The sequence below is a fragment of the Variovorax guangxiensis genome, assembly GCF_003952165.1.
Classification (GTDB): Bacteria; Pseudomonadota; Gammaproteobacteria; order Burkholderiales; family Burkholderiaceae_C; genus Variovorax; species Variovorax guangxiensis.
Window position 1 is genome coordinate 113,026 of sequence record NZ_RXFT01000003.1, and the last position, 56,744, is coordinate 169,769.

A 56,744-nucleotide genomic window follows, 5' to 3' on the forward strand; every position below is an offset into this window, starting at 1 on the left:
TCCGCCTGGCCGCGGCCGTGGAGCCGCAAGGCGGCGTGCCGCTGCTCACGCTCGAGCGGCTCACCTTCCGCTTCGTCACCGCCGGCTTCGTGCTGCTGTCGGCCACGCTGCTGGCGGGCCTGCTGTTCAGCGAGCAGCTGTACGGCGCCGCCGGCCGTGCCTGGAAATGGGACCACAAGACCATCTTCTCGGTGCTCGCCTGGATCAGCTTCGCGATCCTGCTGATCGGCCGCGCCCGCTTCGGCTGGCGCGGGCGCACCGCGCGCCGCGTGCTCTATGCCGGCTCGGCGCTGCTGCTGCTGGCCTACGTCGGCTCGCGCTTCGTGCTCGAAGTGGTTCTCGCGCGCCCCCCCGTCTGAAATGAAATACCTCCTCGTCCTCGCGGTGCTCTGGGTCGCGATCTGGCTCTGGCGCAAGAACCGGCGCGAAGAAATGCACGACGCCATGCGCGAGCGTGCGGCCAAGGCACGGCAACAGCAGCGCACGGCCCCCAGCCAGCCGCAGGCCATGGTGCGCTGCGCCCATTGCGGCCTGCACCTGCCGGCGACCGACGCCATCGCCGGCCCCGGCGGCGCGGTCTACTGCAGCACCGCGCACCGCGAAGCCGCCACGCAGCAATGAGCACGCCCCTGTGGTCGCGCGGCGAGCCGGTCACCGACTGGGACGTGCTCGACCAGGGCCCGGCCGAGAGCTCGGCGCTGGGCCGCCTCTGGCGCGGCTTCATGGGCGCGCGCTGCTTCGTCGCGCTGGTGCTGGTGCTGCTGCAGGGCGTGGCGTTCGCGATCGGCCAGACCATGCAGACGGCGGCCATCGCCGTCTCGGCGCTGTACCTGGCCGCGACATGGCTGGGCATGCGCTACTCGCGCTTCCAGCCGCCGATCCGGGGCTTCGCCGCGTCGTGGCTGATGACCATCGGCATCGACCTGGCGGCCTTCGCCGCCTTGCAGGTGCTGCAGGGCGGCAACGTCAACTACACGCCGCTGTTCGCGCTGCCGGTGCTCATGAGCGCGGTGCTGGGCACCATGATCGTGAGCCTGGGCACCACTGCCACCGTCACGCTGCTGCTGCTGGCCGACGCGGGCTGGCACTGGCTGCAGCAGCCCGTCGACTCGTCTTCGCGCTTCGTGCAGGCGGCGCTCACCGGCACCGGCTTCTTCGTGGTGGCGCTGCTCGCGCACGAGATGGCCCGCCGGCTGGCGCGCGAGGAAGCGGTGGCGCAGCGCAACCGCAGCAGCGCGCAGATGCAGGCGCAGGTCAACGACCTGGTGATCGAGACGCTGAGCGAAGGCGTGCTGGTGATCGACGCCGAAGGCCTGGTGCATGCGGCCAACCCCGCGGCCGACGCCATCCTCGGCCAGGGCCTGGCCAGGCTGACGCTGCCCTTCCCGCTGCATGCGCAGCCGGCCTGGCACGCACTGGCCGCGCTGGCCCGCCAGACCTTCGCGCGCCGGGCGCCGCAGACGGAGGAAATTCCGGTGGCGCAGGCGCGCGGCGCGGCGCGCGAGGTGCGCGTGCGCACTCGCCTCACGCCCGCCAGCGAGAAGCGCGCGGACAGCCTGTGCGTGATGTTCCTGCAGGACCTGCGCGAGCTCGAGGCGCGCATCCGCACCGAGAAGCTGGCGGCCATGGGCCGCATGTCGGCCGCCGTGGCGCACGAGATCCGCAACCCGCTGGCCGCCATCACACAGGCCAGCGCGCTGCTCAACGAAGACCTGACCGACCCCGCGCACCGCAAGCTGACGAGCATGGTGCAGCACAACGCGCAGCGCCTGGCGCGCATCGTGGACGACGTGCTCGACGTTTCCCGCGCGCGCCAGCAGCGCGTGCTCTCGCTGGGCGAGCAGCTGGTGCTCGACCCCGCGGTGCAGGTGCTGGCCGAGGAATGGGTGCGCCAGACGCAGCGCAAGGGCGTGCTCATGTCGTTCGACGCGCCCGCCAGCGAGGTGCGCTTCGACGCCGAACACCTGCGCCGGCTGATCGTGAACCTGCTGGACAACGCCTCGCGCTACGCCGGCACGCGCGAGGGCTCGATCCAGGTGCTGACCGCGCTGCAACGCAGCGGCACCAGCCGCCCGAGCCTGATGGTGTGGAGCGACGGCGCACCGCTCGAACCGGCGGTGCAGCGGCACCTGTTCGAGCCGTTCTTCTCCTCGGAGAGCCGCTCCAGCGGCCTGGGCCTTTTCCTGTGCCGCGAGCTGTGCCGGCGGCACGGCGCCACCATCGGCTACGAGCGCCGCGCGCTGGTGCCGGGCGGGCCCGAGGGCAATGAATTCTTCGTCAGCTTCGCCCCCAGCGAAAACCGGCTGACACAATAGCGCCCGTGAGCAACTCCCCCTCTTCTTCCACCCAGCGGCCGGCGCAGATCCTGGTCATCGACGACGAGCCCGATCTGCGCACGCTGTACGAGCTGACGCTGCTGCGCGAGGGCTATCGCGTCGAGGCAGCGGGCAGCGTGTCGGAAGCCTGGCAGCACCTGGAGGCCGCGCGCTTCGACGCGGTGATCACCGACATGCGGCTGCCCGACGGGCAGGGCATGGAGATCATCCACCGCATCCAGAAGAATCAGCGCAGCGAGCGCTGCGTGGTGATGACCGCCTACGGCTCCGCCGAGAACGCGGTGGAGGCGCTGAAGGCCGGCGCCTTCGACTACCTCACGAAGCCGGTCGACCTCAAGCAGTTCCGCGCGGTGGTGGCTTCCGCCGTGCAGGCGCGGACGACGCCGCAGCCGCTGGCCAAGCCTGTGCAGGCGACGCCCGCTGGAAGCAACAGGGCCGAAGCAGAGGCGGCGCCTACGTCCGGCATCGGCATCGCCGCGCTCGACCGGCTGGTGGGCGAATCGGAGCCGATGCGGCTGGTCAAGTCGCGCATCGCCAAGGTGGCGCGGGGCATGGCGCCGGTGCTGGTGCGCGGCGAATCGGGTACCGGCAAGGAACTGGTCGCGCGCGCGGTGCATGCCTGCAGCCAGCGCAGCGAAGGCCCCTTCGTCGCGGTGAACTGCGGCGCGATTCCCGAGAACCTGCTCGAGGCCGAGTTCTTCGGGGCGAAGAAGGGCTCGTACACCGGATCCTCGCAGGATCGCGACGGCTACTTCCAGGCCGCGCGCGGCGGCACGCTGTTCCTCGACGAAATCGGCGACCTGCCGCTGGCGATGCAGTCGAAGCTGCTGCGCGCGATCCAGGAGCGCAGCGTGCGCTCGATCGGCTCGACGCAGGAAGAAGCCGTCGACGTGCGCATCGTCAGCGCCACCCACAAGGACCTGCACTCCGAAGTGCAGGCAGGCCGCTTCCGGCAAGACCTCTTCTACCGCCTCAACGTGATCGAGATCGCGGTGCCCGCATTGCGCGACCGCCGCGAGGACCTGCCCGCGCTGTGCAACGCGCTGCTTTCGCGCATCGCACAAGACGGCGGGCTGCCGGTGCCGCACCTGTCTGACGAACTGCTGCGCCGCCTCGCGCAGCATCCGCTGAACGGCAACGTGCGCGAGCTCGAGAACCTGCTGCACCGCGCGGTGGCGCTGAACGATGGCGACGAGCTGCATCTGGATCTGATGGGCGGCTTCACGGCCGCGGCCGAAGCTGCCGCGTCCTCCGCGCCAGCCCCGCTGTCGCCCGTCGGTGCCGATGCGCTTGCCGTGCCGGCACCGGCGCCGAGTGCGCCCGTGGTGGCACCGCCCAGGGCCGCGCCGCCGCCGCTGCCCTCCGACCTGCAGGCCTACCTCGACCAGCAGGAGCGCGAGATTCTCGTGCGCGCGCTGCACGAGAGCGGCTTCAACCGCACTGCCGCCGCCGCCCGGCTGGGCATGAGCCTGCGCCAGATCCGCTACCGCATCGCGCGGCTGGGCATCACCACGCCCAACGGCGACGATGGTGCGAACAGCAGCCATGCCGACGACTGAAGAAGCCCCCCCGGCGTCTGGCGACGCACTCTGGCGGGCCGGCTGGTACCGCTTCGCGAAAGCCCTGCCCTCTCCCAACTTCGGGCCCCGGCCGCGGGGCGCGCAGATCGACCTCATCGTGCTGCACTCGATCAGCCTGCCGCCCGGCGAGTACGGCGGCGACGAGGTGCAGAGGCTTTTCACCAACCGGCTCGACTGGGACGCGCACCCCTACTTCCAGGCCATACGCGGGCTGGAGGTTTCGTCGCATTTCTACGTGCGGCGCAACGGCGAACTCTGGCAGTTCGTGAGCTGCGACGACCGCGCCTGGCATGCGGGCGTGTCGTCCTGGCGCGGCCGCGAAAACTGCAACGACTACTCCATCGGCATCGAGCTGGAGGGCCTGGAAGGCCAGCCCTTCGAGGAGCCTCAATACGAGACGCTCGCGAGCCTGTGCGCCGCCATCGCGCAGCATTTTCCGGTCGGGCACATCGCCGGCCACGAGCACGTCGCGCCGGGGCGCAAGCAGGACCCGGGCGCCGGCTTCGACTGGCGCCTGCTGCGCGAACAGCTCGGCTGGAATCCACAGATGTTTCCCGAGCAGGTGATCCGGCTCTAATTTTTTCAATCGCGCGGCGGCTTGCGATGCGACGCTCATGCGCCGCAGCAAAGAGAATCTTTCAAACGCGCGATGCAGCAACCATGCGCCCTGCAGGCCCAAATCGGCCTGCAAGCCACGGCCCATGCGGGTTGCAGGACCATAGGCCAGTATTCATGGGGCATCTTTGCAGGTGTTCTATTGCGGAAGTAATACCGGCAATCCTTGTATCCATAGGAAAACGCTACATCTAGTGGGTTGTACGCCCCGTGCACCCTAGATATAGTGTCCCCCGTCCGGTACCGTACACCGGTGCGGCGCCGGGCCAGGTGCCGCCATCCAACAAGAATTGCCAACTGAGAGGAAGCGAATGCAAACAGCCCTGAACCCCCAATCGACCCCGCGTGCCATCCCCTCCACGCCGTCGCAGCAGCAGCGAGACACTGCTGGCTCCCCCGCCGGCCAGAACCTGGCCCACTACCAGATCATCCGCCGCAACGGCGCCGTCGTTCCCTTCGAGCCGAACAAGATCGCCATCGCGATGATGAAGGCCTTCCTGGCCGTGCACGGCACGCAGGGCGCGGCATCGGCCAGCGTGCGCGAGACGGTCGACACGCTCACGCAGGGCGTGATCCGCGCGCTGGTGCGTTCGCGTCCGGGCGGCGGCACCTTCCACATCGAGGACGTGCAGGACCAGGTCGAGCTCGGCCTGATGCGCGGCGGCCACCATGAGATCGCCCGCGCCTACGTGCTGTACCGCGAGCGCCGCACGCAGGAGCGCTCGAAGCAGGGCGAGCAGGAAGTGCCGGCCGCTCCCGCGCTGCACGTGCTGGACAAGGGCGAGTTGGTCGCGCTCGACCTGAACGAACTCAAGAGCCTGATCGAGTCGGCCTGCGAAGGCCTGGGCGACAGCATCACGGCCGCTCCCATCGTCGCCGAGACGATGCGCAACCTGTACGACGGCGTGCCGCTCGACGAGGTCTACAAGGCCTCGATCCTGGCGGCCCGTACGCTGATCGAAAAAGACCCCGACTACACCTTCGCCACCGCACGCCTGCTGCTGCACACGATCTTCAAGGAGATCATCGGCCGCGAAGTGCTGCCCGCCGAGCGCGCCACCGCCTACGCCGACTACTTCCCGCAGTTCATCAAGAAGGGCGTGGACAACGACCTGCTCGACGAGAAGCTGCTGCAGTACGACCTGCCCCGCCTGGGCGCGGCCCTGAAACCCGAGCGCGACAACCAGTTCGACTACCTCGGCCTGCAGACCCTGTACGACCGCTACTTCCTGCACGTGCGCAAGACCCGCATCGAGCTGCCGCAGGCCTTCTTCATGCGCGTGGCCATGGGCCTGTCGCTCAACGAGATCGACCGCGAAGCGCGCGCCATCGAGTTCTACGAGGTGCTGTCGTCGTTCGACTTCATGTCGAGCACGCCCACGCTGTTCAACGCCGGCACGCTGCGCTCGCAGCTGTCGAGCTGCTACCTGACCACGGTGCCCGACGACCTGGACGGCATCTACGAGTCGATCAAGGAAAACGCGCTGCTGTCGAAGTTCGCCGGCGGCCTGGGCAACGACTGGACCCGCGTTCGCGCGCTCGGCAGCCACATCAAGGGCACGAACGGCGAATCGCAGGGCGTGGTGCCCTTCCTGAAGGTGGTGAACGACACGGCCGTGGCCGTGAACCAGGGCGGCAAGCGCAAGGGCGCCGTCTGCACCTACCTCGAAACCTGGCACCTCGACATCGAGGAGTTCCTGGAGCTGCGCAAGAACACCGGCGACGACCGCCGCCGCACGCACGACATGAACACCGCCAACTGGATCCCCGACCTGTTCATGCGCCGCGTGATGGAAAAGGGCACCTGGACGCTGTTCTCGCCCTCCAACGTGCCCGACCTGCACGACCTGTTCGGCGCCGAGTTCGAGAAGGCCTACGTCGCCTACGAAGAGAAGGCTGCCCGCGGCGAGATCAAGCCGAGCCGCACCATCCAGGCGACCGACCTGTGGCGCAAGATGCTCACGATGCTGTTCGAGACCGGCCACCCCTGGATCACGTTCAAGGATGCCTGCAACGTGCGCTCGCCGCAGCAGCACGCCGGCGTCGTGCACTCGTCGAACCTGTGCACCGAGATCACGCTGAACACCAGCGACACCGAAACCGCCGTGTGCAACCTGGGTTCGGTGAACCTGCTGCAGCACCTGAAGGACGGCAAGGTCGACCAGGAGAAGCTGAAGAAGACCGTGTCGACCGCGATGCGCATGCTCGACAACGTGATCGACATCAACTACTACGCCGTGAAGAAGGCGCGCGACTCGAACCTGCGCCACCGTCCGGTCGGCCTGGGCCTGATGGGCTTCCAGGACGCGCTGTACGAACTGCGCATTCCCTACGCCTCGCAGGAAGCCGTGCAGTTCGCCGACGAGTCGATGGAAGCCATCTGCTACCACGCCTACTGGGCCTCGACCGAGCTGGCCAAGGAGCGCGGCAAGTACTCGAGCTACAAGGGTTCGCTGTGGGACAAGGGCGTGCTGCCGATCGACTCGCTCGACCTGCTCGAGAAGCAGCGCGGCGGCTACGTCGAGGTCGACCGCTCGGCCACCCTCGACTGGGACGCGCTGCGCTCGAAGATCAAGGCCGACGGCATGCGCAACTCGAACTGCGTGGCGATTGCTCCGACCGCGACCATTTCGAACATCATCGGCGTGGACGCCTCGATCGAGCCCTGCTTCGGCAACCTCTCGGTCAAGTCGAACCTGTCGGGCGAATTCACCGTGATCAACCACTACCTGGTGCGCGACCTCAAGCGCCTGGGCCTGTGGGACGACGTGATGGTGATGGACCTGAAGCACTTCGACGGTTCGCTGCGTCCCATCGACCGCGTGCCGCAGGACGTGAAGGCGCTCTACGCCACCGCGTTCGAGATCGAGACCACGTGGCTGGTGGAAGCCGCCGCGCGTCGCCAGAAGTGGATCGACCAGGCGCAGTCGCTGAACATCTACATGGCCGGCGCATCGGGCAAGAAGCTCGACGACACCTACAAGCTCGCATGGCTGCGCGGCCTGAAGACGACCTACTACCTGCGCACGCAGAGCGCGACGCACGCAGAGAAGTCGACGGTGCAGTCGGGCCGCCTCAACGCGGTGTCGTCGGGCAACGGCGAAGCGACTTCTTCCTCCGGCATGAGCGCGCTCGAAGCCGCTGCTGCTGCGGCAAAGGCGCAGATGAGCGCGATTCCCGCCACCGACATCGCGTTCTGCGGCGTGGACGATCCGACCTGCGAAGCGTGCCAATAAACGCTTCGGTGCTCGCGACAACAACTCAGTGAGGTGCTCGCGAAATCGCGCGACGTTCAATCAATCAAGGCATTGACTGACATCGCGCGATGCATGCGAGCAACATAACAACCACATAAATGGCGTGCGATGTGAACGAGCACTTTGCAACTCACATCGTTACTCCGATAATTTGAGCATTGGATTTTTCTATGTTGACCTGGGACGAAGAAGTCAAGCCCTCCTTACCAAAGGATATGCAACAAGGTTTGCAGCACCACAACGCATCGACCGGCGGATTGCCCGCAGGCCGTTCGGTGGACGCTCCGGCTTCGTCTTCCGTCGCGCAACCCGCCCTCCGCACCTTCAGCACGCTCGATGACGGCGCGCAGGTGCGCCCGGTTGCCACCGCCGCTCCTGCAGCAGCAACGCCCGCAGTCGCCGCCCAATCCACCCAGCGCGTCAAGGCTTCGGACAAACGCATCATCAACGGCCAGACCGACGTCAACCAGCTGGTGCCGTTCAAGTACAAGTGGGCGTGGGAGAAGTACCTCGCCACCTGCGCCAACCACTGGATGCCGCAGGAAGTGAACATGACGCGCGACATCGCGCTCTGGAAAGATCCGAACGGCCTGAGCGAAGACGAGCGCCGTATCGTCAAGCGCAACCTCGGCTTCTTCGTGACCGCCGACTCGCTGGCCGCCAACAACATCGTGCTGGGCACCTACCGCCACATCACGGCGCCCGAATGCCGCCAGTTCCTGCTGCGCCAGGCTTTCGAGGAAGCGATCCACACGCACGCGTACCAGTACATCGTCGAGTCGCTCGGCCTGGACGAGAGCGAGATCTTCAACGCCTACAACGAGGTGCCGTCGATCCGCGAGAAGGACCAGTTCCTGATCCCGTTCATCGACGCCATCAGCGACCCCAACTTCCACACCGGCACGCCCGAGGCCGACCAGAAGCTGCTCAAGTCGCTCATCGTGTTCGCCTGCCTGATGGAAGGCCTCTTCTTCTACGTCGGCTTCACGCAGATTCTCGCGCTGGGCCGCCAGAACAAGATGACCGGCGCCGCCGAGCAGTACCAGTACATCCTGCGCGACGAGTCGATGCACTGCAATTTCGGCATCGACCTGATCAACCAGCTCAAGCTCGAGAACCCCGGCCTCTGGACGGCGGAGTTCAAGGCGGAGATCAAGGCGCTCTTCCTGCGCGCTGTCGAGCTCGAATACAGATACGCCGAAGACACCATGCCCCGTGGCGTGCTCGGCATGAACGCCTCCATGTTCAAGGGCTACCTGCGCTACATCGCCAACCGGCGTGCACAGCAGATCGGCCTCGAAACGCTCTTCCCGAACGAAGAAAATCCGTTCCCGTGGATGAGCGAAATGATTGACCTGAAGAAAGAGCGCAATTTCTTCGAAACCCGCGTGATCGAATACCAGTCGGGTGGTGCGCTCTCCTGGGATTGAATCTTTCGAAAAGAATTAATGAATTCAAGAATTGCCCTTGCCACCGATCGCGCCGAAGAGCGCGGCATGGACGAGGGCTCAGGTGTTCATGGTGCTGGAGCAAAGATTCCAACACCATGAATCGCTTCACGTTACCCAACGTGCGTGGAGTGCTTCAATAGGTTGATTTTTTCAACTTGATCAAGGAGAAATAGAAATGGCAACTGCAAAGAAAGCTCCGGCTAAGAAAGCCGCTGCAAAGAAGGCTCCGGCTAAGAAGGCCGTCGCCGCCAAGAAGGCTCCTGCCAAGAAGGTAGCCGCCAAGAAGGCACCGGCCAAGAAGGTCGCTGCCAAGAAGGCTCCGGCAAAGAAGGTAGCAGCGAAGAAGGCAGCACCGGCGAAGAAGGCCGCTGCCAAGAAGGCTCCTGCCAAGAAGGCCGTAGCGAAGAAGGCGCCTGCGAAGAAGGCTGCTGCCAAGAAGGCCCCGGCGAAGAAGGCCGCTGCCAAGAAGGCGCCTGCGAAGAAGGCTGCTGCCAAGAAGGCCCCTGCCAAAAAGGCTGCGGCCAAGAAAGCCGCGAAAAAGCCTGCTGCCAAGAAGCCTGCTGCGAAGAAGGCTCCCAAGGCCGCTGCTCCTGCCAAGGCTGCCGCCGTAGCGCCTGCCCCTGCGGCGCAAACGACGCTGAACCCCCAGGCAGCCTGGCCGTTCCCCACGGCCAGCAAGCCCTGAGTTTCTCAGCGGCCTTGAAGGCAAAAAGCCCGGCACCTCACGGTGCCGGGCTTTTTTTATCGCCTCTTATCGCCCTTCCAGGCGCTCTCTCAAAGAGAAGATCAGACGCCCAGCGCCTTGCGATCGATCTCGTAGTTCTGCGGGCCACGCTGCGCAATCTTGATCGCGCCGACCTTGTTGCCCAGCGCCGCGCACTGTGCGAGCGGCCAGCCCTTTTCCAGACCGAAGAGCAGCGCGCCACGCCATGCGTCGCCGCAGCCCGTGGGCTCGACCACCTCGGTGGCCACCACGCCCGGCACGTGCTCGCGCTCGCCATCGGTCCAGATCTCGCAGCCCTCGGCCGCCAGCGTGACCACGAGGCCGCGCACGCGCCTGGAGATCTCCGCAAGGCTCCAGCCGGTGCGCTGCGACAGCATCTTTCCTTCGTAATCGTTCACCACCACCCAGCTCGCCAGATCGACGAAATGGCGCAGCGCCTCGCCGTCGAACATCGGCAGGCCCTGGCCCGGATCGAACACGAAGGGGATGCCCGCTGCGGCGAACTGCTCAGCGTGCTGCAGCATCGCGTCGCGGCCATCGGGGGCGATGATGCCGAGCTTGATGTCCTCGCGCGCAGCCACCTTAGTGACGTGCGCCTGCTGCATCGCGCCGGGGTGGAAGGCGGTGATCTGGTTGTTGTCGACGTCGCTCATGATCATCGCCTGCGCGGTGAAGGTGTCGTCGAGCTGGCGCACGAACTCCGTGCTGATGCCCAGCGAGCGCATGCGCTCGAGGTACGTGGCGCCGTCGCTGCCCAGCGTGGCCATAGGCAGCGCCGTGCCGCCCAGCGCATTGAGGCTGTAGGCGATGTTGCCCGCGCAGCCGCCGAAGTCGCGGCGTAGCGTCGGCACCAGGAACGACACATTGAGGATGTGCAGTTGATCAGGAAGGATCTGGTCGGCGAACCGGCCCTCGAAAGTCATGATGGTGTCGAATGCGAGGGAACCGCAAATCACTGCTGCCATGGTTAGCCGTTGGTGTGTTGAGTGGTGGATGAAAGCGAGAAGGACACACGCGCGCACGCGCCCCGCTCAGGGATAGAAAGCCTCGACGCGATAACCCGCGACCGGCGGCAGCGCCGCCGCTTCCGAAGCGGACAAGGTCAGGGGCAGCGAGGCCGCGCGATCCGCGCGCGCCTGCAACACCGCCGGAGCGCCGTAGTCCGCCGGCATCAGCACGCGGCGCACCACGGCGCGCTCCTGCGTGTCGAGCAGCGAGAGCTCGACGGCCGGCATCGCGAGCGGCACGGTGGCGCCGTTGCGCAGGGTGAAGCTCAGGCGGTAGTCGTTGCCGCCGCTCTTCTCGCGCGCGAAGGCCGCGCCTTCGATCACGATGTCGCCGATCTGGCGCAGCGCGCCGAGCTCGCAGCCGGTGTACTGGCACAGCGCCGCAAGCGCGGGCCGCAGGTTGGGCTGGCGCGCGACGATGCCGTCCCGTTCATGGCGAACGATCTGCAGAACCAGCAACAGCCCCGCAAGAACCGCCAGCAGGACCAGCAGCACCCGCACACCCCTGCGCTGCCAGAAGCCCGGCGCCTTTTCCAGCGGCTCGTCGTCCTCCGCGAAGGGATGCCCCGGCGGCGGCTCGAAGATCGGCGAGAGCACCGGATCGGGCTCGTCGGCTCCGCTTTCGGTCTCTTCCCGCACCACCAGGGCCGGCGATGCCTTCGCAGCCGCACGCTCCTCGCGCGCCTTGGCGCTTGCGATCTTGGCCGACTTTGCACGAGCCCGGCGCAGCGCCTTCTGCATCTGGACCTGGTCGTGCTCCTTCTCCAACTGCTCGCGTTCGTCCGCGGCACCACCGTCGTCGGCGGCGTCGTCATCGCTCGCACGCTCGATGAGCGCGCGCGTCTTGACGATGCGCGGCGTGACCGGCAGCGGCGGCGCCGGTGGTGGCGGCGCGGGCGACGGAGACGCGAGATTCAGGTCGATGTTCGGAAACGGCGGCAGCGTGCTCGGCGGTGGCTTCCAGGCGGGCTGCGTGGCGTCGAGGTCGGACCACGGCTCGTCGGCGGCGAGGCCGTGCTCGGGCAGGGTCAGCGAGAACGCGGGCAGCGGCGACGCCGGCGCAGGAGGCGGCGACTGCACCAGCGGCGACACGGTCTTCGGCGTGGGGTCGAGCACTAGGGCATCCGGCGGAAGCAGGTGCTCCTCGTCCGTGAGCCAATCCTTGCGCTGGCGCTGATGCTCGGGCTCGTCGTCGAAGAAGTCCGCATCCTCGGCGGATGACGACAGGGGTTGCTCCGGCTCCTCGAGTCCGGGCTCGACCGGGGGCAAGGGTTCCGGTGCAGGCGAAGGCGCCGGCTCCGCAGCAGGCTGCTCGACCAGCCCCGGCATGAAGCCACTGCCCTGCACCGCCGGCGACGCACCAGGCGCAACCGCTGTCCCGCCGGTCCCTTCGGATGTCTCGTGCAGGTCGAGCGTCGCGTCGAACACGTTGCTGCAACGGCCGCAGCGCACCCAGCCATCCGAGATGCGAAGCTGGTCGCGCACCACCTTGAAGGTGGTGGTGCAGGCAGGGCAGCGCGTGACGAGACTCATGACCGGGCGATTGTAGGGTTGGGCCCTCGCCGCGCGAGGGGCTCAAGGCCACGCAAGAAACCGGCCGCGCGCGCCGCAGCAGCTCAGCAGCGGGCCGTCATGAGGATCCAGCCGTCCTCGCTGTCGCTGACTTCGAGCATCGCGTACGGTGCGTAGGCTTCCTTCAGTTCGTCGGCCTGGCGTTCGAGGATGCCGGCCATGACGAGCGAGCCGCCCGACTTCACATGGCCGCGCAGCAGCGGCGCGAGCAGCTTGAGCGGCGTGGCCAGGATGTTGGCCAGCACGACGTCGTATTCGCCCTTGGCGGCGTCGGGCAGGCCGGCCTTGAGCTTCACGCCGTTGGCTTCGGCGTTGAGCACGGTCGAGGAGACCGCTGCTTCGTCGATGTCGACGGCATCGATGTCGGTGGAGCCGAACTTCGCGGCGCCGATCGCCAGGATGCCAGAGCCGCAGCCGTAGTCGAGCACGCGCCTGCCGGCCAGGGCACCCTCGCCTCGCGTCGCGATCCAGCGCAGGCACATGCGGGTGGTGGGATGCGTGCCGGTGCCGAAGGCCAGGCCCGGATCGAGCCTGATGACCTGCTTGGCCTGCTCGGGCGGCTCGTGCCAGGTCGGCACGATCCAGAACTCGGGCGTGACTTCGACGGGCGCGAACTGCGATTGCGTCAGGCGCACCCAGTCCTGCTCGGGCACCGTCGCGATGCCGAGCACCTCGCAGCCTTCGTCAAAGAAGTCCTGCAGCGCGAGCACCGAAGCGGCGTCCTTGGCCTGCGCCTCGTCGGGAAAGAGCGCGATCACGCGCGAACGCTGCCAGCCCTCCTTGGGCGGCGGCATGCCAGGCTCGCCGAACAGCGCCTGCTCCGCATCGGTCTGCGCGTCAGCGTCTTCCACCGACACGCTCAATGCGTCGAGCGCATCGAGCGCTTCGCACAGCGTCTCGACCCGGTCTTCCGGCGCCATGAGGCGAAGTTCAAACATCGCGATGTTCCAGGCTCAGCGCTTGTGTGCGGCCAGCCACTCTTCGAGGTAGTGGATGTTGGTACCGCCGCTCATGAACTTGGCGTCGACCATCAGCTCGCGGTGCAGCGGGATGTTGGTCTGGATGCCTTCGATCACCGTTTCGTTCAGCGCCGTGCGCATGCGCGCCATCGCCTGCTCGCGCGTGTCGCCGTAGACGATGATCTTGCCGATCATCGAGTCGTAGTTCGGCGGCACGAAGTAGTTGGTGTACGCATGCGAGTCGACGCGCACGCCCGGGCCGCCCGGCGGGTGCCACATGGTGATGCGGCCCGGCGAGGGAGTGAACTTCCAGGCGTCTTCCGCGTTGATGCGGCACTCGATGGCGTGGCCGTTCATCTGGATCTGGCGCTGCGTGAACGGCAGGCGCTCACCCGCCGCGACCATGATCTGCGTCTTGACGATGTCGATGCCGGTGGTGAACTCGGTCACCGGGTGCTCCACCTGCACGCGCGTGTTCATCTCGATGAAGTAGAACTCGCCGTTCTCATAGAGGAACTCGAAGGTGCCGGCGCCACGGTAGCCGATCTTCTTGCAGGCCGCGGCGCAGCGCTCTCCGATCTTCTCGATCAGCTTGCGCGGGATGCCGGGCGCGGGCGACTCCTCGATCACCTTCTGGTGGCGGCGCTGCATGGAGCAGTCGCGCTCGCCGAGGTAGACGGCGTTCTTGTGCTTGTCGGCCAGCACCTGGATCTCGATGTGGCGCGGGTTCTGGAGAAACTTCTCCATGTACACGGCCGGATTGTTGAAGGCCGCCTGGGCTTCCGCCTTCGTCATCTGGATCGCGTTGACCAGCGCCGCCTCGGTGTGCACCACGCGCATGCCGCGGCCACCGCCGCCGCCGGCGGCCTTGATGATGACCGGGTAGCCGATGGCTCGCGCGATGCGCTTGTTGGTGGCGGCGTCGTCCGAGAGCTCGCCTTCGGAGCCGGGCACGCAGGGCACGCCGGCCTTGATCATCGCCTGCTTGGCCGACACCTTGTCGCCCATGGTGCGGATGTTGTCGGGCGTGGGGCCGATGAACTGGAAGCCGCTCTGCTCCACGCGCTCGGCGAAGTTCGCGTTCTCGCTCAGGAAGCCGTAGCCGGGGTGGATCGCCTCGGCGTCGGTCACCTCGGCCGCCGAGATGATCGCCGGCATGTTGAGGTAGCTCTGCGCCGATGGGGCCGGTCCGATGCAGACAGCCTCTTCGGCGAGCTTGATGTACTTGGCGTCGCGGTCGGCCTCGGAATAGACCATCACGGCCTTGATGCCGAGCTCGCTGCAGGCGCGCTGGATCCGGAGGGCGATTTCGCCGCGATTCGCAACCAGGATCTTCTTAAACATGTGCACCCCCGCGGCTGCATCGCCCGCACGCTGCGCGTGCCATGGCAATTTGACGGCCTTCGCCCGTCCGCGCCGAGGCGCGAGCCCCCCGGTTCGCAACCAGAATCTTCTTGAACATGCTTACTCGATGATGAACAGCGGCTGTCCGTATTCGACCGCCTGGCCGTTTTCGCCGAGGATCTGGGTGATGGTGCCGGACTTGTCGGCCTCGATTTCGTTGAGGATCTTCATCGCCTCGATGATGCAGAGGGTGTCGCCCTCGTTGACCTTGCTGCCGACCTCGACGAATGCCGGGGCGCCCGGGCTCGACGAACGGTAAAAAGTGCCGACCATCGGCGATTTCACCGCATGGCCGGACGGCGCGGTCTCGGCGGCAGGCGCAGCGGCCGCGGCAGGAGCCGCCGGGACGCTGACGGCCGCGGCCGGCGCGGCGGCAGCGGCCTGAGGCGCGGCCAGGGTTTGCACATACTGCACCGGAGCGGCGCCACCGCCCTTGACGATGCGAACCTTGCCTTCGGTTTCCGTGATTTCCAGTTCGGAAATATTCGATTCGGACACCAGATCGATCAGTGTCTTGAGTTTGCGCAGATCCATGGGACTCCAGTGCCGGCTGTGCCGGTCTTCAGGATATAACTTGTTCGAAAATCGGTGATTTTCGGCGTTCGGCGTCTAACGCCAGCGTAAGGAACTGATTCTAACCATGAACCAGTTCACGCCGCCAAGTCTCCAGGTCGGTCGCTTCGAGCTTGCCCATTTTACGGGCGGCCACGGAGCCGTTCGCGTTCAGGACCAGCGTGAAAGGCAGTCCGCCGCCCGTGTTGCCCAGGTTCTTGACCAGTTCGGTGCCCTGCAGGCCGGCCAGGCCCGTGGGATAGGTGACCGGCGTGCGCTGCAGGAACTTGCGCACGGCGCTCGGCTGGTCGATGGCCAATCCAATCACTTGCCATCCATTCGCACCATTTTGACGAAAGAAGGCGTCGATCATCGGCATTTCCTCGACGCAGGGCGGGCACCATGTCGCCCAGAAGTTCAGCAGCAGCGGCTTGCCCCGCAGGCTCGACAGGACGAGGTCACCGCCCTCCGGACGCTCGAAGCTCTGGGCCCAGAAGGCTGCGTCGAGCATCTCCTTGCCGCCCGCACCGCCCCCTGCACTGCGCTCCTTCCACCAGGCGCCGCCGAGCCCGGCCGCCGCAGCCGCGGCCGCCACGCCGGCATAGAGCATGCCGCGTCGGGTGGGCGAAGAAGTCATTCACTTGTCCTTTTCTCGTTCAATCAGTCGGCGCAATGCGGGCAGGTCACCGCGCGGCACGCGCCCCTGAGCATCAGGCTTCAGGGCCCCGCGCAGGTCGTCGAGGTCGTACACCAGCAGGTGCACGCCGATTTCCTCGCCGAGCGCGCGGCTCGGCGCATGCACGCTCAGGGCCTCGACCTGCTCGCCGTGGAAGCCGGTCACCATGCGCGGTTCGTAGTCCACGTGGTGATCGATCAGGGCTATCTCCGCCGATTTGGGATCATCGCAGAACAACTGAATATAAATGTCTGACAGCCGCGTGGCCGTTCCATGCCAGACGGCGCCGCCCACATGAGGGCGGAAGGCAGCCATGCGCTCCATCCATTCGAGCGCGAGCAGGCGCAACGCGTGCAATTCCTGTGGCTGCGTGTCGGCGCAGAAGAGCTCGATGTACTCGCGCACCTCGGCTTCGACCTCGTCGTTGTTCGGCAGCGCGGTGCGCGCCGAAAGCCCCAGGTCGCGCAAGGCCCGCCGCTTGGCGGGGCCGTATTCGAGCCCCTCCTCCACGACGAGGCGGGCTGCTGCGGCGGCGATTTCACGCTTGGACGTGTCCATCGGGGCATTTTGCCCGCAGTAGGCGCCCCTCACATGAACATCAGTACGCGGCACGGGACAAACGGGCGGCCCCGCCGAAGGGCCTGCACACCGCTTACCTAGAATCGACCGATGCACATTCATATCCTGGGTATCTGCGGCACCTTCATGGGCGGAGTGGCCGCCCTCGCGCGCGAAGCGGGCCATCGGGTCACGGGCTGCGACGCCGGCGTGTACCCGCCGATGAGCGACCAGCTGCGCGCCCTCGGCATCGACCTGATCGAGGGCTTCGGCGCCGACCAGCTCTCCCTGGCACCCGACATGTTCGTGGTCGGCAACGTGGTCTCCCGCGCGCGGCTGGCCGACGGCAGTCCCAAGTTCCCGCTGATGGAAGCCATCCTCGACGCCGGCAAGCCCTACACCAGCGGCCCGCAGTGGCTGGCCGAACACGTTCTGCTGGGCCGCCACGTGCTGGCGGTGGCCGGCACCCACGGCAAGACGACGACCACCTCGATGCTCGCCTGGATCCTCGAAAAGGGCGGCAAGTCCCCCGGCTTCCTGGTGGGCGGCGTGCCGCTGGACTTCGGCGTCTCGGCCCGGCTGGGCGACGGCCCTGCCTTCGTCATCGAGGCCGACGAGTACGACACGGCCTTCTTCGACAAACGCAGCAAGTTCGTGCACTACCGGCCGCGCACCGCGGTGCTGAACAACCTGGAGTTCGACCACGCGGACATCTTCGACGACCTTGCCGCCATCGAACGCCAGTTCCACCACCTCGTGCGCACCGTGCCCGGCACCGGCCGGCTGGTGGTGAACGCCACCGAGGAAAGCTTGCAGCGCGTGCTGGCCCAGGGCTGCTGGAGCGAACTCGCGCGCTTCGGCGCGGGCGGCGAGTGGCAGGCACGCGGCACCCACGACGCCTTCGAGGTGCTGCTGCGCGGCGAGGCGGTCGGCCGGGTCGAATGGGAGCTTTCCGGACTGCACAACCAGATGAATGCGCTGGCCGCCATTGCCGCGGCCGAGCATGTGGGCGTGGCGCCGGCCGACGCGGCCCGGGCGCTCGGCAGCTTCCGCAACGTGCGCCGGCGCATGGAACTGCGCGGCACGGTCGAAGGCAACGGCGGCGCGATCACGGTCTACGACGACTTCGCCCACCACCCCACCGCGATCCGCACCACGCTCGACGGCCTGCGCAAGAAGTTGGACGACGCTGGCCGCAAAAGTGAGCGCATCCTCGCTGCCTTCGAACCACGCAGCAACACAATGAAGCTGGGCGTCATGGCGGCGCAGTTGCCGTGGAGCCTGGAATCGGCCGACCTGTCGTTCTGCCACACGGCCGGCCTCGACTGGGACGTAGCCGCCGCGCTCGCGCCGATGGGCGATCGCGCGCAGGTCGCCGGTTCGATCGAACCGCTGGTGCAGCAGATCGTCGCCGCGGCCCGGCCGGGCGATCACATCGTCTGCATGAGCAACGGCGGCTTCGGCGGCGTGCACGACAAACTGCTTGCGGCCCTGCGCGCGGCGGCCACATCATGATCGCCATGCCGATCGCCCGAGCCCGCGAACTGGTCGAGACCCTGAAGCTCCAACCGCACCCCGAAGGGGGCTGGTACGCCGAGGTGTTCCGCTCCACATCGAGCGTCACGCCGGCCGATGGCCGCCCGCCGCGCAGCGCGCTGACCAGCATCTATTACCTGCTCGAGGCGGGCCAGCATTCGCGCTGGCACCGGGTGCTGTCCGACGAAGTCTGGGTGCACCTCGAAGGCGTGCCGCTCGCGCTGTGGACCTGCGACGCCGCGATGCGGACCGCGCCGGCGCACACGCGTCTGGGCCCGGTCGACATCCACGGCACTCGTCCCCAGCACGTGGTGCCCGCCGGCCAGTGGCAGGCGGCGCGGCCGATCCAGAGCCACAGCTCGGGCGACTACACGCTGGTCGCCTGCATGGTCGGGCCGGGCTTCGACTTCGCCGATTTCTCGCTGGTGCCGTCCGACAGCGACGAGGCTGCGTCGATGCGGCACCACTGGGCCGACCTGGCCGGATTGCTCTAGGGCCCGCTCACCCCCGGCGGCGCTTGACCGCCTGCGAGAGCGTGTCCAGCACCTGCACCGAGTCTTCCCAGCCCAGGCAGGCGTCGGTGATGCTCTTGCCGTATTCGAGGCCCGAGAGCTGGTCCTTGCCCGGCGTGAACTTCTGGGCGCCCGGCTGCAGGTGGCTTTCGACCATCACGCCGAAGACGCGCTTGGAGCCGTCAGCGATCTGAGCGGCGATGTCCTTGGCCACGTCGATCTGCTTCTGGTGCTGCTTGGAGCTGTTGGCGTGGCTGCAGTCGACCATCAGAGTGGGCGGCAGCTTGGCGGCTTCCAGGTCCTTGCAGGCGGCCTCGACGCTGGCGGCGTCGTAGTTGGGCGCCTTGCCGCCGCGAAGGATCACGTGGCAGTCGCGGTTGCCGTTGGTCTGCACGATGGCGACCTGGCCGTTCTTGTGCACCGACAGGAAGTGATGGCCGCGCGCCGCCGCCTGGATGGCGTCGGTGGCGATGCGGATGTTGCCGTCCGTGCCATTCTTGAAGCCTATGGGCGCCGACAGGCCCGAGGCGAGTTCGCGGTGCACCTGGCTTTCGGTGGTGCGCGCGCCGATGGCGCCCCAGGAAATCAGGTCGCCGATGTACTGCGGCGAGATCACGTCGAGGAACTCGCTGCCCGCCGGCAGGCCCATGCGGTTGATGTCGATCAGCAGCTGGCGGGCGATGCGCAGGCCCTCGTCGATGCGGAAGCTCTCGTCCAGGTACGGGTCGTTGATCAGTCCCTTCCAGCCGACCGTGGTGCGCGGCTTCTCGAAGTACACGCGCATCACGATCTCCAGCGTGCCGGCGTATTTCTCGCGCTCGGCCTTCAGGCGCCGGGCGTATTCGAGCGCGGCGGCCGGGTCGTGGATCGAGCACGGGCCCATGATCACCAGCAGCCGGTCGTCCTTGCCGGCCATGATGTTGTGGATGCGTCCGCGGGTGTCCTCGATCAGCGTCTCGACCGCGGTGCCGCGGATGGGGAAGAAGCGGATGAGGTGTTCGGGAGGGGGGAGCACGTTGATGTCCTTGATGCGTTCGTCGTCGGTCTTGCTGGTTTTTTCGACGCGCGCATACCAGCTGTCGCTGGCGGGGGAGTTGTTCGTGCTCATGGTGCTTCTTCCTTGTGTGCTGCTGGAGTTGGAATCGAGGGGACAAGAAAAAACCGCCGGGGCTTGAGGCCACCGGCGGTTCTGGGAGGGTATTCGTATGTGCTTTTTACGCGCTCGCCTCTCGTCCGCCGGAAACCGGGAACCAAAAGTAGGCAAAAAAGTAGGCGCGGACAGCGGACATGGGGTGGCAATGTAGCACGGAAAAGCGAAACCCGGTCAAGGGACCGAGCTCGCTGTTGTTTACCGGTAGCCCGATTCGTTGGGGTTGTGGATGATCCAGATCAGGTTGCCGGAGGAATAGTCACCCATGCCGCCGCCCGCGAAGATCAGGCGGCCCTGGCCCTTGTAGGTCATCTCGAAACGATGGCGGTCGCTGCCGAAATAGAAGGGAATGAAGGCCTTGCCGGTTACATATGCACCCTGATCGGTGGGCTGGCCGGCGATGTCGGTGACCTGCCGGGCGCTCATGCCGATCTGCAGGCGCGCGAACTTGCTGTTACGCGCCGGATTGCCGGTGATCTCGCCTTCGTAGCCGTTCAGGCCCTTGACGGTGCGGCCGCTGCCGGCCTCGACCTTGGAGGAGTCGATCACGTTGCCCTGGGCGTCCATGCCGGCCTTGGCTCCGCCGCGCGCGGCAGGTGCCGCAGCCGCCGCGGGTGCGGGCGCCGCCGCGGGCTGGCTACCAGAACTGCCGCGGGATGCGCAACCGGCGGAGGCCACCGCCACCACGGCAGTCACGGCCCACAGAACGGCGGGCGAATTGATCCTGTTCCCCATCGAAATGCTCCTTGAATGCGTTCTTCGCAAAAAAAGGAGCGCAGCTTAGCAACGGGAGGAAACAGTCCACAAGTGCCGAAAGTCCTAAGCCGTTCCACCTACAGTCAGGCCGTCGATGCGCAGGGTGGGCTGGCCGACGCCCACGGGCACGCTCTGGCCTTCCTTACCGCAGGTGCCCACGCCGGAGTCGAGCGCCATGTCGTTGCCGATCATGGTCACGCGGGTGAGCGCATCGGGGCCGTTGCCCACGATGGTCGCGCCCTTCACCGGGTACTGGATCTTGCCGTTCTCGACCCAGTAGGCCTCGCTGGCCGAGAACACGAACTTGCCGCTGGTGATGTCGACCTGCCCGCCGCCGAAATTGGTGGCGTACAGGCCCTTCTTGATGCTCGCGACGATTTCATCGGGTTCCTTGTCGCCGCCGAGCATGTAGGTGTTGGTCATGCGCGGCATCGGCACGTGGGCATAGCTTTCGCGGCGGCCGTTGCCGGTGGGCTTGACCTTCATGAGGCGCGCGTTGAGCGCGTCCTGGATGTAGCCCTTGAGGATGCCGTCCTCGATCAGCACGTTGCGCTGGCTGGCGTTGCCCTCGTCGTCGACGTTGAGCGAGCCGCGGCGGTCGGCGATGGTGCCGTCGTCGAGCACCGTCACGCCCTTGGCCGCCACGCGCTGGCCGATGCGGCCCGAGAACGCGCTCGAGCCCTTGCGGTTGAAGTCGCCCTCCAGCCCGTGGCCGATGGCTTCGTGCAGCAGGATGCCGGGCCAGCCGGAGCCGAGCACCACGGTCATTTCGCCGGCCGGGGCCGGGCGCGCGTCGAGGTTGGTCAGCGCCGCCTTCACGGCATGGTCGACGTACTCGGCGATCTGCTCGTCGGAGAAATACGCCAGGCCGAAGCGCCCGCCGCCGCCACCGGAGCCGATCTCGCGGCGGCCGTTCTGCTCGGCGATCACGGTGACCGACAGGCGCACCAGCGGCCGCACGTCGGCGGCCAGCGTGCCGTCGGCGCGGGCAACGAGCACCACGTCGTACTCGCTGGCCAGCCCCGCCATCACCTGCGCCACGCGCGGGTCGCGCGAGCGGGCGAGCTTCTCGACCTTCTCGAGCAGCTTCACCTTGGCTGTGCTGTCGAGCGTGGCGATGGGGTCGATGCCCTGGTAGAGCGAGCGGCTGGAGGCGATCTTGCGGGGCGCCGTCTTCACCTTGCCGGCGCGGCCCGCGGAAGAGATGGAGCGCACCGTGCGCGCCGCATCGAGCAGCGAGGTCTCGGAAATGTCGTCGGAGTAGGCGAAGGCGGTCTTCTCGCCGCTGACTGCGCGCACGCCGACGCCCTGGTCGATGCTGAAGCTGCCGGTCTTGACGATGCCTTCCTCGAGGCTCCAGCCTTCGCTGCGGGTGTACTGGAAGTACAGGTCGGCGTCGTCCACCCGGTGCGCGGTGATCTCGGCGAGGGCCTTGCTCAGGTGCGATTCGTCGAGGCCGAACGGCGTGAGAAGGAGCTGTTGCGCCGTGGCAAGGCGCTCGATGGTGGGTTCGCGAGAGATCATTTCAGGATTCTATGGCTCGCCCCCCGTCCGCGCTCAGTTCTGGGCGAGCCTCCTCGCCCGGGCGATGGACATCAGGATGCCCAGCCCCAGCCCCAGCGTCACCATCGCGGTGCCGCCATAGCTGATGAAGGGCAGCGGCACGCCCACGACCGGCAGGATGCCGCTGACCATGCCCATGTTCACGAAGGCGTAGGTGAAGAAGATCATCGTCACCGCCCCGGCCAGCAGGCGCGAGAACAGCGTCCCCGCGTTGGCCGCGATCACCAGCCCCCGGAAGATCAGCAGGATGAAGGCCGAGATCAGCGCCAGGTTGCCCATGAGCCCGAATTCCTCGGAATAGGCGGCGAAGATGAAGTCGGTGGTGCGCTCGGGAATGAATTCGAGGTGCGTCTGCGTGCCCTGCATGAAGCCCTTGCCGCCCACGCCGCCCGAGCCGATGGCGATCATGCCCTGGATGATGTGGAAGCCCTTGCCCAGCGGGTCCTTGCTGGGGTCGAGCAGCGTGCACACGCGCTGCTTCTGGTAGTCGTGCAGCACGCGCCAGTCGACGCCGTCGGCGCACAGCCGCGACTCGAAGCCCACGATCAGCGTGATGGCCACCGCGCCGATCACCACCGGCGGCACGATCAGCTTCCAGGGCAGCCCCGCGAAGAAGATCACCGACAGCCCCGCCGCCAGCACCAGCAGCGAGGTGCCCAGGTCGGGCTGTTTCATGATGAGCCCCACCGGCACCGCCAGCAGCATCGTCGCCACCACGAAGTCGAGCGGCCTGAGCTGGCCCTCGCGCCGCTGGAACCACCAGGCCAGCATCAGCGGCATGGCGATCTTCAGGATTTCGCTGGGCTGGATCACCACGCCCACGTTGATCCAGCGCTGGGCGCCCTTCTTGGTGATGCCGAAGAGCGCCACCGCCACCAGCAGCGCCACGCCCATCGTGTAGAGCGGCACGGCCGCCAGCATCAGCCGCTGCGGCGGCACCTGCGCCACCACGAACATGATGAAGCCGGCCAGCAGCATGTTGCGGCCATGGTCGACGAAACGGGTTCCGTGGTCGTAGCCCGATGAATACATGGTGAGCAGCCCGGCGAAGGCGAGCAGCAGCACGGCGAAGGCCAGAAAGCCGTCGAAGCCCTGGAAGATGGGCGCAATTCGACGCGCCAGGGAGGGCTGATTGAACACGGCGGACATGAGGGCGGATTATCCCAGCCCCACCGGCCCCCTCAATCGAATTCGAGCTGAACGACCGTGCGCCCCGGTCGGCTTTCGACCGTCAGGCGCGCCCCGATGGCCCCGGAGCGCTCCGCCAGCGAACGCGGCATGACCCTGGTGGTGTCGAAGCCCTTGCCGTTGTCGATCACCCGCAGCTGCACCGTCTTGCCCTTCATGCCGGCCTCGAAGCGCAGCACGGTGGCCTCGGCGTGCCGCAGCACGTTGGAAATCGACTCGAAAAGCAGGAACTGCAGCTGCCGCATGCCGTGCGCGTCCAGCCCCTCCACCGGCTCCACCTCGTCCACCGCCCATTCGAACTCGATGCCCGAGGACGCCAGCCTGGGCTCCAGCCGGTAGCGCGCCGCCGCGAGCAGCGCGCCCACGTCGCCCGGCGGCAGGTGGATGGAATCGATCTGCAGCTTGAGCTGGTCCAGCGAGTCGCGCAGGGTGCGCAGCAGGTCGCCCGAGCTGCTCTGGCCCGACTGCAGCTGGCGGATCGCCGAGCTGATGTGCGAGCCCACGCCGTCGTGCATCTCGCGCAGGATGCGCTCGCGCTCGTGGGTGCGCGCCTGCACCTGCGCCGCGGCCTCGAGCTCGGCATAGGTGGCCGCCAGTTCGCGCTCGCGCTGAGCCACCCGCTCGGCCAGGGCCGCGACCGAGCCGCGCGCCTGCACGGCCGCCGCACGGAAGCGCCGCAGCACGATCAGGAGCAGCACCGCGCCGAAGAACACCGACGAATAGCGCACCCAGGTGGTCTCGCCGTAGGCGTCGCTCAGGCGGACCACCAGCCAGTCGCGCGCGGCGAATGCCACCGTGACCAGCGCGGCGCCGGCCATCAGCAGGCGGTCGTCGTTCGGGTGGCGCAGCGTGGCGAGGGCGAAGGCGCCGACGAAGGCGGCGACGAACACGAGCTCCACGGCGAGCCAGGCGGTGAACCAGGCCGGCTCGTCCCGCTGCAGCGAGAGCGCGCTGAACAGCACCGTGCCGACCACCACGCCGGCCACCGGCCAGCGCACCCAGCGGTGGCGCCGCTCGTTCGCCCAGCCCGCGAGGTGGTAGACGAACATCATGGAGGCGGCCGCCCAGCCGGCGTAGCAGGCCGCCATCAGCACGCCCCACGGCCCCCAGGACAGCGGCGGCTCGGCGACCAGCCCGTCGGCCATGCGCACCGCCCAGAAGAACTCCGCCAGCGCGGCCCAGAAATAGATGGCCACGCGCCGCGGCATGCCGTTTGCATCGACGTCGAGTTGCGTCAGCCACAGCGCCAGCGCGATGCCGCCCACGATCAGGCTGAAGGCCATCAGCAGCACCGAGCCGGTGAAGCGCCAGGCGTTGGCGCTCTCGAAGAGCTCGTTGCGAACCGACGCGGCCGGCCCGACGACCACCTGCGACAGCCCCGCGAGGCGGGCGGTGTCGGCATGCAGCCGGATCTGCAGCAGGTTGTCGCCCTTGCGCAGCAGCTTGCCGGGCACGGGCACGTAGATGGGTGCCTTGGCGTAGTCGGCGTCGTTGTTGCGCTTCATGTCGCCGTAGGTCTGCAGCAGCGCGTCGTTGAGCTGCACCTCGAAGACGTTGCCCACGCGCGGAATGAAGATGCCCCACGGCGTCTCGGGCTCGGCCTCGAGCGTGAACGGCAGGTCGAAGCTGGCCGTGCCGGGGCGTCCGTTGTGCTGCCGGTCCCAGTGGTAGGAAAGCTCGACCGGCTCGGTGCGCGTGACGCCGTCGACCGTGGTCGTCACGGTACCCTGGCGCAGTTCGATCGGCGCCTCGGCGGCGGACGCGACGGAAACGCCGCAGGCGCCGAAAAGGCCGGCGAGGCCCATCAGGAGCATCGCCAGCCACGACATCACCAGCGACACCCGGTTCGGCCGCATCTGCGCTCAGCCCGGATGAGACAACAGGCCGAGACGCGTCGCTTCGAAGACGGCCTCGCTCTTGGAATGCACCGCGAGCTTTCCGTAGAGGTTCTTGATGTGGGTCTGCACCGTGTGCACGCTCAGGCCCTTGAGCCGGGCGATCTCGGCATAGGAGAAACCGCGAGCGATCAGCGTCAGCACCTCGTGCTCGCGCGCCGAGAGCAGGCCGCGATCGGCTTCCTCGGCGGCGGCCTCGGGCGCCGAGCCCGGCGTGGTGCCGGAAGGCGCCGCAGTCTGCAGGCTGCGGTACTTGGCGAGCACACGCCGCGCGATCATGGGCGAGATCGGCGAGGCGCCGGCCTTCATCTCGACGATGGTCTGGGCGATGTCCTCGGGCGCGGCGTCTTTATGGATGTAGCCCACGGCGCCGGCCTCGATGCTGGCGAGAACGTTTTCCTCATCCCCGAACACCGAGACAACCAGCGGTTCGCAGCCAGGAAAACGCGAGACCGCCTCGCGGATCACGTCGAGCCCGGTGCCGTCGGGCATGCCGAGGTCGACCAGCAACACGTCGGGAATGGTGGTCGTGCGCGAGAGCCAGCCCAGCGCCTCCTGCACGGTACCTGCGCTGCCGAGCCAGAAAAGCCGCGGGCTGCGCTGCACGCTCGCCTCGAAAAAGGCGCGCGCGCGACTGTCGTCCTCGACCACGAGCACGCCCCAGCGGCGTAGCGACGCGTCGTCCTGAGCCTCAATGTTCATTCCTCCGAGCATAAGCCTCGGCGAGCATGGGGCATCCATGCGCACATCCCTCGTTCATGGGATATGTGCGCCAACAGGCTTTGCTTGAAACTCTGGCCGCTTTTTTCCGGGCACATTCCTGCAGTCCGGGCGAGCGAAGTAACCGGAATGTAGGCGATTTGCACCGCAGCGAACTCAGCCTGAGTACTTTCGAATTCCAGATGCGCGGCATGCCCCCAGGCGCAGGAGCATGCGGAACGCCGGTGCGCCCCGGGCCCCGGCAGGCTGCGGCCTTGCCGACGAACCCGACCAGCCGGTTTTTGTATGTCGGAAGCGGCCTCGCGAGAACAGACCTCATGCAGAATTACCCGTTCCCGGCAAGCGAGGCACCACCGCCGCACCGCCCTTCCTTTCCTCGCATGGATCCGCAAACAACCCACCTGCTCTACCTGCACGGCTTCCGCTCTTCGCCTCGTTCGACCAAGGCCCGGATCGTCGCGGATCGCGTCGCGCGGCGGCATCCGAACCTGCAATGGTGGTGTCCGCAGCTGCCGCCGTCGCCGCACGATGCCATCGACATGGTGATGAAGGGCATCGCGCACTGGCCGCGCAAGTCGATGGCCGTGGTGGGCTCGTCGCTGGGCGGCTACTACGCCACCTACGTGGCCGGCATGACGCGCTGCCGCGCGGTGCTGCTCAACCCGGCGGTACACCCCGCGCGCGATCTCATGCGCTACATCGGCGACCAGACCGCCTGGCACGACCCGGCCGAGCATTTCTACTTCCGCCCCGAATACATCCACGAGCTTCGCGCGATGGAAGTCGGCCCGCTCACGCGGCCCGAGCGCGTGTTCGCCATCATCGCCAAGGGCGACGAGGCGCTCGACTGGCACGAGATGTCGGCGCGCTACCCCGACAGCAACATCAAGCTGCTCGAAGGCGGCGACCATGCCCTGTCCGACTTCGAGAAGGCCCACCTGGACGACGTGATGGCCTTCATCAACCCCGTTTGAGTTTCCAGGGACACCGCAGAACCGGCTTCGCCGGGCTGCAGGTGTCGCCCCCGGAAGGGGGTGGGAGGCCACACGAAGTGGGCAAGCCTGGGGGTGAGCCTGACTCCGCGTGGGACAATCGACGGATGTTTGTATTGTTTGAAGAAGCCGGCAAGTACCTCGGCGGCCGCGTGCTGTCGGAGGCCGAAGCATCGGCGCAGGTCGAGCTCGACACCGGCAAGCGCGTCAAGGTCAAGGGCGCCAACATCGTCCTTCGTTTCGAGAAGCCGTCGCCCGCCGACCTGATCGCCGAAGGGCGCGCGCTCGCCGCCGGCATGGACCTCGACCTCGCCTGGGAGTTCGCGCCCGAGGGCGAATTCGGCTTCGCCGAGCTGGCCGCCGAGTATTTCAGCGAGAAGCCCTCGCTCGCCCAGCAAGCCGCCGCCCTGTTCGCGCTCTTCGAGGCGCCGCATTACTTCCGCCGCGCCGGCAAGGGCCGCTTCAAGAAGGCGCCGGCCGAGATCGTGCAGCAGGCGCTGGCCGCCATCGAGAAGAAGAAGGCCATCCAGGCGCAGATCGCCGAGTGGGCGGCGCAGCTCGCCGAGGGCGTGTGCCCGGCTCCCGTGCGCGAACAGCTCTACAAGATCCTTTTCCGCCCCGACAAGAACGCCCCCGAATACAAGGCCGTGGTCGAGGCTGCGCGCGCCACGCAGCGTCCGCCGCTCGACCTGCTTGAACGCGCCGGCGCCATCGACTCGCCCTACCAGTTCCACTGGCGCCGCTTCCTGTTCGAGAACTTCCCCAAGGGCACCGGCTTCCCCGCGCTCGCGGCGCCCGCCATCGCCGACGACCTGCCGCTGGCAGAGGGCGTGCAGGCCTTCTCCATCGACGATTCGCAGACCACCGAAATCGACGACGCGCTCTCCGTGCAGGGCCTGGGCAGCGGCACCGTCACGGTCGGCATCCACATCGCCGCGCCGGCGCTCGCGCTGACGCCGGGCAGCCCGATCGACAACGTGGCGCGTGCGCGCATGTCCACGGTCTACATGCCGGGCTACAAGATCACGATGCTGCCCGACGAGGTGGTCGACACCTACACGCTGCTCGAAGGCGGCGACCGCCCGGCCGTGTCGCTCTACGCGCGCTTCGACGAAGCCACGCTGGAGCTGCAGGGCACCGAGACGAAACTGGAGCGCGTGCCCATCGTGGCCAACCTGCGCCACGACCAGCTCGACACCGTCGTCACGCAGCAGTGGCTGGAAGACGCCGCCTTCAATGCCGACAGCACACCCGACGCCGCGGCCCGCATGCGCGCGCCCCTGTCGTTCCTGTTCCGCCTGGCGAAGCAGCTGAAGGCGCAGCGCGAGGTGGTGCGCGGCAAGCCCGAGAGCTTCAACCGGCCCGACTACAACTTCCGCCTCGTCGGCAACGACGGCGCGGAGCCCACTGGCAGCGAGCAGGTGCAGATCAGCACGCGCCAGCGCGGCGCACCGCTCGACCTGATCGTGTCCGAAGCGATGATCCTGGCCAACAGCAGCTGGGGCGGCTGGCTCGGCGAGCTCGGCGTGCCCGGGCTCTACCGCAGCCAGGCCAGCCTGGCGCCCGGCATCAAGGTGCGCATGGGCACGCGCGCGCTGCCGCACGCCGGCCTGGGCGTGAAGAGCTACGCCTGGAGCACCTCGCCGCTGCGCCGCTACACCGACCTGGTGAACCAGTGGCAGATCATCGCCGCCGCGCGCCACGGCAAGACCGCCGCGCTGGCCGCGCCCTTCAAGCCGAAGGACGCCGACCTGTTCTCGATTCTCTCGGGCTTCGACGCGGCCTACACCGCGTACAACGCCTACCAGGGCGGCATGGAGCGCTTCTGGACGCTGAAGTACCTGCAGCAGCAGGGCATCACCGAGCTGGAGGCCACCGTCATCAAGGACATGCCCAACGGCGCGCTCGTGCGTGCCGACACCCTGCCGCTGGTGTTTCCCGTGGCCGGGCAGCAGGAGCGCGGCGCGCGCCTGCGCGTGAAGCTCGGCGAGATCGACGAGATCGCCCTCGACGTGAGCGGCACGGTGCTCGAGCGCCTCGACGCGCCGAAGGCCGGCGCATCCGCCGAGGAGGAAGGCGACGACGGCGAGGAAGAAGTGGTTGCGGGCCCGATCGCCATCGCCGTCGACCTGAACGACAGCGAGGCAGCACCCGAAGAAAACACGCCTGCATGAACCCCGGCGGATCGTCCGGAGAAATGCGGCCCCTGGAGGAGTCTAGAGAATGAACTTCAAGGACCTCAGCACGCTGCAGATCGCACTGGGCGTGTCGGTCGTTGTGCACGCCGCGCTGCTCACGGTGCGATTCGTCGATCCCGAATCCTTCAACAAGGTCTTCAGCGACACGCCGCTGGAGGTGATCCTGGTCAACACCAGGACCAACGACCGGCCCGACCCCGCCGCGCGGCTGCGCGCGCAGACCTCGCTCGCGGGCGGCGGCGACCTCGACAAGGGCCGCGCCACCAGCCCGCTGCCGCCGTCGAGCTTCACCACCGTGGGCGACTCGTTCGAGGACGCGCAGCGCAAGGTAGACGCCATGCAGGCCGAGCAGATGCAGATGCTCACCCAGCTCAAGCGCGACCTGGCCGCGATGCCCGCGCCCGATCCGCGCAACGCCGGCGATCCGGCCGAGGCCAAGGCGCAGGAGGAAAAGCGCCGCCAGATGATCAACCTGCTGGCCGAGATCGAGCGCCGCGTGAACGAGGAGAACGCGCGTCCCAAGAAGCGCTACCTCAGCCCCTTCACGCGCGAGGCCGCCTTCGCCACCTACGTCGATTCGCTGCGCCGCCGGGTGGAAGCGCAGGGAACGGCCAACTTCCCGACGCTGGCCGGCAAGAAGCTCTACGGCGAGCTCACCATGACCATCACCGTCAACTTCGATGGCCGGCTGCTCTCGACCGTGATCGACGAAAGCTCGGGCCAGGCCGTGCTCGACAAGCGGGCGCAGGCCATCGTCGCGAGCGTGGGCAACTTCGGCACCTTCACCGACGCGATGCGCAAGGAGCACGCGGACCAGATCGTGATCCGCCCGCACTTCCGCTTCTCGCACGACGGCTCGGTCGAACTCTCCTCGCAGTAACCGGAATCCGGAAAACAGCCGCACCGTAACGGCAGGCGCAACCAGAAAAGGCAGACACCATGGACCTGTACTGCGTCATGGGCAACCCCGTCGAGCACAGCCGCTCGCCCCGCATCCACGCGCGCTTTGCGCAGCTGTGCGGCCAGCAGCTGGAATACGGCCGGCGGCTCATTCCGCTCGGTGCCTTCGCCGAAGGCATCGCAGCCTTCCGCCGCGAAGCCGCCGAGCGCGGCGACGCCGCGCGCGGCTGCAACATCACCGTGCCATTCAAGTTCGAGGCCGCGGCGCTCGCGCAGCACACCAGCGAGCGCGCCCTTCTCGCGCAGGCGGTCAACACGCTGCGCTTCGAGGCCGATGGCGGCATTCGTGCGGACAACACCGACGGCATCGGCCTGGTCAACGACATCGTGCGCAACGCGGGCGTGCGGCTGCAGGGCAAGGCGCTGCTGCTGATCGGCGCGGGCGGCGCCGCTGCCGGCGTGCTGGGGCCGCTGCTCGACGCAGGCGCCTCGCGCGTCGTGGTCGCGAACCGCACCGTGGACAAGGCCGTCGAGCTGGTGCGCCGCCATGCGGCCATCGCGCTGCGCCACGGCGCATCGCTCGAAGCCTGGGCGCTCGACGAAGTGCCGGGCGCCTTCGACGTGGTGGTCAACGCCACCGCCTCCAGCCTTGCGGGCGACGCGGTGCCGGTGAAGGCCAGCGTGCTGCGCGAAGGCGGGCTCGCGGTCGACATGATGTACGGCCCCGCCGCCGCCGGCTTCATGGCCTGGGCCGAAGCGCACGGCGCGGTGGCGCGCGACGGGCTGGGCATGCTGGTCGAGCAGGCGGCCGAGTCCTTCGAGATCTGGCGCGGCGTCCGGCCGCCTTCGGCACAGGTGCTGGCCGAGATCCGGGCCGAGCTGAAATAAATGAAGGCCGTGCTGCGCCTGATCGCCTGCCTCGCGGTGGCGGGCCTGGCCCTGCAGCTCTTCTTCGTGGCGCGCATCGCGGCGATGGCTGTGGTCGATCCGCAGAGCACTGCGTTCCAGCGCTCCGAGGCTTTCCAGATCGCCGTTCATGAAGGCCGGGGCGGCGGCTGGCGGCAGGAGTGGGTGCCCTACTGGCAGATCAACGACACGCTCAAGCGCGCGGTCATCGCCAGCGAGGACGCCGGCTTCGTCGACCACAACGGCGTGGAATGGGAAGCCATCGAGCGCGCGCGCCAGCGCAACGCCAAGGCGGAAGAGCTGGCCGCCAAGCGCGCGGCCCGTGCGGCAGCGCGCGGCAAGCCGGTGCGGCCGGTGCAGCTGCGCGGCGGCTCGACCATCACGCAGCAGCTCGCGAAGAACCTGCTGCTGTCGGGCGAGCGCACCATGCTGCGCAAGGGGCAGGAGCTGGTGCTGGCCACGCTGCTCGAGGTGCTGCTGGACAAGCGGCGCATCCTGGAGATCTACCTCAACAACGTCGAGTGGGGCGAAGGCGTGTTCGGCGCCGAGGCGGCGTCGCAGTACTACTTCCGCAAGCCGGCCTCGCGCCTGAGTGCCAACGAGGCCGCGCGCCTCGCGGTGATGCTGCCCAGCCCCAAGTTCTTCGAACGGCGCCCGGGCTCGCCCTACCTGAGCGGGCGCGCCTCCACCGTCATGGCGCGGATGCCCGCGGCCGAGCTGCCCTGAGGAACCCGCCGCGCAGGCCCTCGATGGCCAGCACGCCGGCGAAGCCGATGGTGTAGGCCAGCACGTCCCACCAGTCCGCCGTGCTGCCGAGCACGATACGCAGCGCGCGGTTCGGAATGTGCAGGTGCCACGTCGCCGCGAGGTACTGCCCGAGTTCGACCGCGAGGCCCACGCCCAGCGCGGCCAGCGCCAGCGGCAGCACGCGCGCACCGATCGCGGTCTTGAACACGAAATACACCCACACCACGGCAAGCACGTCGCCGAAGAAGCTGCGCAGCCAGCCCCAGCGCGCACCCACGGTGGCCAGCAGCAGCAATACAAGAAACAGGGCCACCGCCCATGCCAGTGAAAGAGGATCGAAACGCCATCGCATGGCCCGTATCATCGCGCCCATATGCTGGCAAAGCTCACGGGTTGGCTGCTTCTTGGGATCGTCCGCTTGCTCACGGGCGCGCAGGCGCGCTGGTACGGCTGTCCGCCCAAGGCCGAGCAGCGCATCTATTTCGCCAACCACCAGAGCCATGCCGACCTGGTGATGATCTGGGCGGCGCTGCCGGAAGAATTGCGCAGCATCACGCGGCCCATCGCGGCGCGCGACTATTGGGCCAACACACCGGTCAAGCGCTGGATCACGACTGAAGTGTTCAACGCGGTGTACGTGGAGCGGCAGGCTGCGGCAGCGCCTGCGGCAGTTCCCGCAGCGCCGGCGACTCCTGCCGCTCCCGAGGTTGCGCCGCCGGCGCCTGCCGCCCGGCCACTGGACGAGCGCATCGAGCCCTCGATGGAGCCGCTGCTGCCCCTGACCCCGCCGCCACCGCCCGTCGAAGCAGCATCCGGCGCACAAGGCCAGCTGGACCTGCCCGTGCCCCCTGCCCCGCCGCCTGCGCCGTCTCCCGAACCACCTCCGCCCGCGGCGCCCGAACCCGCGCCCACGCCGGCGGCCCCTGCCTCCGATCCGCTGGCCCCGCTGGTCGAAGCTCTTCGCAGCGGCGACTCGATCATCATCTTCCCCGAGGGCACGCGCGGCCACACCGGCGAACCGCAGAAGTTCAAGTCGGGTCTCTACACGCTGGCCACCATGTTCCCGGACGTGGTACTGGTGCCCGCATGGATCGACAACGTGCAGCGCGTCATGCCCAAGGGCGAGATCGTGCCGGTGCCCATCCTGTGCTCCGTCACCTTCGGCGCGCCAGTGCGCGTGGAGGAAGGCGAGGAGCGCCGCCCTTTCCTCGACCGGGCGCGCGCCGCCGTGATCGCCCTGCGCGACGTCTGACGACGACGACATGAACCAGTTCCTGCGCAGCCTCAGCCCGACCCAGCAGGTCGCGGCGCTCTTTCTCATCATCTTCGGCGTGCTCGCGGTCGTGAGCGCCACCGCCTTCTTCCTGAGCTTCAGGGAAAAGCGCAACCCCGTGCACGACGCCGCCTGGCAGGCCGAGCTGGCGCACTTCCGCAAGCTGCTGGGCACCACCTGGTTCATGGTGCTGGTCTTCTGGATCGGCTGGGCGCTCGGCGAGACGGTGGCCACGGTGCTGTTCGCGCTCATCTCCTTCTTCGCGCTGCGCGAGTTCATCACGCTCTCGCCCACGCGGCGCGGCGACCACCGCAGCCTGATCCTCGCCTTCTTCGTGGTGCTGCCGATCCAGTTCTGGCTGGTGGCCACCGCGCGCTTCGACCTCTTCACCGTGTTCATCCCGGTGTACGTGTTCCTCGCGATCCCGGTGACCAGCGCGCTGGCCAACGACCCGAGCCAGTTCCTGGAGCGCAACGCCAAGCTGCAGTGGGGCATCATGGTCTGCGTCTACGGCATGAGCCACGTGCCGGCGCTGCTGCTGCTGAGCTTTCCGGGCTACGAGGGCAAGAGCGCGTTCCTCGTGTTCTTCCTGGTGTTCGTGGTGCAGACCTCGGTGCTGGTGCAGCACCTGATCTCGCGGCGCATGCAGCGCGAGCCCTTCGCGCCCAACGTGAGCCGCAGCTTCAACTGGACCAGCTGGGCCATCGGCATCGCGGTGGCGAGCCTGGTGGGCGCGCTGTTCTCGTTCATCACGCCCTTCAGGTTCGGGCAGGCGCTGGCGGTGTCGGTCATCGCCTGCATCTCGGGCTCGATGGGGCACCTGGTGATGAAGGCGCTCAAGCGCGACCGGGGCATTCCCAACTGGGGCCGCAGGGATGCGGGCGTGACGGGCGCCAACGGGCTGCTGGATCGCGTCGACGCGCTGTGCTTCGCCGCCCCCATCTTCTTCCACTCCATCCGCTGGTACTTCAACGCATGAACTTGGCTAACCCCCAGGCTGCGCGCACTTCGTGTCGCTTCGCCAACCGCCTTGCAGGGGGCAATACCTGCGGCCCGGCAAAGCCGGTTCCGCGGTATTCCTGGAAAAAAGCCTGAGACGGATCGGGTTGGGTGGCGGCCTCAGGCCCTGCGCCGCACCACGCGGCCGAAAACTTCCTTCGCCTTGCGGCCCAGTGCCTTCGCCTTCAGCGCCTGCAGCTCGCGCGTGAGACGCGTGCGCTGCTCGGCCGATAGTGCGGTGCCGAAGCGCCCCAGCGCGGCTTCTAGGGCCGCGCGCTGCGCCTCCACGCGGCCCTGGCGGCCTTCGGCCTCGGCGAGCCATTCGCAGGCATTGACGACACGCTCGCGCAGCGCGGCGTCGCCCGAATCGCCGAAGCGGGCTATGAGAGTGCGATAGGCCTTGATCTGCCCGGCAGGGTCGCCCAGCTTGTCGAGCGCCTTGGCCTTGTTGATCATCGACTTGGCGGCCCAGAGCTGCAGCGTTCCCTCCCTCGCGCTGCTGGTACGCGCGATGGCCTCGTCGTAGCAGGCCACCGCGGCCTCGAGCTGGCGGGCCTGGCGCAGCGTCGCGCCCTTGCGGAACAGTGCGCCCACCACGCGCCCGCGCAGGTCGGGCAGCTCGGAGTTGCCCCAGCGCGCGACGATCTCGTCGTGCACGCGCATCTCGTCGTCGTGCAGGCCGAGCCGGTCCAGCGCGGTGCTCTTGTACTGCAGGCCCTGCGCAACGGTCTCCTGCATCTCGGTCGAAGGGTCGGCGCCGTAGTACACGTCGATCGCATCGGCGGCCGCGACCACTTCGTGGAAGCGTTCGAGGGCGATCAGGCAGAAGGCCTTGTGCACCAGCGCCCGGGCGCACTGCCGCCGCAGCTCCGGATGCGGCGATGCGGTGTGCGCGGACAGCACCTGGTCGAACAGCGCGACGGCCTCCTGCAATTCGCCGGCATCACCGTGCTTGCGGCCCTGCCGGACCTTGTCGCGCACTTCGTCGCGCAGCTCCGCCGGCAGTTCCGGCAAATGAGCTCCGGCCTCGGCCTTGCGCAGCCGCTTGAGGCAGGCTTCCCGGCCGGCGAGGGCTTTGGCCAGCGTGTCCTGCAGCTCGGACGCGGGCGTACCTTGCAGTTGCCTCGCGAGCTGCTGGTATGCGGCGAGCGCTTCATCGGCCCGGCCCAGCCGTTCGAGCAGCACGAATCCCTTGTTGAGCTGCGCGCTCGCCACGGTGCGATGCACCACCGGATCGGTGTCCGCGCCGAAGGTGGCAAGCAGCCGCTCGCAGGCGGCCAGCGCGGCCTCGCCGTCGTCCGACTCGCGCAGGCCCACCGACCAGTCGTAGGCGCGGCGCACCGCCATGCGCCGCACCTGCGGCGAGGCATCGTGGCCGTAGCGCTCGAGCAGCCAGCCGACCAGCTCGGCGCGGTTCGCATGCTCGTCGATGCCGAAGCCGTCGAAGAAGAGCGTCAGCGCGCGCACGCCCTCAATGCGCAGCTCGGGCGCCGCATGGGCCAGGCCGGCCTCGATCTGGTCGGCCACCGCGAGGCACATCACCTGCGCCTGCGCATGCTGTGCCAGTTCGCGCAGGTTCAGCACCGAGGCCAGGCGCGCACGCGCCACGCGCAGCACCACGCCGGGGTCGGTGCTGCCGTCGAAGCGTTCGATGACGGCCTCCAGCGTGGCCAGCGCGTCCTGCGGCAGGCCGCGGTGATGCTCGATCTCGGCCTTGAGCAGCCGGGCTTCGACGCGCCAGGTGTCCAGGGCGGCATCGGGCTGGCTGTCGAGCAGCTCGCTCATGGCGTCGCAGGCTTCGCAGCGCGCGGCGGGATCGTCGATCCACCATGTGCGCTGGTAAAGCGCGTGGGCGATGTGCTCGCGAATCTCGGGCTCGGGGCGCTGGCCGTGCGCCGCGATCAGGCGGTCGAGCGTGGCGAGCGCGTCGGCGGGGCGGTGCAGCTGGCGCAGCATGTGGGCCAGCAGGCGCAAGGTCTGGCAGCAGGGCACGACCACGCCGACCTCGGGCTTCGCAGCGAACTCGTCGAGCAGCCTCACGCTCGCGGCCACCGCCTCCTTGCGGCGGCCCAGGTCGTCCAGCAGCTCGATGCGGCGGAAGCTGGCGGCCGCGCGTTCGGCAGGGTGCATCTGCAGGCGTGCGATCAAGGCTTGCACCTCGTCCAGTTGCTGCTGCGCGGAGGACTCGACTACATTCACATTCGCTTCCTTGAATGGCGCGCCCCGCGCGGGGCGGGGCGGACGGTACGGACCGGGGCGCATTCTGCCCACGATCAGCCGGCTTTCGGCCCCCTCCTCGCAACTCTTTTGACAATCTTTTCCCAGGCTTAGGCCTTTACGTTTCCTTTCATGCGCATTCTCGGCATCGACCCCGGCTTGCAGACCACCGGCTTCGGCGTGGTCGACGCGGACGGCCATGCGCTGCGCTACGTGGCCAGCGGCACCATCAGCACCCGGCACCTGGGCACCGGCAACAACCTGCCGGCGCGCCTGAAGGTGCTGTTCGACGGCATCGCGGAGATCACCGCGCGCTACCAGCCCGACGCGTCGGCGGTGGAAATCATCTTCGTCAACGTCAACCCGCAGTCCACGCTGCTGCTGGGGCAGGCGCGCGGCGCCTGCGTGACTGCGCTGGTCACCAACAACCTCTCGGTGGCCGAGTACACCGCGCTGCAGATGAAGAAGGCGGTGGCCGGCCACGGCCAGGCCGCCAAGGCGCAGGTGCAGGAGATGGTGCGTCGCCTGCTCGACCTGCCGGGCCTGCCGGGCGCCGACGCGGCGGACGCGCTGGGCATCGCGATCACGCATGCGCAGGTGGGACGTTCGATGGCACGGCTGGCCGAAGCGGCCGAGGCATCGAAGAGTTCCGCGGCGCTGCCTGCCGGCACCTACCGGCAGGGGCGTTCGCGCTGAGCCGAAGCGGCTGCCTGCGTCAGCGCACGATGTAGCGCAGCTCGCCGAGGCGCTTGCGGCGCTCGCGCACTTCGGCTGCAACCGATGCCGCATCGCCCTCCAGGGCTCGTGCGATCCAGTCAGCGAGCTGGGGCATGTCGCCGGGCGTGAAGCCCAGCCGCACGATCTCGGGCACGCCGAGGCGCAGGCCGTTGATGTCGCCTTCCACGGGTGCGATCGGCAGGCCGATGCCGCAGGCCAGCAGGCCGCCCTTCGCGAGCTTCTTCGCCGCTCGCTGGCCGCCGCCCCATCGCGCGGCCTCCAGCGCGAACTGGTGCGACTGCGTGAAGCCGCGCGCCTTCGCGAACACGGGCAGCCCCCGCGCATCGAGTTCGCGCGCCAGTGCCTGCGCAGTCTCCCGCATCGCGGCCGCATAAGCGATGCCGTGCACCTTCCAGTCGAGCAGGCCACGGGCCAATGCCGCCGTGCGGCCCGCATCCGAATTGGCCGTGAGGCCGGGATAGGCGATGGCGTCGATTCGCTCCATCAGCGCCGCGTCGTTCGACACGATCAGCCCGCCCGCCGGTCCGCCCAGGCTCTTGTAGGTGCTCATGGTGATCGCATGCGCACCCTGCTCCAGCGGCTGCGGCCATGCCTTGCCGGCCACCATGCCCGAGAGATGCGCCGCGTCGAAGAGCAGCTTCGCGCCCACGCTGTCGGCGATCTCGCGGATCGCGAGCACCGGATGCGGAAACAGGTTCAGGCTGCCGCCGATGGTGACGAGCTTGGGCTTTGTCTCGCCCACCAGCTTCGCGAGCGCGGCGAGGTCGACCGTGTAGCCGTCGGCATCCACCGGCGCGGAAACCGGCTTCAGGCCATAGAGCCCAGCGGCGCCCGCCGCATGGTGCGTGACGTGGCCGCCGATGCTGGGCGGCGGCACGACGATGGTGTCGCCGGGCTGGCAGGTCGCCATGAACACGTAGAGATTCGACAGCGCGCCCGAGCTCACGCGCACCTCGGCGAACTTCGCACCGAACACCTCGGCCGCCAGCTCGGCGGCGACCACCTCGATGCGCTCGATGGCCTCCAGGCCCATCTCGTACTTGTCGCCCGGATAGCCGAGCGAGGGGCGCGAGCCCAGTCCGCGCGACAGCAGCGCCTCGGCGGCCGGGTTCATCACGTTGGTGGCGGGGTTGAGGTTCAGGCCGTCGACGTCGTGGATGCGGTGGTTGTCGGCCACCAGCCGTTCGATCTCGGCGGCCACGCCTGCAGCATCGCGCGAGGCGGCGTCCGCGGCGATGGAAAGCACATGGTCCTCGCTGGCGGCGGGAACCCAGGGGCGGCGTTGCAGGGCGGCGGCAGGCATGTGGCGGATCTCGCTATGAAAGGGGGATGGCTGCATCGTCGCCTGCCCTCGCCGACGGGGCAAACCGGATAATCTGGCCCCGAGCCGTAGAAAAACTTGGCCTGAAGGATCTGCCCATGCCGCTCGCACCACCCCGCCCACGCCTGCCGCCGCACACCGCGGTGCGCGCCTTCGAGGCGGCGGCGCGCCATGGCAGCTTCGCGCGCGCGGCAGAAGAACTCTTCGTCACGCCGGCGGCCATCGCGCAGCAGATCAAGGCGCTGGAGACATGGGCCGGCGGCGCGCTCTTCGAGCGGCACAGCCAGGGCATCCGCCTCAGCGCGCACGGGCGGCGCGCCCTGCCGGCCCTCAGCGCGGCGGTCGACCAGCTCGGCCTGGCCGTGCAGGCACTGCGCCACGAGACCCAGACCGCCGCGCGCCGCAGCACGCTGCAGGTGGCTGCGCTGCCGGCAGTTGCGCAGCTGTGGCTGTCACCGCGCCTGTCGCGGCTGAAGGCGGAGCTGCCCGGCGTGCAGGTGTCGGTGACGGCACTCGAGCAGCCACCGAACTTCCGCCGCGAGCCCTTCGATCTGGGGCTGTTCTATGCGCGCGCCGGCGAACGCATCGAGACTGCGGCAGGCGCGCAGGCGATCCCGCTGGTGCGCGACCGACTGCTGCCCGTGTGCAGTCCGGGCCTGCGCGAGCCCCTGCCCAGCGGCCGTCCACGCGCACTCGAAGATCTGACAGAGCTGCTGCAGCGCAGCGGCGGACTGCACGACACCGTCTGGCGCGACGACTGGCAGCGCTGGCTGCAGGCCGTGAAGCCCGGCACCATGGCGGCAGAAGCCGAAGCGCTCGCGGCAGGGCCGGACTTCTCGCTCTACAGCCTTGCGCTCCAGGCCGCAGTGGATGGCGAAGGCGTGCTGATGGGCCGCGAGCGACTCGTCGCACCGCTGCTGGCTCAAGGCAAGCTGCATGCGCCCTGGGGGCGGCCGAAAGCGCTGGGGGATACGGTGATGCTGCTGGTGCCTGCGCACCGCAAGGGGCCGCTGCTCGCGCGGCAGGTGCAGGCATTGCAGGCGCTGGCAGCGGGCTGAAAGCCTGCTATCGGGATAGCCGGCTCTACGCCACCCGCTCCGCGATCAGCACGGCGAAGAAGCCGAATGCCGCCAGCAACGTCCACTTCAGCACGATCCAGCCGATGCGCCGGTACTTGACCTGCCCCGTACCCGCGTAGAACGCGAAGCACACGCCGGCCACCAGCAGAAGCAGCAGGATGGCCCAGCGGAACAGCAGCATGTGAGAGGAACGAGCGGCCTACCAGGCCCGCGCGACTTCGCCGAAACCGCGCGGGGCGCGCTTCTCGTCCTCGAAGGTCACGACCTCGTATGCGTCGCTGTGCGAGAGCAGCTCGCGCAGCAGCTTGTTGTTGAGCGCATGGCCCGAGCGGAAGGCGGTATACGCGGCCAGGAGCGGCTTGCCGATGATGTACAGGTCGCCCATCGCGTCGAGGATCTTGTGCTTCACGAACTCGTCGTCGTAGCGCAATCCGCCTTCGTTCAGCACCTTGGTATCGTCCATCACGATGGCGTTGTCGAGGCCGCCGCCGAGCGCGAGGCCCTTGCTGCGCATGTACTCGACTTCCTTCGTGAAGCCGAAGGTGCGGGCGCGCGCGATGTCGCGGCTGTAGGAGCCGGTGCCCAGGTCGAACTCCACGCGCTGGCCGGTGGAATTGACGACGCGGTGGTCGAAGTCGATCTCGAAGCTCAGCTTGTAGCCGTGGTAGGGCTCCAGGCTCGCCCACTTCTCGTTGGCGCCCTCGCCTTCGCGCACCTCGACCTTGCGGGTCACGCGGATGAAGCGGCGCGGCGCCTTCTGCAGCGCGATGCCCGCGCTCTGCAACAGGAACACGAACGAGGAAGCCGATCCGTCGAGGATCGGCACTTCGTCGGCCGTGATGTCGATGTAGAGGTTGTCGATGCCCAGGCCCGCGCAGGCCGACATGATGTGCTCGACGGTCTGCACTTTCGCGCCGCCGGTGGAGACCGTGGACGCCAGGCGCGTGTCGGTGACCGACTCGGCCGTCATGCGGATCTCGGCCGGCTCGGGCAGGTCGACGCGGCGGAACACGATGCCCGTGTCGGCCGGTGCCGGCCGCAGCGTCAGCTCCACGCGCTGGCCGCTGTGAAGCCCCACGCCCACGGCGCGGCTGATGGACTTGAGGGTTCGTTGTTGCAGCACGGCCGGGATTTTAGGCGCGCGACGGGCGTGGCGGCCTATGCCCCTCGCTATGGCACCGATAGACATGGGTTCTATGCAATTCCTTCGAATTGGCCCGAAATGGACGCAAAGGGCACGAGGCGAGCGCAGCGCGTAGAGCCAGCGGACGTCCCTTTCGGGTCGTCCCTTGTGCCCCTTGCGCTCCCTCGTGCCCTCTGCGTCTGGCTGGTCCCTTCGCGAAACACCGAGGAACCGGCTTTGCCGGGCCTCAGGTGTTGCCCCCCGGCAGGGGGGTTGGCGAAGCGACACGAAGTGCGCGCAGCCTGGGGGGGCGAGCGAGGTTCAATCAGCTTGGCGGCGCAGGAACGCGGGAATCTCGAAGTCGTCCATGCCGCCCGAGGACAGCGCGTCCACCTTCGCGGCGGCCATCGTGCGGTTGGTGCGCCACACGCTGGGAACGGCCATGCCGTCGTAGTTGGGCTGGCTGCCGCCCGTGCCGCCGGCGTGACCCACGCCACCGAGCGTCGGCACGGTGAACGGGATGTTGTCGGTGCCGGTGCGGATGACTTCCAGCGTCGGCTGCTGACGGCGAGCGTCGGGACGCGACAGGCCGGTGGCCACAACGGTCACGCGCATCTCGTCGCCCAGGCTGTCGTCGTAGGCAGCGCCGTAGATCACGTGCGCGTCCGGCGAGGCGTAGGCGCGGATGGTGTTCATCGCCAGCTTCGACTCGTTCAGCTTCAGCGAGCTCTTCGATGCCGTCACCAGCACTAGCACGCCCTTTGCGCCCGAGAGGTCGATGCCTTCGAGCAGCGGGCAGGCCACGGCCTGCTCGGCTGCGATGCGCGCGCGGTCGGGACCGGCTGCGGCAGCGGTGCCCATCATGGCCTTGCCGGGCTCGCCCATCACGGTGCGCACGTCTTCGAAGTCGACGTTCACGCCGCCGTACTCGTTGATGATTTCCGAGATGCCTCCCACGGCGTTCTTCAGCACGTCGTTGGCCTGAGCGAAGGCTTCGTCCTGCGTGACGTCCTCGCCCAGCACGTCGAGCAGCTTCTCGTTGAGCACGACGATCAGCGAGTCGACGTTGGCTTCGAGCTCGGCCAGGCCGGCGTCGGCGTTGGTCATGCGGCGCCCGCCTTCCCAGTCGAAGGGCTTGGTCACCACGCCCACGGTGAGGATGCCCATTTCCTTCGCCACGCGCGCGATCACGGGAGCGGCGCCGGTGCCGGTGCCGCCGCCCATGCCGGCCGTGATGAACAGCATGTGCGCGCCGTCGATGGCGGCGCGGATGTCGTCCACCGCGGCCTCGGCCGCGTCACGGCCCTTCTCGGGCTTGCTGCCGGCGCCCAGGCCGCTGGTGCCCAGCTGGATGATCTTGTGTGCGTTGCTGCGCTGCAGGGCCTGCGCGTCGGTGTTCGCGCAGACGAACTGAACGCCCTGCACGCCACGCTCCATCATGTGGGCGACCGCATTGCCGCCGCCACCGCCGACACCGATCACCTTGATCTGCGTGCCCTGGTTGAACTCTTCGACTTCGATCATTTCGATGGTCATTTTTAACTCCTTGAATCTTGCAGTTGCCGTTATGTGTCTGTGAATATTTCTTGTGTACTGACGGGATCAACGATGAGACCGTCGCGATGGTGGACCTGTTCGTCGCCATCGCTCGTTGAAATGCATGGGAGGGCTGCCACGCGCGAGCCAGAGTGGAGACTTGATCATGGCTAGAAATTCCCCACGATGAAGTCCTTGAAACGTCCGAATGCAGTCTTTACCGACCCATTCTTCTGCGCGACCTTGAAGCCGCGCATGCGCGCGAAGCGTGCTTCCTCCAGCAGGCCCATCACCGTCGCGGCGCGGGGCTGCGCGACCATGTCCGACAGCGCGCTCGAGTACTTCGGGATGCCGCGGCGCACGGGCTTGAGGAAGATGTCCTCTCCGAGTTCCACCATGCCCGGCATCACGGCGCTGCCGCCCGTGAGCACCACGCCCGACGAGAGCACCTCTTCGTAGCCCGACTCGCGCACCACCTGCTGCACCAGCGAGAAGATCTCCTCGATGCGCGGCTCGATCACGCCGGCCAGCGCCTGCTTGCTCAGCATGCGCGGGCCGCGGTCGCCCAGGCCCGGCACTTCCACCTGCGTCTCGGGGTCGGCCAGCAATTGCTTGGCGAAGCCGTTCTCGACCTTGATGTCTTCCGCGTCCTTCGTCGGAGTGCGCAGCGCCATCGCGATGTCGCTGGTGATGAGGTCGCCCGCGATCGGGATCACCGCCGTGTGGCGGATCGCACCGTTGGTGAAGATCGCCACGTCCGTCGTGCCCGCGCCGATGTCCACCAGCACCACGCCCAGCTCGCGCTCGTCTTCCGTCAGCACCGCCTGGCTGGAGGCCAGCGGGTTCAGCATCAGCTGGTCGACTTCCAGGCCGCAGCGGCGCACGCACTTGATGATGTTCTCGGCCGCGCTCTGCGCGCCGGTCACGATGTGCACCTTGGCCTCCAGGCGCATGCCGCTCATGCCGATCGGCTCCTTCACGTCCTGGCCGTCGATCACGAACTCCTGCGGCTCCACCAGCAGCAGGCGCTGGTCGCTGGAGATGTTGATGGCGCGTGCCGTCTCCACCACGCGGGCCACGTCGGCGGGCGTCACTTCCTTGTCCTTCACCGCCACCATGCCGCTGGAGTTGATGCCGCGGATGTGGCTGCCGGTGATGCCGGTGTAGACGCGGCTGATCTTGCAGTCGGCCATCAGCTCGGCCTCTTTCAGCGCCTGCTGGATGCTCTGCACGGTGGCGTCGATGTTCACCACCACGCCGCGCTTCAGGCCGTTGCTCGGCGCGATGCCCAGGCCGGCCAGCTTGAGCTCGCCGCCGGGCAGCACCTCGGCCACGACCACCATCACCTTGGCGGTGCCGATGTCGAGTCCTACGACCAGGTCTTTGTATTCTTTGGGCATTGGGATATGTCCTCGATTCCTCGGTATTCGCTACTTGATTTTTCTTGGGGCCTCGGGCGAGACCGTGGTGACGCCGCGCAGGCGCAGGGCATACGCGTCGTTGTGGCGCAGGTCCGCGCCTTCGACGTCGGCCATGGTGCGGCGGTACTGGCCCGCGACCTGGGTCACGGTCTTCAGGAAGCGCTGCAGGCGGGCCGTCACCTCTTCGCTCTGGCCGCGGCCGAGCTCGATCTCGGCGCCGCTGTCGAGCACCACCTTCCAGCTGCCGCGGCTCGACAGCGTGAGCTCGTCGATCCCCAGGTCGTAGGGCTGGAACTGCGGCTGCAGCACGCGGTACATGCCCAGCACCTGGCCGGCCTGCTCGATCGGGCCGTCCAGGCGCGGCAGGTTGTCGTCCACCTCGGCCACGTTGGCCTCGAACACGTCGCCGAAGCCGTTGATCAGCTTCGAGCCCGCCTCGTCGCCCCAGTTGGCCACCGGCACCTGCTCGGTCAGCGTCACGCGCAGCTTGTTCGGGAACTCGCGGCGCACCACCGCGCTGCGCACCCACGGCACCGACTCGAAGGCCGCGCGCGCGCGGGCCAGGTCGATGGTGAAGAAGTTGCCCGACAGCTGCGGCGCGACGTTGGCGCGCAGCGTGACCGCGTTGTTGTGCGTGACCTCGCCGTCCACCTTGATGCCGGCGATCGGGAAGAAAGGCTGGCGCAGCACCCACCACGCGCCCGCGGCAAGCAGCATGAGCGCCACCGCCGCGAACGCAAGGTTGGCGACGATGTTCATGAGCTTGACGTCGAAGGGCGCTGGAATGCTGTCGGCCATGGCTATAGCGAGCCTCCCGTCGCGTCCAGCGTGGCGGAAGCCAGCACCCGCAGGCACAGCTCCTCGTACGCGATGCCCGCGGCGCGGGCGGACATCGGCACCAGCGAATGGCTGGTCATGCCGGGCGAGGTGTTCATCTCCAGCAGGAAGGGCTTGCGGTCGCTCGCGCGGATCATCACGTCGGCGCGGCCCCAGCCGCGGCAGCCGAGCGTGCGGTAGGCGGCCAGCGTGATGCGCTGGATCTCGTGCTCCTCGGCCTCGGGCAGGCCGCTCGGGCACTGGTACTTCACGTCGTCGGTGAAGTACTTGTTCTGGTAGTCGTAGGCGCCCTCGGGCGCGGCGATGCGCACCACCGGCAGCGCGCGCGCGTCGAGACCGTGGCCGAGCACGGCGCAGGTCACTTCCTCGCCCTCGATGAATTCCTCGCACAGCACGTCGGCGTCGTACCTCGCCGACAGCGCCACCGCCTCCTGCATCTCTGAATAGCCTTGCACCTTGGTCACGCCGATGGACGAGCCCTCGCGCGGTGGCTTCACGATCAGCGGCAGGCCGAGCACATCGGGCACCGCCCTGACCTGCTCGCGGCTTTGCTGGTCGAAGGCCAGGCGCACGTACTTGGGCGTGGGCAGGCCGTCGGCCTGCCAGATGCGCTTGGTCATGACCTTGTCCATCGCCACGCTCGAGGCCATCACGCCAGAGCCGGTGTAGGGAATGCCGAGCAGCTCGAGCGCGCCCTGCACGGTGCCGTCCTCGCCGTGGCGGCCGTGCAGCGCGACGAAGCAGCGCGCGAAGCCTTCGCTCCTGAGCTCCGACAGGTCGCGCTGCGACGGGTCGAAGGCATGCGCGTCCACGCCGCGCGAGCGCAGCGCCTCGAGCACGCCGGTGCCCGACATCAGGGAGATCTCGCGCTCGGCGGAACTGCCGCCGAAGAGCACGGCGACCTTGCCGAAGAGTTTGGGGTCCTGGAGGCTCATGAGGCCCTCCCTTTGCGCGAACCGCGCTCGGATGTTGAAGGGGCAGAGGCGCCGGTCGCGGCACCGGCCGCGCCGAGCTCGACCACCTTGGCCGGCACCGCGCCGATGGAGCCCGCGCCCATCGAGAGCACCACGTCGCCCGGGCGGGCGTTGTCGAGAATGGCGCGCGGCATCGCGGCGATGTCGTCGACGAAGACCGGCTCGACCTTGCCCGCCACGCGCAGCGCGCGCGCCAGCGTGCGGCCGTCGGCCGCCACGATGGGCGCCTCGCCGGCGGCATAGACCTCGCCGAGCAGCACCGCGTCGGCCGTGCCGATGACCTTCACGAAGTCTTCGAAGCAGTCGCGCGTGCGGGTGTAGCGATGTGGCTGGAAGGCCAGCACCAGCCGGCGGCCCGGGAATGCGCCGCGCGCGGCCGCGATGGTGGCGGCCATCTCCACGGGGTGATGGCCGTAGTCGTCGATCACCGTGAAGGTGCCGGCAGCATCCCCGCCCTGCACAGCCACGTCGCCGTAGCTCTGGAAGCGGCGGCCCACGCCCTTGAAGCCTGCGAGCCCGCGCTGCACGGCTTCGTCGGGAATACCGAGTTCCACCGCCACCGCGATCACCGACAGCGCATTGCGCACGTTGTGCTCGCCAGGCAGGTTCAGCACGATCGGGAGGTCGGGCAACGTCACTCCGTTGCGGCGCTGCGCGGTGAAATGCATCTGGCCGCCAACGGCGCGCACGTCGATGGCGCGCACCTGGGCGTCCTCGCCGAAGCCGTAGCTGGTGACCGGGCAGGTCACGTCGGCCACGATCTCGCGCACCGCCGGATCGTCGGTGCACAGAATGGCCACGCCGTAGAACGGCATGCGGTGCAGGAAGTCGACGAAAGCCTTCTTGAGCTTCGCGAAGTCGTGCCCGTAGGTCTCCATGTGGTCGGCGTCGATGTTCGTGACCACCGCCATCACCGGCAGCAGGTTCAGGAACGAGGCATCCGACTCGTCGGCCTCCACCACGATGTAGTCGCCGGAGCCCAACTGCGCGTTCGCGCCGGCGCTGTTCAGGCGCCCGCCGATCACGAAGGTCGGGTCGAGCCCTGCGGCCGCGAGCACGCTCGCCACCAGGCTGGTGGTGGTGGTCTTGCCGTGCGTGCCGGCAATGGCGATGCCCTGCTTCAGGCGCATCAGCTCGGCCAGCATCAGCGCGCGCGGCACGACCGGAATGCGCTTCTCGCGCGCAGCCAGCACCTCGGGGTTGTCCGACTGCACCGCCGTCGACGTGACGACCGCATCCGCGCCGTCGATATGCGCGGCCGCGTGGCCCACGAAGGTGCCGATGCCCAGGCCCGCGAGCCGGCGCAGCGTGGCGCTGTCGGCCAGGTCGGAGCCGGTGATTTTGTAGCCCAGGTTCAGCAGCACTTCGGCGATGCCGCTCATGCCGGAGCCGCCGATGCCCACGAAATGGATATGACGAATAGCGTGCTTCATCTTGCAAGCTCCTCGCAGGCGCGGACGACCGCCTCGACGGCTTCGGTCTTCTGCATGGTCTTGGCCTTCTCGGCCTTCTCTATCAGCGCATCGCGCCCGGTTTTCTGTAGCAAGTCAGCCAGCAATTCAGGAGTGAGGTCGGCCTGCTGCACCAGCCAGCCGCCGCCTGCGTCCACGAGGAAGCGCGCATTGGTGGTCTGGTGGTCGTCGACCGCCGAGGGGAAAGGCACGAACAGCGCTGCTGCGCCGACGGCCGCGATTTCTGTGACGGTGCTGGCACCGGCGCGCGCGACGATCATGTCGGCGTCCGCATAGGCCTGCGCCGTGTCTTCGATGAAGGGCGTCAGCTCTCCTTCGACGCCCGCGGCCTCGTAGTTGGCGCGCAGCTCGTCGATCTGTTTGGCGCCGCTCTGGTGAAGCACCTGCGGGCGCTCGGCCGGCGCGATGCGGGCCAGCGCCTGCGGCACCACGGTATTGAGGCCGCGCGCGCCAAGGCTTCCGCCCACCACCAGCAGCTTGAGCGGCCCGGTGCGGCCCGCGAAGCGCTCGGCCGGTTCGGGCTTGGAGGTGAAGGCCGCGCGCAGCGGGTTGCCCACCCACTGCGCCTTCTTCAGCACGTTGGGAAAGGCGGTGAACACGCGGTCTGCCACGCCCGCCAGCACCTTGTTGGCGAGGCCGGCCACCGAGTTCTGCTCGTGCAGCACCAGCGGCTTGCCGACCAGCACGCCCATCATCCCGCCCGGGAAGGTGATGTAGCCGCCCAGGCCCACCAGCACGTCGGGCTTCACGCGGCGGACCACGCCCAGGCTCTGCCAGAAGGCGCGCAGCAGCTTCAGCGGCAGCAGGAGCAGCGTGAGCGGGCCCTTGCCGCGCACGCCGCCGAACTGCACGGGTTCGAAGGCGAAGCCGCGCGGCGGCACCAGCTTTTCTTCCATGCTGCCGGGGGCGCCCAGCCAGTGCACCTTCCAGCCGCGCTCGCGCAGGGCCTCGGCCACCGCGAGTCCGGGGAAGATGTGGCCCCCGGTGCCGCCGGCCATGACGAGCGCGGTGCGGCCGGTCATACGCGACCTCCGCGCATCAGCGGCGCATGCGCGCCGCAGCGCTGCGCGCTGACCCGATTCTGGTGAAACCATGTCCTCATACGCGGCCTCCGCGCATGAGGACACGGTTTTCGTAATCGATGCGCAGAACGATCGCCAGCGCCACCAGGTTCATCAGAATGGCCGAGCCGCCGAAGCTCATCAGCGGCAGCGTCAGGCCCTTGGTCGGCAGCGCGCCGAGGTTCACGCCCATGTTGATGAAGGTCTGGAAGCCCAGCCACACGCCCACGCCCTGTGCCACGAGGCCCGAGAACACGCGGTCCAGCGCGATGGCCTGGCGGCCGATGTGCATGATGCGGCGCGTGAGCCAGAGGAACAGGCCGATGATCAGCAGCACGCCGACGAGGCCGAACTCCTCGCCGATCACGGCCAGCAGGAAGTCGGTGTGCGCCTCGGGCAGCCAGTGCAGCTTCTCGACGCTGCCGCCGAGGCCCACGCCGAAGATCTCGCCGCGCCCGATGGCGATCAGCGAGTGCGACAACTGGTAGCCCTTGCCCAGCGCATGCTCCTCGCTCCACGGATCGAGGTACGCGAAGATGCGCTCGCGGCGCCACGGGCTGCTCGCGACGATGGTGCCGAAGGCCACCACCACCAGCGCGGCGATCAGGAAGAACATGCGCGCATTCACGCCGCCCAGGAACAGGATGCCCATGGCGATCACGGCGATCACCATGAAAGCCCCCATGTCGGGCTCGGCCATCACCAGCATGCCGACCACCACCACCGCCACGCCCATGGGCAGCACGGCGCGGAAGAAGCGCTCCTTGATCTCCATCTTGCGCACCATGTAGCTGGCGGCGTAGAGCACCATCGCGAGCTTGGCCAGTTCCGACGGCTGGAAGCGCATGAAGCCCATCGGCAGCCAGCGGCGCGCGCCGTTCACGTTGATGCCGATGTGCGGAATGAGCACAGCCACCAGCAGCAGCAGCGAGGCCACGAAGAGCCAGGGCGCGGCGCGCTCCCAGGTCTTCATCGGGATCTGGAAGGTCAGCAGCGCGGCGATGAAGGCGAACACCACCGAGGCCGCGTGCCGCGTGAGGAAATACGAGGCGCTGTAGCCCGCGCGCGCGAAGCGCGGGTTGTCGGGCAGCGCGATGGAGGCCGAATACACCATGATCAGGCCCCAGGTCAGCAGCGCCACCGTGACCCAGACCAGCGCCTGGTCGAAGCCCAGCACGCGCATCGGCGTGGCCTTGGTCTGCGCGATGCCGGCGCCGCCGAGCCGCACGGGCAGGTGCACTGGCAGCGAGTCGATCCCGCTGCGCGCGCGCCTGAACCAGCCGCCGAAGCGGCTGGTGCGTGCGTTGGGCGTGGCGCCTGATGCGGCAGAGTTCAAACCTGTTCCTCCGTCGTCGAGTCGCCCAGGCCGCGCGGGCTGTCCTCGTAGGCCTGCACGGCCTCGCGGAACACCTCGGCGCGGTGCGCATAGTCCTTGAACATGTCGAAGCTCGCACAGGCCGGTGACAGCAGCACGGCGTCGCCGGGGTTGGCGCGCGCGGACGCGAGCTTCACCGCCTCGTCCATCGAGGCGGCGTGCAGCAGCGAGACGCCCGTCGATGCCAGCGCGGCCTCGATGACCGGAGCGTCGCGGCCGATGAGCACCACGGCGCGCGCGTACTGGCGAACGGGCGCGGCCAGCGGCTCGAAGTCCTGCCCCTTGCCTTCGCCGCCGAGGATGACGACCACGCGGCGCTCCTCGCCCAGGCCGGTCAGCGCGGCGGCGGTGGCACCCACGTTGGTGCCCTTGCTGTCGTCGAAGTACTCGACCTCGTCGATGACGGCGATGGGCTCGACGCGATGCGGCTCGCCCTGGTATTCGCGCAGGCCGTAGAGCATGGCGTTCAGCGGGCAGCCGGCGGCGCTGGCCAGCGCCAGGGCCGCGAGCGCGTTCATGGCGTTGTGGCGGCCGCGGATGCGCAGCGCGTCGGCGGGCATCAGCCGCTGCAGGAAGATCTCTTCCTCGACCACGGCACCACGCTTGCGCTTCTGCGTTTCGTCGGCTTCCAGCGCGCGCACCAGCCAGGCCATGCCGTTCACGCGCTCGATGCCGTAGTCGCCCGGGCGCAGCGGCATCGCGGAACCGAAGGTGACATGCGTGCGGATCTGCGGGCGCTGCAGCTTGACCTTGACGGGCGCGGGCAGCATCGCCATCACGCCGGCGTCGTCGCGGTTGAGGATCATGAGCCCGTGCGCGCCGAAGATGCGCGCCTTGGCCGCGCCGTACGCGGCCATGTCGCCGTGCCAGTCCAGATGGTCCTGCGTGAGGTTGAGCACCGTCGCGGCGGTGGGCTCGAAGCCCTGTACGCCGTCGAGCTGGAAGCTGGACAACTCCAGCACCCACACGTCGGGCAGCGTCTCGGCGTCCATGTGCGCCGAGAGCGTGTCGAGCAGCGTCGGGCCGATGTTGCCGGCCACGGCCACGGTCTTGCCCGCGCGCTCCACCAGCTGGCCGGTGAGCGAGGTGACGGTCGTCTTGCCGTTGGTGCCGGTGATGGCGAGCACCGCGGGCGTGTAGCCCTTGGGCGCTTCAGGCTCGACGGGCGGCGCCAGTTCGAGCTGAGGCGACGGCTCTTCTTCTACCGCGGCCGACGCCGGGTTGGTCGCGGAGAGCTCGGCGATGCGCGCGACGAACTCCGCGGCTTCCTTGGCGGCGGTCGGGACGTAGGGCTTGCCGGTGGTGGGCAGGCGCGAAACGGTGGCGGGCGCGGGTGCGGGAGCAGGCTCCGCTGCCGGGGCTTCGGGCGATTCGGGGGCTGCTTCGGCAGCCGGGGTTTCCGGCGCTGCTTCAGCGCTGGTTGCTTCGGTGGATTCCAGCGCCGGTTCAGGCGCGGCTTCGGATGCTGGCTCCGCAACGGTTTCGGCCGGCACGGCCACTTCGCCTTCCTGCGGCGGCGGCACGACAACGCTGATCGACGGATCGCGCGGCATCGCTTCGGCCATCGCGGGGGCGGCCGGCTCGGGCTGGGCTTCAGCGGTTTCCGATGTTTCTACTGGCGCGGGTGCTTCTGCAGGCTCGACCGGAGCTGCGGCCTTGGCGGGCGCAGGCTCTTCCAGCGCCAGCTCGGCCTGTGCTTCAGGCTCGGCGGGAGCTTCGGCAACCGGCTCGGCTTGCGTTGCGGCGGCGACTTCCGCCTCCGGTTCGGCCTCGACCACCGGCACTTCCACCGTCCGCAGGTCCTGCAGCGCACGCGCGAACAGATCCAGCTCGCCACCGACCGGCAGGCCCACGGCGCGCGCAGCATCGGCCACCGGCGCGATGGTCGCCGGCGAAAGGCCCGGCGAACGGTACACGGCGCGGATCGGCGTGCCTTCGACCAGCGCGGCCGAAAACGGCCCGCCGACGAAGTTCACGCCTGGCAGCTCCTCGCGCAGCGTCGGAAGCAATGCCGGCGCCTCGCGCGTGTCGGCCACGGTCACGACCGCGCCGTGGCGCGCGCACCAGCGCGCCATCGCCAGCCCGGACGCGCCGAGGCCGAGGATGAGGACGGGGAGGTCTTTCAGGTGCCGCATGGTTGTCTTCTTCTTTTCTCTCTCAGCGCAGCTTCAGCGTCGAAAGGCCCACGAGGCACAGCAGCATCGTGATGATCCAGAAGCGCACCACGACCTGCGTCTCGCGCCAGCCGCTCTTCTCGAAGTGATGGTGCAGCGGCGCCATCTTGAGCACGCGCCGCCCCTCGCCGAAGCGCTTCTTCGTGTACTTGAAGTAGGTGACCTGTGCCATCACCGAGATCGCCTCGACCACGAAGATGCCGCCCATGATGAAGAACACGATCTCCTGGCGCACGATGACCGCGATGGTGCCCAGCGCGCCGCCCAGCGCCAGCGCGCCCACGTCGCCCATGAACACCTGCGCCGGATGCGTGTTGAACCACAGGAACGCGAGCCCCGCGCCGGCCATGGCCGAGCAGAACACCAGCAGCTCGCCCGAGCCGGGGATGTTGGGGAACAGCAGGTACTTGGAATACACCGCGCTGCCCGTGACGTAGGCGAACACGCCCAGCGCCGAGCCCACCATCACCACCGGCATGATCGCCAGGCCGTCGAGGCCGTCGGTCAGGTTCACGGCATTGCTCGCGCCCACGATCACCAGGTAGGTGAGGATCACGAAGCCGATGCCGCCCAGCGGATAGCTCACTTCCTTGAAGAAGGGCACCAGCAGGTTGATCTTGGGCGGGAAGTCGAGGTCGAAGCCCGACTGCACCCATGCGAAGAACAGCTGCACCACGCGCCAGTTGGAGCTTTCCGAGATGCTGAAGAGCAGGTAGAAGGCCGCGATCAGCCCCACCACCGACTGCCAGAAATACTTCTCGCGCGAGCGCATGCCCTCCGGGTCCTTGCGCACCACCTTGCGCCAGTCGTCCACCCAGCCGATGGCGCCGAAGCCCATGGTGACCCACAGCACGATCCACACGAACCTGTTGGAGATGTCGAACCACAGCAGCGTGGCGAAGGCGATGGCGAACAGCACCAGCACGCCGCCCATGGTGGGCGTGCCGCTCTTGGTGAGGTGCGTTTCCATGCCGTAGCCGCGCACCGGCTGGCCGATCTTGAGCGCCGTGAGGCGGCGGATCACGTAGGGCCCGGCCACCAGGCCGACCACGAGCGCCGTCAGCGCGGCCATCAGCGCGCGGAAGGTGAGGTACTGGAAGATGCGCAGGAACCCGAACTCGGGCGACAGCGTCTGCAGCCATTGAGCGAGGGTCAGCAGCATGTGGTTTCGCGCGGCTCATGCGTCATGACCGGCCTCCTTTTGTTGTTGTGGTTGTTGTAGTTGTGCCTGCGCCTCGACGACCTGCACCACGCGCTCCATCTTCATGAAGCGCGATCCTTTCACGAGCACGCTGCCGACCTGCGGCAGGCGTGCGAGCACGGCCGCGCTCAGCGCGTCGAACTCGTTGAAATGGCGTCCGTCGGCACCGGCGAAGGCGACGACGGTATGCGACGTCGCGTCGCCCAGCGTGTAGACGGACTCGATGCCGCGCTCGCGGGCATGCTCGCCGACCTCGGCGTGGAACTCGGGCGAGCGGTCGCCCACCTCGCCCATGTCGCCCAGCACCAGCAGGCGCGGGCCCGGCAGGGCGGCGAGCACGTCGATGGCGGCGATCACCGAATCGGGGTTGGCGTTGTAGCTGTCGTCGACCAGCGTGATCGCGTGGCCGCCGGGCAGCGCGATCTCGCTGGCGCGCGAACGGCCCTTGACCGGCTCGAAGGCCGAGAGGCCGGCGCCGATGGTTTCCAGCGACACACCCGCCGCGAGCGCGCAGGCCGTGGCGGCGAGCGCGTTGACGACGTTGTGCCGGCCCGCGATGTGCAGGCGCGCGTCGAAGTCGCCCACCGGCGTGCGGATGCTCACGGCCCAGGCGCCCTGCTTCCATTCGGCGTGCTGCAGCGAGATGTCGGCATCCTCGTGCTCGCCGAAGGTCAGGCAGCGGCGCGAGCCGCCGTCGTGCGCCATGTCGGTCCACAGCGAGGTGAACTCGTCGCCGTAGGGAAAGACGGCCGTGCCGTCTTCCGGAAGCACGGCGAACACGGCGGCGTTCTCGATGGCCACCGCCTCGACGGTGGCCATGAATTCCTGGTGCTCGCGCTGCGCGTTGTTGACCAGCGCGATGGTCGGGCGCGAGATGGCCGCCAGCCGCGCGATCTCGCCCGGGTGGTTCATGCCCAGTTCGAGCACCGCGCGCTGGTGCTGCGCGCGCAGGCGCAGCAGCGTGAGCGGCACGCCGATCTCGTTGTTGAAGTTGCCGGCCGTGGCGAGCGAGCGCTCGGCCCGGAAGGCGAAGAGCACGGCCGCGATCATCTGCGTGACTGTGGTCTTGCCGTTGCTGCCCGTCACCGCGATCAGCGGCAGGTCGAACTGCGCGCGCCAGCCCGCGCCGAGCGCGCCCAGCGCGACCAGCGAGTCGGGCACCTCGAGGCCGGCGAGGCCCGCGGCCTCCAGCCCGCGGTGCGCGATGGCGGCCACGGCGCCCTGCTTCTTCGCATCGGCCAGGAAATCGTTGGCGTCGAAGCGCTCGCCCTTGAGCGCGACGAACAGGTCGCCGGGCGCGAGCGTGCGCGTGTCGGTGTGCACGCGGGCGATGACGATGGAGCCGTCGCCCACGAGGCGAGAACCCGGAATCCATTGCTGGATCCGGGCCAGGGTGATGTCCAGGGGTGTCGTGATGCCGCTCATGCCGAGGCACCCCTCTTTGCCAGCGCCTGCAGCGCATGGGCCTTGTCCGAGAACTCGATGCGCTGGCCGGCGATTTCCTGCCAGGCCTCGTGGCCCTTGCCGGCGATCAGCACCACATCTTGCGGCGCAGCCTGCGCGATGGCGTTGGCGATGGCTGCCGCCCGGTCGGGCTGCACCTGCGCCGCGTCGGGGCGCGAGAAGCCGCGCAGCACCTGGCTGATGATCGCGTCGGGCTTTTCGCTGCGGGGGTTGTCGCTGGTGACGATCACGCGGTCGGCCTGGCGCTCGGCGACGGCGGCCATCATCGGGCGCTTGATCGGGTCGCGGTCGCCGCCGCAGCCGAACAGGCACCACAGTGCGCCGCCGCGCTGCTTTGCGAGCGGGCGCAGGCCGATCAGCGCCTTGTCGAGCGCATCGGGCGTGTGGGCGTAGTCGACCACGGCCAGCGGGGCGCCTTCGCCGGTGCCGGCGCGGTCCATGCGTCCGGGCACGCTGGTGAGGTTGGCGCATGCGGCCACGGCCTGGGCGAGCGTGAGGCCCAGCGCGCGCAGCGTGCCGAGCACGCCCAGCAAGTTGGACACGTTGTACTGGCCGATGAGCCCCGTCGACAGGCGCTCCACGGCAGCCGTGCCGTGCTCGGCCACCGAGAACTGCAGGCCCTGCGCGTCGTAGCCGATGTCGCGCGCCATGAGGCGGGCCGGCTTGCCGGCGGCCGAGACGGTCCAGACGTCGAGCGCACCGATGCCGGCGTCGATCAGGTTCGCGCACAGGCTGGCGCCGTGCGTGTCGTCGATGTTGATCACCGCGGCGCGCAGGCCGGGCCAGCGGAACAGCTCGGCCTTGGCCTGCCAGTAGGCGTCCATGCTGCCGTGGTAGTCGAGGTGGTCCTGCGTGAAGTTGGTGAACACGGCCACGGCGATCTGCGCGCCGTCGAGGCGGCGCTCGGCGATGCCGATGGACGAGGCCTCGATGGCGCAGGCGCCGAAGCCGTTCGTGACCAGCGCGCGCAGCTCGCGCTGCATCATCACCGGGTCGGGCGTGGTCAGGCCGGTGTAGGTCAGCTCGGGCGGCACGCCGATGCCCAGCGTGCCCATCACGGCGCAGGGCGACGGCGCGTCGCGCTGCATGGTGCCGTCGGGCTTCATCACTCGCACGCCGCCCGCCGCGCGCAGCGTGGAGAGCGACTCGGCCAGCCACCATGCGGTGGAGGTCTTGCCGTTGGTGCCCGTCACGGCCAGCACTTCGAGCAGGGCCGAGGGGTTGTCGTAGAAGGCCGAGGCGATCGGGCCGGTGGCGGCCTTCAGGCCGGGGTAGCTCACGATGCGCTCGCGGTATTCGTCCTGGTCGAAGCCGAAGGGCTCGACGCCCTCGTGTTCCACCAGGCAGACGGCGGCGCCCTGCGCCAGCGCGGCCGCCACGTGCTTGCGGCCGTCGGTGGCGGCGCCCGGCCAGGCGATGAAGACGTCGCCCGCACCCACGGCGCGGCTGTCGGCATGCAGCGCGGCGTTCGGCGCGCGCTCCTTCAGCCAGGCGGCGACCAGTTGGGGGGAAGTGAAGGTCAGCATGTTCAGAAGCTCTCGTCGACGCCCTGCGTCATCACAAGCGGTTTGACCGCCAGATCGGGCGGTACGTTCATCATGCGCAGCGTCTGCTGCACGACCTCGCTGAACACGGGAGCGGCCGCCAGGCCGCCGAAATACTGCCCGTCGCTGGGCTCGTCGATCATCACCGCGACGATGATGCGCGGCTTCTCGATGGGCGCCATGCCGGTGAACCATGCGCGGTACTTGTTGCTGGCGTAGCCCTTGCCGACCTGCTTGTGGGCCGTGCCCGACTTGCCGCCGACCGAGTAGCCCACCGTCTGCGCGCGCGTGCCCGTGCCGCCGGGGCCGGCGGCCATCTGCAGCATCTTGCGCACCGCCAGCGCATTGGAGGGCGAGAACACCCGCACGCCGGCCGGCGGCTCGGAGTTCTTCAGAATGGTCACCGGAATGAGCGAGCCGTCGTGTGCGAACGCGGTGTACGAATGCGCCATCTGGAACAGCGACGCCGACAGGCCGTAGCCATAGGCCATGGTGGCCTGCTCGACCGGCTTCCAGGTCTTCCAGGGCCGCAGCCGGCCGGTGACGGCGCCGGGGAACTGGATCTGCGGCTTCTGGCCGTAGCCGAGCGCGGTGTAGGTGTCCCACATCTCGTGCGGGGTCATCTTCTGGGCGATCTTGAGCGCACCGACGTTGCTCGACTTCTGGATCACGCCCTCGACTGTCAGCGTGCCGTAGTTGTGCGTGTCGCTGATGGTGAAGCCGCCGATCTGGTAGCGGCCGGGGCCGGTTTCGATCAAGGTCGAGGGCTTCACGCGGCCGGCTTCCAGCGCCATGCCCACCGTGATCGGCTTCATGGTCGAGCCGGGCTCGAAGGTGTCGGTGATCGCGCGGTTGCGCAGTTGCTCGCCGGTCAGGTTCTGGCGCTTGTCGGGCACATAGCTCGGGTAGTTGGCCAGCGCCAGCACCTCGCCGGTGACGGAATCGAGCACCACCACGCTGCCGGCCTTGGCCTTGCGCGCGGTCACGGCGTCGCGCAGCTTCTGGTAGGCGAAGAACTGCACCTTGCTGTCGACGCTGAGCTGGATGTCCTTGCCGTCCAGCGGCGGCACGGTCTCGCCCACGCCCTCGACCACGCGGCCCAGGCGGTCCTTGATGACGCGGCGCGACCCGGCCTTGCCGGCCAGGTCCTTGTTGAAGGCCAGCTCGATGCCTTCCTGGCC

49 protein-coding genes (2 of these 49 only partly in view) are annotated in these 56,744 nt (G+C 68.4%); 19 read left to right on the top strand and 30 right to left on the bottom strand.

The annotated features are described in order from the left end of the window. The 8 genes from EJP67_RS08970 to EJP67_RS09005 all read left to right on the top strand — a co-directional run. On the top strand, positions 1-359 hold the final stretch of the coding sequence (locus tag EJP67_RS08970; protein WP_126021374.1) for a cytochrome C assembly family protein. 457 nt of this gene lie to the left of the window's left edge; only the last 359 of its 816 coding nucleotides appear in the window; the start codon falls outside the window, past its left edge; it ends in the stop codon at positions 357-359. A 1-nt stretch (position 360) separates the two neighbouring features. Continuing rightward, the gene (locus EJP67_RS08975) at positions 361-621 is read left to right on the top strand and encodes a PP0621 family protein (protein ID WP_126021375.1); all 261 of its coding nucleotides are present in this window, start codon (positions 361-363) and stop codon (positions 619-621) included. Beyond that, complete coding sequence (locus EJP67_RS08980) at positions 618-2,315, top strand: two-component system sensor histidine kinase NtrB (protein ID WP_126021376.1); 1,698 nt, start codon at positions 618-620, stop codon at positions 2,313-2,315. The genes EJP67_RS08975 and EJP67_RS08980 overlap by 4 nt, the downstream gene beginning before the upstream one ends. 5 nt (positions 2,316-2,320) lie before the next feature. After that, positions 2,321-3,895 carry a sigma-54-dependent transcriptional regulator gene (locus tag EJP67_RS08985; protein ID WP_126021377.1) on the top strand — a complete coding sequence of 525 codons (1,575 nt, stop codon included), beginning with the start codon at positions 2,321-2,323 and terminating at the stop codon, positions 3,893-3,895. Then, positions 3,882-4,493 carry a 1,6-anhydro-N-acetylmuramyl-L-alanine amidase AmpD gene (ampD, locus tag EJP67_RS08990; protein WP_126021378.1) on the top strand — a complete coding sequence of 204 codons (612 nt, stop codon included), beginning with the start codon at positions 3,882-3,884 and terminating at the stop codon, positions 4,491-4,493. The genes EJP67_RS08985 and ampD overlap by 14 nt, the downstream gene beginning before the upstream one ends. Positions 4,494-4,842: 349 nt before the next feature. Then, entirely contained in the window at positions 4,843-7,767 is a 2,925-nt protein-coding gene (locus tag EJP67_RS08995; RefSeq protein ID WP_126021379.1) for a ribonucleoside-diphosphate reductase subunit alpha, read from the top strand. A gap of 191 nt (positions 7,768-7,958) precedes the next feature. Beyond that, positions 7,959-9,218, top strand: a complete 1,260-nt coding sequence (locus EJP67_RS09000; RefSeq protein WP_126021380.1) for a ribonucleotide-diphosphate reductase subunit beta — start codon at positions 7,959-7,961, stop codon at positions 9,216-9,218. 196 nt (positions 9,219-9,414) lie between these two features. Beyond that, positions 9,415-9,924 carry a histone H1-like DNA-binding protein gene (locus EJP67_RS09005; RefSeq protein ID WP_019656794.1) on the top strand — a complete coding sequence of 170 codons (510 nt, stop codon included), beginning with the start codon at positions 9,415-9,417 and terminating at the stop codon, positions 9,922-9,924. Between the two features lie 101 nt (positions 9,925-10,025). On the opposite strand, the gene EJP67_RS09010 is transcribed toward EJP67_RS09005, so the two are convergent. The 7 genes from EJP67_RS09010 to EJP67_RS09040 form a co-directional block, all read right to left on the bottom strand. Then, a complete protein-coding gene (locus EJP67_RS09010; RefSeq protein WP_126021381.1) occupies positions 10,026-10,928 on the bottom strand; it encodes a carbohydrate kinase family protein in 903 nt (300 codons plus the stop codon). Between the two features lie 66 nt (positions 10,929-10,994). After that, complete coding sequence (locus EJP67_RS09015) at positions 10,995-12,503, bottom strand: zinc-ribbon and DUF3426 domain-containing protein (protein ID WP_126021382.1); 1,509 nt, start codon at positions 12,501-12,503, stop codon at positions 10,995-10,997. Between the two features lie 83 nt (positions 12,504-12,586). Then, positions 12,587-13,480, bottom strand: coding sequence for a 50S ribosomal protein L11 methyltransferase (prmA, locus tag EJP67_RS09020; RefSeq protein ID WP_126021383.1), 894 nt, complete (start codon positions 13,478-13,480; stop codon positions 12,587-12,589). 15 nt (positions 13,481-13,495) lie between these two features. Further along, positions 13,496-14,845, bottom strand: coding sequence for an acetyl-CoA carboxylase biotin carboxylase subunit (accC, locus tag EJP67_RS09025; RefSeq protein ID WP_126021384.1), 1,350 nt, complete (start codon positions 14,843-14,845; stop codon positions 13,496-13,498). 120 nt (positions 14,846-14,965) lie between these two features. Continuing rightward, positions 14,966-15,439 (bottom strand): acetyl-CoA carboxylase biotin carboxyl carrier protein, encoded by a 474-nt coding sequence (gene accB / locus EJP67_RS09030; protein ID WP_126021385.1) that lies wholly within the window; start codon positions 15,437-15,439, stop codon positions 14,966-14,968. A 100-nt stretch (positions 15,440-15,539) separates the two neighbouring features. Further along, entirely contained in the window at positions 15,540-16,094 is a 555-nt protein-coding gene (locus EJP67_RS09035; protein ID WP_126021386.1) for a TlpA family protein disulfide reductase, read from the bottom strand. Further along, on the bottom strand, positions 16,095-16,691 hold the full coding sequence (locus EJP67_RS09040; protein ID WP_126021387.1) for a hypothetical protein: 597 nt from the start codon (positions 16,689-16,691) through the stop codon (positions 16,095-16,097). A gap of 111 nt (positions 16,692-16,802) precedes the next feature. Between EJP67_RS09040 and mpl the strand changes: the two genes are divergently transcribed. Beyond that, positions 16,803-18,206 carry a UDP-N-acetylmuramate:L-alanyl-gamma-D-glutamyl-meso-diaminopimelate ligase gene (gene mpl, locus EJP67_RS09045; RefSeq protein ID WP_126021388.1) on the top strand — a complete coding sequence of 468 codons (1,404 nt, stop codon included), beginning with the start codon at positions 16,803-16,805 and terminating at the stop codon, positions 18,204-18,206. Between the two features lie 5 nt (positions 18,207-18,211). Further along, entirely contained in the window at positions 18,212-18,721 is a 510-nt protein-coding gene (locus tag EJP67_RS09050; RefSeq protein WP_126021389.1) for a cupin domain-containing protein, read from the top strand. Between the two features lie 7 nt (positions 18,722-18,728). Here EJP67_RS09050 and EJP67_RS09055 read toward each other — a convergent pair whose 3' ends face one another. From EJP67_RS09055 to EJP67_RS09080, 6 genes are all read right to left on the bottom strand, one after another. Then, a complete protein-coding gene (locus tag EJP67_RS09055) occupies positions 18,729-19,847 on the bottom strand; it encodes a 3-deoxy-7-phosphoheptulonate synthase (protein ID WP_126021390.1) in 1,119 nt (372 codons plus the stop codon). A gap of 240 nt (positions 19,848-20,087) precedes the next feature. After that, positions 20,088-20,624 carry a hypothetical protein gene (locus EJP67_RS09060; RefSeq protein WP_126021391.1) on the bottom strand — a complete coding sequence of 179 codons (537 nt, stop codon included), beginning with the start codon at positions 20,622-20,624 and terminating at the stop codon, positions 20,088-20,090. An 84-nt stretch (positions 20,625-20,708) separates the two neighbouring features. Then, positions 20,709-22,169 carry a metalloprotease TldD gene (gene tldD / locus EJP67_RS09065; protein WP_126021392.1) on the bottom strand — a complete coding sequence of 487 codons (1,461 nt, stop codon included), beginning with the start codon at positions 22,167-22,169 and terminating at the stop codon, positions 20,709-20,711. Positions 22,170-22,202: 33 nt separating this feature from the next. Then, complete coding sequence (rodA, locus tag EJP67_RS09070; protein WP_126021393.1) at positions 22,203-23,357, bottom strand: rod shape-determining protein RodA; 1,155 nt, start codon at positions 23,355-23,357, stop codon at positions 22,203-22,205. A 32-nt stretch (positions 23,358-23,389) separates the two neighbouring features. Then, positions 23,390-25,252 (bottom strand): sensor histidine kinase, encoded by a 1,863-nt coding sequence (locus EJP67_RS09075; RefSeq protein WP_126021394.1) that lies wholly within the window; start codon positions 25,250-25,252, stop codon positions 23,390-23,392. Between the two features lie 6 nt (positions 25,253-25,258). Beyond that, positions 25,259-26,005: a response regulator transcription factor gene (locus EJP67_RS09080; RefSeq protein WP_126021702.1), complete on the bottom strand. Its 747-nt coding sequence runs from the start codon at positions 26,003-26,005 to the stop codon at positions 25,259-25,261. 386 nt (positions 26,006-26,391) lie between these two features. Between EJP67_RS09080 and EJP67_RS09085 the strand changes: the two genes are divergently transcribed. The 5 genes from EJP67_RS09085 (at position 26,392) to mtgA (ending at position 31,733) form a co-directional block, all read left to right on the top strand. Beyond that, positions 26,392-26,985 carry a YqiA/YcfP family alpha/beta fold hydrolase gene (locus tag EJP67_RS09085; RefSeq protein WP_126021395.1) on the top strand — a complete coding sequence of 198 codons (594 nt, stop codon included), beginning with the start codon at positions 26,392-26,394 and terminating at the stop codon, positions 26,983-26,985. A 125-nt stretch (positions 26,986-27,110) separates the two neighbouring features. Next, positions 27,111-29,177: a ribonuclease catalytic domain-containing protein gene (locus EJP67_RS09090; RefSeq protein WP_126021396.1), complete on the top strand. Its 2,067-nt coding sequence runs from the start codon at positions 27,111-27,113 to the stop codon at positions 29,175-29,177. 49 nt (positions 29,178-29,226) lie between these two features. Further along, positions 29,227-30,081, top strand: coding sequence for an energy transducer TonB (locus tag EJP67_RS09095; RefSeq protein WP_126021397.1), 855 nt, complete (start codon positions 29,227-29,229; stop codon positions 30,079-30,081). Between the two features lie 59 nt (positions 30,082-30,140). After that, the gene (gene aroE / locus EJP67_RS09100) at positions 30,141-30,989 is read left to right on the top strand and encodes a shikimate dehydrogenase (protein ID WP_126021398.1); all 849 of its coding nucleotides are present in this window, start codon (positions 30,141-30,143) and stop codon (positions 30,987-30,989) included. Next, on the top strand, positions 30,990-31,733 hold the full coding sequence (gene mtgA, locus EJP67_RS09105; RefSeq protein ID WP_126021399.1) for a monofunctional biosynthetic peptidoglycan transglycosylase: 744 nt from the start codon (positions 30,990-30,992) through the stop codon (positions 31,731-31,733). On the opposite strand, the gene EJP67_RS09110 is transcribed toward mtgA, so the two are convergent. Beyond that, a complete protein-coding gene (locus EJP67_RS09110; protein ID WP_126021400.1) occupies positions 31,699-32,118 on the bottom strand; it encodes a ribosomal maturation YjgA family protein in 420 nt (139 codons plus the stop codon). The two genes, mtgA and EJP67_RS09110, sit on opposite strands and share 35 nt — an antisense overlap. A gap of 9 nt (positions 32,119-32,127) precedes the next feature. Between EJP67_RS09110 and EJP67_RS09115 the strand changes: the two genes are divergently transcribed. Then, entirely contained in the window at positions 32,128-33,006 is an 879-nt protein-coding gene (locus EJP67_RS09115) for a lysophospholipid acyltransferase family protein (protein WP_126021401.1), read from the top strand. 10 nt (positions 33,007-33,016) lie between these two features. Further along, a complete protein-coding gene (locus tag EJP67_RS09120) occupies positions 33,017-34,006 on the top strand; it encodes a phosphatidate cytidylyltransferase (RefSeq protein ID WP_126021402.1) in 990 nt (329 codons plus the stop codon). Between the two features lie 140 nt (positions 34,007-34,146). Here EJP67_RS09120 and EJP67_RS09130 read toward each other — a convergent pair whose 3' ends face one another. Then, positions 34,147-36,225 carry a tetratricopeptide repeat protein gene (locus EJP67_RS09130; RefSeq protein ID WP_126021403.1) on the bottom strand — a complete coding sequence of 693 codons (2,079 nt, stop codon included), beginning with the start codon at positions 36,223-36,225 and terminating at the stop codon, positions 34,147-34,149. A 150-nt stretch (positions 36,226-36,375) separates the two neighbouring features. Between EJP67_RS09130 and ruvC the strand changes: the two genes are divergently transcribed. After that, positions 36,376-36,939: a crossover junction endodeoxyribonuclease RuvC gene (gene ruvC / locus EJP67_RS09135; protein WP_126021404.1), complete on the top strand. Its 564-nt coding sequence runs from the start codon at positions 36,376-36,378 to the stop codon at positions 36,937-36,939. A 19-nt stretch (positions 36,940-36,958) separates the two neighbouring features. Here the strand turns inward: ruvC and EJP67_RS09140 are convergent, their stop codons facing one another. Beyond that, the gene (locus EJP67_RS09140; protein WP_126021405.1) at positions 36,959-38,284 is read right to left on the bottom strand and encodes a serine hydroxymethyltransferase; all 1,326 of its coding nucleotides are present in this window, start codon (positions 38,282-38,284) and stop codon (positions 36,959-36,961) included. A 116-nt stretch (positions 38,285-38,400) separates the two neighbouring features. Here EJP67_RS09140 and EJP67_RS09145 point away from each other — a divergent pair, with 116 nt between their 5' ends. Next, on the top strand, positions 38,401-39,360 hold the full coding sequence (locus tag EJP67_RS09145; RefSeq protein WP_126021406.1) for a LysR family transcriptional regulator: 960 nt from the start codon (positions 38,401-38,403) through the stop codon (positions 39,358-39,360). 25 nt (positions 39,361-39,385) lie between these two features. Here EJP67_RS09145 and EJP67_RS33575 read toward each other — a convergent pair whose 3' ends face one another. The 14 genes from EJP67_RS33575 to EJP67_RS09210 all read right to left on the bottom strand — a co-directional run. Beyond that, a complete protein-coding gene (locus EJP67_RS33575; RefSeq protein ID WP_019656766.1) occupies positions 39,386-39,562 on the bottom strand; it encodes a hypothetical protein in 177 nt (58 codons plus the stop codon). An 18-nt stretch (positions 39,563-39,580) separates the two neighbouring features. Beyond that, entirely contained in the window at positions 39,581-40,504 is a 924-nt protein-coding gene (gene lpxC / locus EJP67_RS09150; protein WP_165909589.1) for a UDP-3-O-acyl-N-acetylglucosamine deacetylase, read from the bottom strand. A gap of 321 nt (positions 40,505-40,825) precedes the next feature. Beyond that, positions 40,826-42,040, bottom strand: coding sequence for a cell division protein FtsZ (gene ftsZ, locus EJP67_RS09155; protein WP_126021408.1), 1,215 nt, complete (start codon positions 42,038-42,040; stop codon positions 40,826-40,828). 170 nt (positions 42,041-42,210) lie between these two features. After that, entirely contained in the window at positions 42,211-43,440 is a 1,230-nt protein-coding gene (gene ftsA, locus EJP67_RS09160) for a cell division protein FtsA (RefSeq protein WP_093196937.1), read from the bottom strand. Positions 43,441-43,470: 30 nt separating this feature from the next. Next, positions 43,471-44,259 carry a cell division protein FtsQ/DivIB gene (locus EJP67_RS09165; RefSeq protein ID WP_126021409.1) on the bottom strand — a complete coding sequence of 263 codons (789 nt, stop codon included), beginning with the start codon at positions 44,257-44,259 and terminating at the stop codon, positions 43,471-43,473. Positions 44,260-44,261: 2 nt separating this feature from the next. After that, positions 44,262-45,233 carry a D-alanine--D-alanine ligase gene (locus tag EJP67_RS09170; protein WP_126021410.1) on the bottom strand — a complete coding sequence of 324 codons (972 nt, stop codon included), beginning with the start codon at positions 45,231-45,233 and terminating at the stop codon, positions 44,262-44,264. Further along, on the bottom strand, positions 45,230-46,705 hold the full coding sequence (gene murC, locus EJP67_RS09175; protein WP_126021411.1) for a UDP-N-acetylmuramate--L-alanine ligase: 1,476 nt from the start codon (positions 46,703-46,705) through the stop codon (positions 45,230-45,232). Before murC ends, EJP67_RS09170 begins: the two co-directional genes overlap by 4 nt. Then, positions 46,702-47,766: an undecaprenyldiphospho-muramoylpentapeptide beta-N-acetylglucosaminyltransferase gene (murG, locus tag EJP67_RS09180; RefSeq protein WP_126021412.1), complete on the bottom strand. Its 1,065-nt coding sequence runs from the start codon at positions 47,764-47,766 to the stop codon at positions 46,702-46,704. The genes murC and murG overlap by 4 nt, the downstream gene beginning before the upstream one ends. A 76-nt stretch (positions 47,767-47,842) precedes the next feature. After that, positions 47,843-49,141: a putative lipid II flippase FtsW gene (gene ftsW / locus EJP67_RS09185; RefSeq protein ID WP_126021413.1), complete on the bottom strand. Its 1,299-nt coding sequence runs from the start codon at positions 49,139-49,141 to the stop codon at positions 47,843-47,845. Then, positions 49,138-51,315 carry a UDP-N-acetylmuramoyl-L-alanine--D-glutamate ligase gene (murD, locus tag EJP67_RS09190; RefSeq protein ID WP_126021414.1) on the bottom strand — a complete coding sequence of 726 codons (2,178 nt, stop codon included), beginning with the start codon at positions 51,313-51,315 and terminating at the stop codon, positions 49,138-49,140. Before murD ends, ftsW begins: the two co-directional genes overlap by 4 nt. A gap of 22 nt (positions 51,316-51,337) precedes the next feature. Next, complete coding sequence (gene mraY, locus EJP67_RS09195) at positions 51,338-52,516, bottom strand: phospho-N-acetylmuramoyl-pentapeptide-transferase (RefSeq protein WP_093299737.1); 1,179 nt, start codon at positions 52,514-52,516, stop codon at positions 51,338-51,340. A gap of 15 nt (positions 52,517-52,531) precedes the next feature. Beyond that, positions 52,532-53,980 (bottom strand): UDP-N-acetylmuramoyl-tripeptide--D-alanyl-D-alanine ligase, encoded by a 1,449-nt coding sequence (locus tag EJP67_RS09200; protein ID WP_206169470.1) that lies wholly within the window; start codon positions 53,978-53,980, stop codon positions 52,532-52,534. Then, complete coding sequence (locus EJP67_RS09205) at positions 53,977-55,545, bottom strand: UDP-N-acetylmuramoyl-L-alanyl-D-glutamate--2,6-diaminopimelate ligase (protein WP_126021415.1); 1,569 nt, start codon at positions 55,543-55,545, stop codon at positions 53,977-53,979. The genes EJP67_RS09200 and EJP67_RS09205 overlap by 4 nt, the downstream gene beginning before the upstream one ends. 2 nt (positions 55,546-55,547) lie before the next feature. After that, positions 55,548-56,744, bottom strand: partial view of a peptidoglycan D,D-transpeptidase FtsI family protein gene (locus tag EJP67_RS09210; RefSeq protein WP_126021416.1) — the 3' portion only. Its footprint extends 558 nt past the window's final position; the window shows 1,197 of its 1,755 coding nt (coding positions 559-1,755); the start codon falls outside the window, past its right edge — the gene reads right to left on this strand; it ends in the stop codon at positions 55,548-55,550.

What these genes read in the sequence shown, in the direction of transcription:
- EJP67_RS08975 (WP_126021375.1), top strand. Translation starts at nt 361, where the DNA reads ATGAAATACCTCCTCGTCCTCGCGGTGCTCTGGGTCGCGATCTGGCTC.
- EJP67_RS08980 (WP_126021376.1), top strand. Translation starts at nt 618, where the DNA reads ATGAGCACGCCCCTGTGGTCGCGCGGCGAGCCGGTCACCGACTGGGAC.
- ampD (WP_126021378.1), top strand. Translation starts at nt 3,882, where the DNA reads ATGCCGACGACTGAAGAAGCCCCCCCGGCGTCTGGCGACGCACTCTGG.
- EJP67_RS08995 (WP_126021379.1), top strand. Translation starts at nt 4,843, where the DNA reads ATGCAAACAGCCCTGAACCCCCAATCGACCCCGCGTGCCATCCCCTCC.
- EJP67_RS09000 (WP_126021380.1), top strand. Translation starts at nt 7,959, where the DNA reads ATGTTGACCTGGGACGAAGAAGTCAAGCCCTCCTTACCAAAGGATATG.
- EJP67_RS09005 (WP_019656794.1), top strand. Translation starts at nt 9,415, where the DNA reads ATGGCAACTGCAAAGAAAGCTCCGGCTAAGAAAGCCGCTGCAAAGAAG.
- EJP67_RS09010 (WP_126021381.1), bottom strand. Translation starts at nt 10,928, where the DNA reads ATGGCAGCAGTGATTTGCGGTTCCCTCGCATTCGACACCATCATGACT.
- EJP67_RS09015 (WP_126021382.1), bottom strand. Translation starts at nt 12,503, where the DNA reads ATGAGTCTCGTCACGCGCTGCCCTGCCTGCACCACCACCTTCAAGGTG.
- prmA (WP_126021383.1), bottom strand. Translation starts at nt 13,480, where the DNA reads ATGTTTGAACTTCGCCTCATGGCGCCGGAAGACCGGGTCGAGACGCTG.
- accC (WP_126021384.1), bottom strand. Translation starts at nt 14,845, where the DNA reads ATGTTTAAGAAGATCCTGGTTGCGAATCGCGGCGAAATCGCCCTCCGG.
- accB (WP_126021385.1), bottom strand. Translation starts at nt 15,439, where the DNA reads ATGGATCTGCGCAAACTCAAGACACTGATCGATCTGGTGTCCGAATCG.
- EJP67_RS09035 (WP_126021386.1), bottom strand. Translation starts at nt 16,094, where the DNA reads ATGACTTCTTCGCCCACCCGACGCGGCATGCTCTATGCCGGCGTGGCG.
- EJP67_RS09040 (WP_126021387.1), bottom strand. Translation starts at nt 16,691, where the DNA reads ATGGACACGTCCAAGCGTGAAATCGCCGCCGCAGCAGCCCGCCTCGTC.
- mpl (WP_126021388.1), top strand. Translation starts at nt 16,803, where the DNA reads ATGCACATTCATATCCTGGGTATCTGCGGCACCTTCATGGGCGGAGTG.
- EJP67_RS09050 (WP_126021389.1), top strand. Translation starts at nt 18,212, where the DNA reads ATGCCGATCGCCCGAGCCCGCGAACTGGTCGAGACCCTGAAGCTCCAA.
- EJP67_RS09055 (WP_126021390.1), bottom strand. Translation starts at nt 19,847, where the DNA reads ATGAGCACGAACAACTCCCCCGCCAGCGACAGCTGGTATGCGCGCGTC.
- EJP67_RS09060 (WP_126021391.1), bottom strand. Translation starts at nt 20,624, where the DNA reads ATGGGGAACAGGATCAATTCGCCCGCCGTTCTGTGGGCCGTGACTGCC.
- tldD (WP_126021392.1), bottom strand. Translation starts at nt 22,169, where the DNA reads ATGATCTCTCGCGAACCCACCATCGAGCGCCTTGCCACGGCGCAACAG.
- rodA (WP_126021393.1), bottom strand. Translation starts at nt 23,357, where the DNA reads ATGTCCGCCGTGTTCAATCAGCCCTCCCTGGCGCGTCGAATTGCGCCC.
- EJP67_RS09075 (WP_126021394.1), bottom strand. Translation starts at nt 25,252, where the DNA reads ATGCGGCCGAACCGGGTGTCGCTGGTGATGTCGTGGCTGGCGATGCTC.
- EJP67_RS09080 (WP_126021702.1), bottom strand. Translation starts at nt 26,005, where the DNA reads ATGCTCGGAGGAATGAACATTGAGGCTCAGGACGACGCGTCGCTACGC.
- EJP67_RS09085 (WP_126021395.1), top strand. Translation starts at nt 26,392, where the DNA reads ATGGATCCGCAAACAACCCACCTGCTCTACCTGCACGGCTTCCGCTCT.
- EJP67_RS09090 (WP_126021396.1), top strand. Translation starts at nt 27,111, where the DNA reads ATGTTTGTATTGTTTGAAGAAGCCGGCAAGTACCTCGGCGGCCGCGTG.
- EJP67_RS09095 (WP_126021397.1), top strand. Translation starts at nt 29,227, where the DNA reads ATGAACTTCAAGGACCTCAGCACGCTGCAGATCGCACTGGGCGTGTCG.
- aroE (WP_126021398.1), top strand. Translation starts at nt 30,141, where the DNA reads ATGGACCTGTACTGCGTCATGGGCAACCCCGTCGAGCACAGCCGCTCG.
- mtgA (WP_126021399.1), top strand. Translation starts at nt 30,990, where the DNA reads ATGAAGGCCGTGCTGCGCCTGATCGCCTGCCTCGCGGTGGCGGGCCTG.
- EJP67_RS09110 (WP_126021400.1), bottom strand. Translation starts at nt 32,118, where the DNA reads ATGATACGGGCCATGCGATGGCGTTTCGATCCTCTTTCACTGGCATGG.
- EJP67_RS09115 (WP_126021401.1), top strand. Translation starts at nt 32,128, where the DNA reads ATGCTGGCAAAGCTCACGGGTTGGCTGCTTCTTGGGATCGTCCGCTTG.
- EJP67_RS09120 (WP_126021402.1), top strand. Translation starts at nt 33,017, where the DNA reads ATGAACCAGTTCCTGCGCAGCCTCAGCCCGACCCAGCAGGTCGCGGCG.
- ruvC (WP_126021404.1), top strand. Translation starts at nt 36,376, where the DNA reads ATGCGCATTCTCGGCATCGACCCCGGCTTGCAGACCACCGGCTTCGGC.
- EJP67_RS09140 (WP_126021405.1), bottom strand. Translation starts at nt 38,284, where the DNA reads ATGCCTGCCGCCGCCCTGCAACGCCGCCCCTGGGTTCCCGCCGCCAGC.
- EJP67_RS09145 (WP_126021406.1), top strand. Translation starts at nt 38,401, where the DNA reads ATGCCGCTCGCACCACCCCGCCCACGCCTGCCGCCGCACACCGCGGTG.
- EJP67_RS33575 (WP_019656766.1), bottom strand. Translation starts at nt 39,562, where the DNA reads ATGCTGCTGTTCCGCTGGGCCATCCTGCTGCTTCTGCTGGTGGCCGGC.
- ftsZ (WP_126021408.1), bottom strand. Translation starts at nt 42,040, where the DNA reads ATGACCATCGAAATGATCGAAGTCGAAGAGTTCAACCAGGGCACGCAG.
- ftsA (WP_093196937.1), bottom strand. Translation starts at nt 43,440, where the DNA reads ATGCCCAAAGAATACAAAGACCTGGTCGTAGGACTCGACATCGGCACC.
- EJP67_RS09165 (WP_126021409.1), bottom strand. Translation starts at nt 44,259, where the DNA reads ATGGCCGACAGCATTCCAGCGCCCTTCGACGTCAAGCTCATGAACATC.
- EJP67_RS09170 (WP_126021410.1), bottom strand. Translation starts at nt 45,233, where the DNA reads ATGAGCCTCCAGGACCCCAAACTCTTCGGCAAGGTCGCCGTGCTCTTC.
- murC (WP_126021411.1), bottom strand. Translation starts at nt 46,705, where the DNA reads ATGAAGCACGCTATTCGTCATATCCATTTCGTGGGCATCGGCGGCTCC.
- murG (WP_126021412.1), bottom strand. Translation starts at nt 47,766, where the DNA reads ATGACCGGCCGCACCGCGCTCGTCATGGCCGGCGGCACCGGGGGCCAC.
- murD (WP_126021414.1), bottom strand. Translation starts at nt 51,315, where the DNA reads ATGCGGCACCTGAAAGACCTCCCCGTCCTCATCCTCGGCCTCGGCGCG.
- mraY (WP_093299737.1), bottom strand. Translation starts at nt 52,516, where the DNA reads ATGCTGCTGACCCTCGCTCAATGGCTGCAGACGCTGTCGCCCGAGTTC.
- EJP67_RS09200 (WP_206169470.1), bottom strand. Translation starts at nt 53,980, where the DNA reads ATGAGCGGCATCACGACACCCCTGGACATCACCCTGGCCCGGATCCAG.
- EJP67_RS09205 (WP_126021415.1), bottom strand. Translation starts at nt 55,545, where the DNA reads ATGCTGACCTTCACTTCCCCCCAACTGGTCGCCGCCTGGCTGAAGGAG.